Annotated in this window: 54 protein-coding genes and 1 other RNA gene (1 of these 55 cut by a window edge); 35 read left to right on the top strand and 20 right to left on the bottom strand. The window is 71.9% G+C overall.

The window, feature by feature from the left end:
- Positions 1–180 precede the first annotated feature (180 nt).
- On the top strand, positions 181–528 hold the full coding sequence (locus HP445_RS15365) for a hypothetical protein (RefSeq protein ID WP_128779782.1): 348 nt from the start codon (positions 181–183) through the stop codon (positions 526–528).
- 25 nt (positions 529–553) lie between these two features.
- Here the strand turns inward: HP445_RS15365 and HP445_RS15370 are convergent, their stop codons facing one another.
- Positions 554–1,051: a hypothetical protein gene (locus HP445_RS15370; RefSeq protein WP_128779783.1), complete on the bottom strand. Its 498-nt coding sequence runs from the start codon at positions 1,049–1,051 to the stop codon at positions 554–556.
- A 137-nt stretch (positions 1,052–1,188) separates the two neighbouring features.
- On the bottom strand, positions 1,189–2,022 hold the full coding sequence (locus HP445_RS15375) for an SDR family oxidoreductase (RefSeq protein ID WP_111100596.1): 834 nt from the start codon (positions 2,020–2,022) through the stop codon (positions 1,189–1,191).
- 189 nt (positions 2,023–2,211) lie between these two features.
- Between HP445_RS15375 and HP445_RS15380 the strand changes: the two genes are divergently transcribed.
- Positions 2,212–2,526, top strand: coding sequence for a hypothetical protein (locus HP445_RS15380; protein WP_128779784.1), 315 nt, complete (start codon positions 2,212–2,214; stop codon positions 2,524–2,526).
- A 24-nt stretch (positions 2,527–2,550) separates the two neighbouring features.
- Here HP445_RS15380 and HP445_RS15385 read toward each other — a convergent pair whose 3' ends face one another.
- A complete protein-coding gene (locus HP445_RS15385) occupies positions 2,551–2,880 on the bottom strand; it encodes a hypothetical protein (protein WP_128779785.1) in 330 nt (109 codons plus the stop codon).
- Positions 2,881–2,986: 106 nt separating this feature from the next.
- On the opposite strand from HP445_RS15385, the gene HP445_RS19230 reads away from it, so the two are divergent.
- The 3 genes from HP445_RS19230 to HP445_RS15400 all read left to right on the top strand — a co-directional run bounded on the left by HP445_RS19230 (position 2,987) and on the right by HP445_RS15400 (position 5,359).
- Positions 2,987–3,943, top strand: coding sequence for an AraC family transcriptional regulator (locus HP445_RS19230; RefSeq protein ID WP_164941095.1), 957 nt, complete (start codon positions 2,987–2,989; stop codon positions 3,941–3,943).
- Positions 3,944–4,085: 142 nt separating this feature from the next.
- Positions 4,086–4,700, top strand: a complete 615-nt coding sequence (locus HP445_RS15395; RefSeq protein WP_084741016.1) for a DapH/DapD/GlmU-related protein — start codon at positions 4,086–4,088, stop codon at positions 4,698–4,700.
- A gap of 242 nt (positions 4,701–4,942) precedes the next feature.
- The gene (locus HP445_RS15400; protein WP_128779787.1) at positions 4,943–5,359 is read left to right on the top strand and encodes a VOC family protein; all 417 of its coding nucleotides are present in this window, start codon (positions 4,943–4,945) and stop codon (positions 5,357–5,359) included.
- Here HP445_RS15400 and HP445_RS15405 read toward each other — a convergent pair.
- Together HP445_RS15405 and HP445_RS15410 are read right to left on the bottom strand one after the other, a co-directional pair.
- On the bottom strand, positions 5,340–6,287 hold the full coding sequence (locus tag HP445_RS15405) for a methyltransferase family protein (RefSeq protein ID WP_128779788.1): 948 nt from the start codon (positions 6,285–6,287) through the stop codon (positions 5,340–5,342). The genes HP445_RS15400 and HP445_RS15405 overlap by 20 nt on opposite strands.
- Before the next feature lie 60 nt (positions 6,288–6,347).
- Entirely contained in the window at positions 6,348–6,494 is a 147-nt protein-coding gene (locus HP445_RS15410) for a hypothetical protein (RefSeq protein WP_164941096.1), read from the bottom strand.
- 114 nt (positions 6,495–6,608) lie between these two features.
- Between HP445_RS15410 and HP445_RS15415 the strand changes: the two genes are divergently transcribed.
- Both HP445_RS15415 and HP445_RS15420 read left to right on the top strand, forming a co-directional pair.
- A complete protein-coding gene (locus HP445_RS15415) occupies positions 6,609–6,947 on the top strand; it encodes a DUF3140 domain-containing protein (RefSeq protein ID WP_128779789.1) in 339 nt (112 codons plus the stop codon).
- A gap of 38 nt (positions 6,948–6,985) precedes the next feature.
- Positions 6,986–7,186: a hypothetical protein gene (locus tag HP445_RS15420; protein ID WP_128779790.1), complete on the top strand. Its 201-nt coding sequence runs from the start codon at positions 6,986–6,988 to the stop codon at positions 7,184–7,186.
- Between the two features lie 25 nt (positions 7,187–7,211).
- Here HP445_RS15420 and HP445_RS15425 read toward each other — a convergent pair whose 3' ends face one another.
- Both HP445_RS15425 and HP445_RS15430 read right to left on the bottom strand, forming a co-directional pair.
- The gene (locus HP445_RS15425; RefSeq protein WP_128779791.1) at positions 7,212–8,066 is read right to left on the bottom strand and encodes a glycoside hydrolase family 16 protein; all 855 of its coding nucleotides are present in this window, start codon (positions 8,064–8,066) and stop codon (positions 7,212–7,214) included.
- A 103-nt stretch (positions 8,067–8,169) separates the two neighbouring features.
- On the bottom strand, positions 8,170–8,430 hold the full coding sequence (locus HP445_RS15430; protein WP_071405277.1) for a hypothetical protein: 261 nt from the start codon (positions 8,428–8,430) through the stop codon (positions 8,170–8,172).
- Positions 8,431–8,505: 75 nt separating this feature from the next.
- Between HP445_RS15430 and HP445_RS15435 the strand changes: the two genes are divergently transcribed.
- Entirely contained in the window at positions 8,506–9,468 is a 963-nt protein-coding gene (locus HP445_RS15435) for an SDR family NAD(P)-dependent oxidoreductase (protein WP_111235116.1), read from the top strand.
- Between the two features lie 215 nt (positions 9,469–9,683).
- On the opposite strand, the gene HP445_RS15440 is transcribed toward HP445_RS15435, so the two are convergent.
- Positions 9,684–10,910 (bottom strand): cobalamin-independent methionine synthase II family protein, encoded by a 1,227-nt coding sequence (locus tag HP445_RS15440; RefSeq protein ID WP_128779793.1) that lies wholly within the window; start codon positions 10,908–10,910, stop codon positions 9,684–9,686.
- A 354-nt stretch (positions 10,911–11,264) separates the two neighbouring features.
- Here HP445_RS15440 and HP445_RS15445 point away from each other — a divergent pair, with 354 nt between their 5' ends.
- A complete protein-coding gene (locus HP445_RS15445; RefSeq protein ID WP_128779794.1) occupies positions 11,265–12,113 on the top strand; it encodes a DUF1684 domain-containing protein in 849 nt (282 codons plus the stop codon).
- Positions 12,114–12,215: 102 nt separating this feature from the next.
- Entirely contained in the window at positions 12,216–13,238 is a 1,023-nt protein-coding gene (locus HP445_RS15450) for an SLAC1 family transporter (RefSeq protein ID WP_128779795.1), read from the top strand.
- A gap of 69 nt (positions 13,239–13,307) precedes the next feature.
- Here the strand turns inward: HP445_RS15450 and HP445_RS15455 are convergent, their stop codons facing one another.
- Positions 13,308–13,868 (bottom strand): histidine phosphatase family protein, encoded by a 561-nt coding sequence (locus HP445_RS15455; RefSeq protein ID WP_128779796.1) that lies wholly within the window; start codon positions 13,866–13,868, stop codon positions 13,308–13,310.
- Positions 13,869–13,971: 103 nt separating this feature from the next.
- Between HP445_RS15455 and HP445_RS15460 the strand changes: the two genes are divergently transcribed.
- The 3 genes from HP445_RS15460 to HP445_RS15470 are packed head-to-tail and all read left to right on the top strand — an operon-like array spanning position 13,972 to position 17,731.
- On the top strand, positions 13,972–15,210 hold the full coding sequence (locus HP445_RS15460) for an LLM class flavin-dependent oxidoreductase (protein WP_128779797.1): 1,239 nt from the start codon (positions 13,972–13,974) through the stop codon (positions 15,208–15,210).
- Complete coding sequence (locus HP445_RS15465; RefSeq protein WP_128779798.1) at positions 15,207–16,592, top strand: NtaA/DmoA family FMN-dependent monooxygenase; 1,386 nt, start codon at positions 15,207–15,209, stop codon at positions 16,590–16,592. The genes HP445_RS15460 and HP445_RS15465 overlap by 4 nt, the downstream gene beginning before the upstream one ends.
- Positions 16,589–17,731: an LLM class flavin-dependent oxidoreductase gene (locus HP445_RS15470; protein WP_128779799.1), complete on the top strand. Its 1,143-nt coding sequence runs from the start codon at positions 16,589–16,591 to the stop codon at positions 17,729–17,731. The genes HP445_RS15465 and HP445_RS15470 overlap by 4 nt, the downstream gene beginning before the upstream one ends.
- Positions 17,732–18,075: 344 nt before the next feature.
- Here HP445_RS15470 and HP445_RS15475 read toward each other — a convergent pair whose 3' ends face one another.
- From HP445_RS15475 to HP445_RS15485, 3 genes are read right to left on the bottom strand one after another with little or no spacing between them, the layout of a single operon-like run.
- Entirely contained in the window at positions 18,076–19,092 is a 1,017-nt protein-coding gene (locus tag HP445_RS15475) for a transporter substrate-binding domain-containing protein (protein WP_128779800.1), read from the bottom strand.
- 40 nt (positions 19,093–19,132) lie between these two features.
- A complete protein-coding gene (locus HP445_RS15480; RefSeq protein WP_128779801.1) occupies positions 19,133–19,906 on the bottom strand; it encodes an amino acid ABC transporter ATP-binding protein in 774 nt (257 codons plus the stop codon).
- Positions 19,906–21,021, bottom strand: coding sequence for an amino acid ABC transporter permease (locus HP445_RS15485; protein WP_128779802.1), 1,116 nt, complete (start codon positions 21,019–21,021; stop codon positions 19,906–19,908). Before HP445_RS15485 ends, HP445_RS15480 begins: the two co-directional genes overlap by 1 nt.
- 154 nt (positions 21,022–21,175) lie before the next feature.
- Between HP445_RS15485 and HP445_RS15490 the strand changes: the two genes are divergently transcribed.
- The 4 genes from HP445_RS15490 to HP445_RS15505 all read left to right on the top strand — a co-directional run bounded on the left by HP445_RS15490 (position 21,176) and on the right by HP445_RS15505 (position 25,545).
- Positions 21,176–21,427, top strand: a complete 252-nt coding sequence (locus tag HP445_RS15490; protein WP_071405261.1) for a DUF4287 domain-containing protein — start codon at positions 21,176–21,178, stop codon at positions 21,425–21,427.
- A gap of 116 nt (positions 21,428–21,543) precedes the next feature.
- Entirely contained in the window at positions 21,544–22,530 is a 987-nt protein-coding gene (locus HP445_RS15495) for a hypothetical protein (protein ID WP_128779803.1), read from the top strand.
- An 82-nt stretch (positions 22,531–22,612) separates the two neighbouring features.
- Positions 22,613–23,998: an alpha/beta fold hydrolase gene (locus HP445_RS15500; RefSeq protein ID WP_164941097.1), complete on the top strand. Its 1,386-nt coding sequence runs from the start codon at positions 22,613–22,615 to the stop codon at positions 23,996–23,998.
- A complete protein-coding gene (locus HP445_RS15505; protein ID WP_128779805.1) occupies positions 23,995–25,545 on the top strand; it encodes a GMC family oxidoreductase in 1,551 nt (516 codons plus the stop codon). Before HP445_RS15500 ends, HP445_RS15505 begins: the two co-directional genes overlap by 4 nt.
- Before the next feature lie 47 nt (positions 25,546–25,592).
- On the opposite strand, the gene HP445_RS15510 is transcribed toward HP445_RS15505, so the two are convergent.
- Both HP445_RS15510 and HP445_RS15515 read right to left on the bottom strand, forming a co-directional pair.
- On the bottom strand, positions 25,593–26,159 hold the full coding sequence (locus HP445_RS15510; protein WP_111046883.1) for a GIY-YIG nuclease family protein: 567 nt from the start codon (positions 26,157–26,159) through the stop codon (positions 25,593–25,595).
- Between the two features lie 520 nt (positions 26,160–26,679).
- Positions 26,680–27,525: a siderophore-interacting protein gene (locus HP445_RS15515; protein ID WP_111046882.1), complete on the bottom strand. Its 846-nt coding sequence runs from the start codon at positions 27,523–27,525 to the stop codon at positions 26,680–26,682.
- 84 nt (positions 27,526–27,609) lie between these two features.
- Between HP445_RS15515 and HP445_RS15520 the strand changes: the two genes are divergently transcribed.
- The 10 genes from HP445_RS15520 to HP445_RS15570 all read left to right on the top strand — a co-directional run bounded on the left by HP445_RS15520 (position 27,610) and on the right by HP445_RS15570 (position 38,017).
- A complete protein-coding gene (locus HP445_RS15520) occupies positions 27,610–28,293 on the top strand; it encodes a biliverdin-producing heme oxygenase (RefSeq protein ID WP_128779806.1) in 684 nt (227 codons plus the stop codon).
- Between the two features lie 173 nt (positions 28,294–28,466).
- A complete protein-coding gene (locus HP445_RS15530; RefSeq protein WP_111022923.1) occupies positions 28,467–31,124 on the top strand; it encodes a phosphoenolpyruvate carboxylase in 2,658 nt (885 codons plus the stop codon).
- A gap of 181 nt (positions 31,125–31,305) precedes the next feature.
- Positions 31,306–32,514, top strand: a complete 1,209-nt coding sequence (locus tag HP445_RS15535; RefSeq protein WP_241660353.1) for a multidrug effflux MFS transporter — start codon at positions 31,306–31,308, stop codon at positions 32,512–32,514.
- A 59-nt stretch (positions 32,515–32,573) separates the two neighbouring features.
- A complete protein-coding gene (locus tag HP445_RS15540; protein WP_017886068.1) occupies positions 32,574–32,909 on the top strand; it encodes an STAS domain-containing protein in 336 nt (111 codons plus the stop codon).
- Positions 32,909–33,322, top strand: coding sequence for an ATP-binding protein (locus HP445_RS15545; protein WP_035808261.1), 414 nt, complete (start codon positions 32,909–32,911; stop codon positions 33,320–33,322). Before HP445_RS15540 ends, HP445_RS15545 begins: the two co-directional genes overlap by 1 nt.
- 129 nt (positions 33,323–33,451) lie before the next feature.
- Positions 33,452–34,435, top strand: coding sequence for a helix-turn-helix transcriptional regulator (locus HP445_RS15550; protein WP_111031837.1), 984 nt, complete (start codon positions 33,452–33,454; stop codon positions 34,433–34,435).
- Positions 34,436–34,499: 64 nt separating this feature from the next.
- Positions 34,500–35,132: an RBBP9/YdeN family alpha/beta hydrolase gene (locus HP445_RS15555; RefSeq protein ID WP_128779808.1), complete on the top strand. Its 633-nt coding sequence runs from the start codon at positions 34,500–34,502 to the stop codon at positions 35,130–35,132.
- Positions 35,133–35,238: 106 nt separating this feature from the next.
- Positions 35,239–36,285: a hypothetical protein gene (locus HP445_RS15560; RefSeq protein ID WP_128779809.1), complete on the top strand. Its 1,047-nt coding sequence runs from the start codon at positions 35,239–35,241 to the stop codon at positions 36,283–36,285.
- 149 nt (positions 36,286–36,434) lie between these two features.
- The gene (locus tag HP445_RS15565; RefSeq protein WP_128779810.1) at positions 36,435–37,280 is read left to right on the top strand and encodes a Nif3-like dinuclear metal center hexameric protein; all 846 of its coding nucleotides are present in this window, start codon (positions 36,435–36,437) and stop codon (positions 37,278–37,280) included.
- Positions 37,281–37,282: 2 nt separating this feature from the next.
- On the top strand, positions 37,283–38,017 hold the full coding sequence (locus tag HP445_RS15570; protein WP_027465445.1) for a zinc ribbon domain-containing protein: 735 nt from the start codon (positions 37,283–37,285) through the stop codon (positions 38,015–38,017).
- A gap of 395 nt (positions 38,018–38,412) precedes the next feature.
- On the opposite strand, the gene rnpB is transcribed toward HP445_RS15570, so the two are convergent.
- The 3 genes from rnpB to map all read right to left on the bottom strand — a co-directional run bounded on the left by rnpB (position 38,413) and on the right by map (position 40,600).
- Positions 38,413–38,773, bottom strand: an RNA gene (gene rnpB / locus HP445_RS15575) — RNase P RNA component class A.
- A 172-nt stretch (positions 38,774–38,945) separates the two neighbouring features.
- Positions 38,946–39,695, bottom strand: a complete 750-nt coding sequence (gene ppgK, locus HP445_RS15580; RefSeq protein WP_027465446.1) for a polyphosphate--glucose phosphotransferase — start codon at positions 39,693–39,695, stop codon at positions 38,946–38,948.
- Between the two features lie 41 nt (positions 39,696–39,736).
- A complete protein-coding gene (gene map / locus HP445_RS15585) occupies positions 39,737–40,600 on the bottom strand; it encodes a type I methionyl aminopeptidase (RefSeq protein ID WP_128779811.1) in 864 nt (287 codons plus the stop codon).
- A 184-nt stretch (positions 40,601–40,784) separates the two neighbouring features.
- Between map and HP445_RS15590 the strand changes: the two genes are divergently transcribed.
- The 6 genes from HP445_RS15590 to HP445_RS15615 all read left to right on the top strand — a co-directional run bounded on the left by HP445_RS15590 (position 40,785) and on the right by HP445_RS15615 (position 50,601).
- The gene (locus HP445_RS15590) at positions 40,785–40,964 is read left to right on the top strand and encodes an SPOR domain-containing protein (protein WP_111023013.1); all 180 of its coding nucleotides are present in this window, start codon (positions 40,785–40,787) and stop codon (positions 40,962–40,964) included.
- A 125-nt stretch (positions 40,965–41,089) separates the two neighbouring features.
- The gene (gene glnA / locus HP445_RS15595) at positions 41,090–42,427 is read left to right on the top strand and encodes a type I glutamate--ammonia ligase (protein WP_027465449.1); all 1,338 of its coding nucleotides are present in this window, start codon (positions 41,090–41,092) and stop codon (positions 42,425–42,427) included.
- A 36-nt stretch (positions 42,428–42,463) separates the two neighbouring features.
- Complete coding sequence (locus HP445_RS15600; protein ID WP_128779812.1) at positions 42,464–45,415, top strand: bifunctional [glutamine synthetase] adenylyltransferase/[glutamine synthetase]-adenylyl-L-tyrosine phosphorylase; 2,952 nt, start codon at positions 42,464–42,466, stop codon at positions 45,413–45,415.
- Between the two features lie 548 nt (positions 45,416–45,963).
- Positions 45,964–47,598 carry a glycosyltransferase family 2 protein gene (locus tag HP445_RS15605; RefSeq protein ID WP_128779813.1) on the top strand — a complete coding sequence of 545 codons (1,635 nt, stop codon included), beginning with the start codon at positions 45,964–45,966 and terminating at the stop codon, positions 47,596–47,598.
- A complete protein-coding gene (locus HP445_RS15610) occupies positions 47,591–49,177 on the top strand; it encodes a glycosyl hydrolase (RefSeq protein WP_128779814.1) in 1,587 nt (528 codons plus the stop codon). The genes HP445_RS15605 and HP445_RS15610 overlap by 8 nt, the downstream gene beginning before the upstream one ends.
- Positions 49,174–50,601 (top strand): UDP-glucose dehydrogenase family protein, encoded by a 1,428-nt coding sequence (locus HP445_RS15615; protein ID WP_128779815.1) that lies wholly within the window; start codon positions 49,174–49,176, stop codon positions 50,599–50,601. Before HP445_RS15610 ends, HP445_RS15615 begins: the two co-directional genes overlap by 4 nt.
- A gap of 449 nt (positions 50,602–51,050) precedes the next feature.
- Here the strand turns inward: HP445_RS15615 and glnA (HP445_RS15620) are convergent, their stop codons facing one another.
- A complete protein-coding gene (gene glnA, locus HP445_RS15620; protein ID WP_027465453.1) occupies positions 51,051–52,475 on the bottom strand; it encodes a type I glutamate--ammonia ligase in 1,425 nt (474 codons plus the stop codon).
- A 141-nt stretch (positions 52,476–52,616) separates the two neighbouring features.
- Here glnA (HP445_RS15620) and HP445_RS15625 point away from each other — a divergent pair, with 141 nt between their 5' ends.
- Positions 52,617–53,072 carry an RDD family protein gene (locus tag HP445_RS15625; RefSeq protein WP_071244549.1) on the top strand — a complete coding sequence of 152 codons (456 nt, stop codon included), beginning with the start codon at positions 52,617–52,619 and terminating at the stop codon, positions 53,070–53,072.
- A 266-nt stretch (positions 53,073–53,338) separates the two neighbouring features.
- Here the strand turns inward: HP445_RS15625 and HP445_RS15630 are convergent, their stop codons facing one another.
- Entirely contained in the window at positions 53,339–54,055 is a 717-nt protein-coding gene (locus HP445_RS15630) for a DUF4191 domain-containing protein (protein WP_128779816.1), read from the bottom strand.
- A gap of 128 nt (positions 54,056–54,183) precedes the next feature.
- On the opposite strand from HP445_RS15630, the gene HP445_RS15635 reads away from it, so the two are divergent.
- Positions 54,184–54,993 carry a protein kinase family protein gene (locus HP445_RS15635; RefSeq protein ID WP_128779817.1) on the top strand — a complete coding sequence of 270 codons (810 nt, stop codon included), beginning with the start codon at positions 54,184–54,186 and terminating at the stop codon, positions 54,991–54,993.
- Positions 54,994–55,068: 75 nt separating this feature from the next.
- Here HP445_RS15635 and sucB read toward each other — a convergent pair whose 3' ends face one another.
- Positions 55,069–55,485, bottom strand: the end of a protein-coding gene (gene sucB / locus HP445_RS15640; RefSeq protein WP_128779818.1) for a 2-oxoglutarate dehydrogenase, E2 component, dihydrolipoamide succinyltransferase. It continues 1,086 nt past the right edge of the window; 417 of the gene's 1,503 nt are visible here — the last part of the coding sequence; the start codon falls outside the window, past its right edge; its stop codon occupies positions 55,069–55,071.

Genomic DNA, 55,485 nt, shown 5'->3' on the forward strand with positions numbered 1-55,485 from the left:
CCCGTTCCCGGGCTGGCCTCGTCATGACCACCGCGTCGAACCCGACGGCGTCGTAGCGCGAGGACGTCTGCTCCTGACCCGAACTCGTGGCAGACGTCCTCGCACCTTCCCGCTATCGTCGAGGAACTGCCGGTCCCCGATCTCGGGGCGAGCAGCGGCCAGGGGGCCACGGGGGACACCATGCACCACCAGCACCAGCGCGCCATCACCGCACTCACGACGCTCACCGCGACGATCGCCCTGGCGGTGACGCTCAGCGGGTGCACGGTGTCGACGTCGTCGTCACGGACCGTCACACCGGACGCCTTCGAACGCGTCGTCGTCGACGCGTTGGCGGACGTCTCGGACGCGACGCCCGAGGTCGACTGCGGTGCGGACGACATCGCGATCGAGGACGGCGCCGAGGTGCACTGCGACGTGAACACGGCGGGCTACGACGTGGTCTACGACTCGGTGTCCACGATCAGCACCGACGGCGGCGACGACTACCACGTGGACGTGGAAGTGGCCGACCAGCCCAAGGACTGATCGGCCACTGCGCGGTGTCCGACGACTAGCGGTCGGACGCCTCGACGACGCAGCTCTCGACCTGCTCGGCGGCCTTCGAGTCGTCGGCGAACGGCGTCGGCGCATCCGAGGTGGTGGTCGTCTCGTCGGCGACGGCCTGCTTGGCGACGTCGTTCACGGCGTACAGCGGACCGTCGAAGTCGTCGGCCGTGGGGTCGGCGGTGGTCGCCCAGATGGTGACCTCGTCGTCGTTCGAGTCGTTGCTGTCCGCGGGGACGATCGCGGCACCGAGGTACCAGCCGCCGTCACCCTTCTGGATGTTCGCGAACTCGGCGGTGTCGTGCGACCCGACGGCCTTGTCGATCATGTCGACGGCGGCGCTGGCGGCCACGTCGCACTGGGCCGATTGGGACTTCTCCTCGGAGCCGGGGACCTTGCCGACGGGGTTGATGTTCTGCGCTCCGCCGGGGTCGCAGGCGGTGAGCAGGAGGGCTACGGTGGCGGCGCCGAACAGCGCCGTGACGGTCTTCGCTCGCGTGGACATGGCCCTGAACGTAGGCCGGCCCTGGTGGGCGGCGGTTCAGCCAGGAGCGTCCCCCGACGACGGACGGGAGGCCCGGCGCACGTCGTGCCCCGGGCCTCCCGTCCGTCACCTGGTCCCGTTGCCGGACCGGCGTCCCGTCACAGGATCGGGGTGCCGCCGGTCACGGCGACCCGCGCGCCGGAGACGTAGCTGCCGTCGTCACTGGCGAGCAGCACGTAGACGGGTGCGAGCTCGGCCGGCTGGCCGGGACGGCCGAGCGGCGACTGCTTGCCGAACTGCTCGACCTGCTCCGGCGGCATCGTCGACGGGATCAGCGGCGTCCAGATCGGACCGGGTGCGACGCTGTTCACGCGGATGCCGCGTTCCCCGAGCAGCTGCGCCAGCGCGGCCGACAGGTTCGCGACGCCCGCCTTGGTGACGTCGTAGGGCGCCAGGTTCGGCTTCGGGTTGTCGGAGTTCACCGAGCTCGAGCCGATGATCGACGACCCCGGGCCGAGGTGCGGCAGCGCGGCCTTGACGAGGTGGAAGTAGGCGCTGAGGTTCGTCGCGAGGGTGTGGTCCCACTCCTCGTCGCTGATCTCCTCGATCGTCTCGTGGGTCATCTGGTAGGCGGCGTTGTTCACGAGGACGTCGAGCCCGCCGAGTTCCGAGACCGCCCGGTCGATGACGGATCGGCAGTACGCGGGGTCGCTCACGTCGCCCGGGAACAGCACGGCCTTCCGACCGGCCTCCTCGATCCAGCGCTTCGTGTCCTGCGCGTCGTCCTCCTCTTCCGGCAGGTAGCTGATCAGGACGTCAGCACCTTCACGCGCGAACGCGATCGCGACGGCCTTCCCGATGCCGCTGTCCCCGCCGGTGATGACGGCCCGCTTGCCGGTGAGCTTGCCGGAGCCGCGGTACGACTCCTCACCGTGGTCGGCCTTCGGGGTGAGTTCCTGGTCGCTCCCCGGGGGCTGCTGCTGCTCGGTCATGTCTCTCCCTGTGGTCGGTTTCCCTGGACGTCCCCGATGCTGGGCGGGCGCCACTGAACGCCTGTCCAGGGTCACGGCGTACCCCGTTCGGTGCTCGAAGATGTGTACCCGGCACGTCGGCCGCCTACCGTGGCACCGGATCAGGGAACCGTCACCGCGACGGAAGCTCCTCTTCACCAGGGAGCAACGTTGAAGTACGTGAACTACGCGGGCACCGTCCGTGTCCTGACGAGCGACTCGATCGCCGACGCGGTGATCCGGTACGCCGCCGCTCTGCACCAGAGTCGGCTGAGCGACGTCGTGTCGATCCCGACGGCCGACGACTTCGGGGTGGCGAGCACCGTCGAGGTGCTGCTGGCCCCGTCCGTCCCGGTGGCCGTGGAGCCCGCCCCGGATGACGACCTCGAGCCCGAGGGCGACGCGTTCCTGCTCGAGATCGCACGGCGCACGGAGGCCGTGCTCGCCGTCGACCCCAACGCGACGCCGCCGGACCTCGGGCGCTGAGCGGTCGCTCCGCGGGGGCGCTGCTTACGCCACCGGCCCCTCGGTCAGGTCCGTCCGGGTGTCCGCGTGGATCACCTCGTCGTGCTCGAACGTCAGTGCGGCGGCACGCAGCCGTGCCACGAACACCGCGTCCTCGCGCTCGAGCTCGTCCTCGTCGGCGTCCTCGACCACGAGCTGACTCGACGGACCGATGAGGACCTTGGTGGTCGTCATGGTGCCGTCCGTCGCCACCGAGGGGATCGCGACGGTGTCCGCCCGGTTGCCACCGGCCAGGGCTGCGGCGTACTCGATCACGGCGTCGGCCACGTCGTCGCTCGTCAAGATCGTCGATCGGTCGTACTGGATCTGCTTCATGTCCGGGCCTCCATCTGCACAGCAAACAGGGCTTCGGCTGGCCGCCGTACAGGAACACGGCGCGTCGCTCGTTGCGCCGACGCCGACTTGTCGTCAGGATCATCACGTGCCCGAGACCATGCACCGCCTGCTGCGGGAGATCCAGACCGCCGAGCCGTCGGTCGCGGCCGAGGCGATGGCCCGGACGCACATCACCCACGGGCTGTCGGTCGAACCGACGGACGCCGAGTTCGTGTTCGAGGAGCGCGTGCGCGGAACGGCGCTGCTGTCGCTCGAGTCGACCCGCTGCACCGGGGTCCTGAGCGGCACGATCGAGCCCGGCGACGCGATGATGATCTTCTGGATGAAGTCCGGAGTCGCCCAGCTCGACGAGAACACCGTGAAGATCGGCCGCCCGACGCTCTTCCGTCAGGGGCCCCAGCGCTTCCGCTGGATCGCCTGCAACAAGGACGTCCTGCGCATCGACCGCTCGATCGTCGAGCAGGTCGCCGCCGAGCGCGGGGACTGGGCCCCCGGTCCCATCGAGTTCCGTCCGCGGCACGTCCCCGAGGGAGCCCCGCTCGCTGCCTGGTGGCTCATGGTGCGGTCCGTCGCACAAGAGGTGCTGGCCGGATCGGACGGCGTCCCGATCGAACGCGAGCGGGAGCTCGCGCGCTTCGCCGCCGGCGGTCTGCTCACCGCGATCCCGCACTGGCCGGTCGGGCAGCACGAGCCGGTCATGGCCTCCACCGCCCGCTTCGCCCGCGCCGAGACCTTCCTGCTCGAGCACGCCACCGAGCAGATCACCGTCGACGACGTCGCCGAGGCCGCCGGCCTGAGCGTGCGCGGCGTGCAGGCGGCGTTCCAGCGGCACCACGGCATCACCCCGACCATGTACCTGCGTCGCATCCGGCTGCTGCTCGCGCGCGAACAGCTCGAGTCGGGCGACGGGCGGAGCATCGCCGAGATCGCCCGGGCCACCGGGTTCGCCCACCTCGGCCGGTTCGCGGGGAGCTACCGCGAGGAGTTCGGCGAGCTGCCCCGGCAGACGGCGTCCACCGCGCGCGACGGCGCCCGCGCGTAGCGAGCAGCCGCGCAGCCCCGCAGCCCCGCAGCCGCGCGGCCCCGCAAGAATCCCGCAACCGCCCGCCGTCCGGCCGATCGCCGACGATCGTCGCCCTACGTTTGCGCTGCACGGACACGCAGCCACGACGACTGGAGACCCCATGGCCGGCTCAGCAGCACCACCCGTCCCGACCGCGGCCGTCCCGCCGACGACCGATCCGTCGACGTTCGGCCGTCGGCTCGTCGAGGACGCCTCCTACGCCCGTGAGCACTTCGTCTTCACCGCACTGCTCGGATCCCCGCTGCTGCCCCGGATCGTCCGGCGGCTGCTGCTCCGTGCCGCCGGGGCACGCGCCGAGTCCGGAGTGGGCACCGGGTTCTCGCTGACGGGTGACCCGAAGCACCTCACCATCGGCCGGGGCGTGTTCTGCAACCGCAACGTGACCGTCGAGGCCGTGGCCCCCGTGACGATCGGTGCGAACACCGCAATCGGGATGCAGGTGCTCATCATGACGAGCCACCACGAGATCGACGCCGAGGGGCGGTGGAGCGACGTCGCGACCGGCCGCCCGGTGGTCGTCGAGGAACACGTCTGGATCGGCGGCCGCGCCACGATCCTGCCGGGCGCCCACATCGAGCACGATGTGGTGGTCGCCGCCGGCGCCGTGGTCGTCGGCCGCCTGGCGGCGCACGGCGTCTACGCCGGCGTCCCCGCGAAGCGCATCCGTGAGCTCGCCCCGTCCGCGCGACCGCCGGTGGTGGACCCCGCCGCGTGACGGCCTGGAGGCCCGTGGCGGCGCCGCCACGTGCCTCCCGTCCGGCGTCGGTGCCGCTTCGAATACGCCGGCGTCCCGCTGCGACGCCGCCCCGCCGTCGAGACGCCGCCGAAAGTGGAGGCGTCTCGACGACCTGGCGGCGCCGAACGAAGACGACGGCGTCTCCTTCCGCGGGGACGCGCACTCTGCCAACATGACCACGACGCGGGCGACGGCGCCCGCGCAGGACGAGGGAGACCGTCATGACCGTTCGCCTCAACCCCTACCTCGGGTTCCGGAGCGGCGCCCGCGAAGCGCTCGAGTTCTACCACTCGGTCTTCGGCGGCACGCTCACCATCGGCACGTTCGGTGAAGCCGGCATGAGCCAGGACCCCGCCGACGCCGACAAGGTGATGCACGGCCAGCTCGACGGCGACGAGGGCCTGCTCCTGATGGCCTCGGACGCACCGTCCGGCATGCCGACGCCGGCCGAGAGCAGCATCTCGCTGTCGCTCAGCGGTGACGACCACGAGCTGCTGACGCGCTGGTGGAACGGCCTCGCGCAGGGCGCGACGATCATCGAATCACTCACCACCGCGCCGTGGGGTGACACCTTCGGCATGCTGACCGACCGCCACGGGGTGTCGTGGCTCGTCAACATCAGCGGCGCGACGAGCTGAGCGGCACCGAATCCACGCGTGCCGGCACCGGCCACCGCGGCACCCAGCACCGGACCTGCTCGGCGTAGCGGCGGAAGTCGTCGCCGAACCGTTCCTCCAGGTCGGATTCCTCGAGCGGGCGGACGATGCAGTTCCAGACCACGGAACCGGCGACCGCGTAGACGACGACCAGCCACGACGACAGCAGCAGCCCGACGGCGACCCCCTGCGTGATGCCGGCCAGGGCCATCGGGTTCCGCACCGACCGGTACGGCCCGGCGACCACCAGGCGGTTCGCGGTGGCCGACGGCAGCGGCGTGCCCTCGCCCTTCGTCGACATCGCCGCCGCCGACGCGATGCCGAGCGCGCTGGCCAGCAGGAGTACGACCACACCGACGACGGTGAGGGCGGTGACGAAGGGTGCCGGCAGCTGCGGGTGGAGGCCCCAGCGGTGCTCGGCGAACGCGATGACCATGGGGAACACCCCGAGGAACAGGCCCCAGAAGACGACGATCTGCAGCACGGTCGCGGTGACGTGCCGGGAGCGCGGGGCGCTGGCGTCAGCGGTGCGGATCCGCAGCGGACCGCTCGTCACCCACTCCGTCGGGATCCGTCCGAGCAGCACCAGGGCGAGGGCGAGGGCCGAGCCGATCGTGGCGGCGAGCATGACGAGCACGCCCCAGCCGGCCTCGCCGGTCACGGTGGCCCAGACGCTCAGGGCGACGAGCACCAGGACGGTCCACACCGTCGTGACCACCGCGGCGGCCCGGACACCGGCGGCGGCGAGCGATGAGCCGACGACGAACAGCGGGACGTCGAACACGGCGACGAGCACCGGGTCGAGCGAGCCGAGCGTCGCCGTGCGGACCCACGGCAGCGTCGCGACGGCGATCCACCAGGCCGCTCCACCGACGGCTTGCAGCGCGTAGTACCGCCGGCCCCAGGACATGGGTGCACGGTAGCAGTGCGCTGCGAGGGCCCGGGCCGTGGGCGCGCTCCCGCTGGTGGGTCAGTCGGTGTGGTTGATCTGTCCGAGCCAGCGACCGAAGGACGGGGTGCGCTCGTCGTGCAGGGTGGGCAGGACGGGCTTCGGCAGGCAGGCGCGCTCGTCGGTGACGGTTCCGGCGCCGGTGCTCTTGTGGAGGTCGAGGCTCATGGTGGGCTCCTTCGTGGTCGGTGGAGTGTTCGACACCGGGCGGGGCCGTTCCATTCCCATCTGACCCGGCCCGCCCTGCGCAGTCGTCCAGCACCGCCGGGTTTGCTCGACCGCATGAGCGAGCACGACGACGAGCAGACCCGAGCCGACTTCGACGACGCGGTGAACATGACCGCCACCGAGCTGCGGAAGTGGCTCGACACCGACGAGTCGAAGTCCGTCGGGCAGAAGCCCTCGGGCGGCGGCGAGTCGACCGGGCACGAGAGCGGCCGGCACATCATCCGCATCCTCGAGAAGCACAAGGCCGACCGCACCGACGACGACCTGGCGCACATGCGGAAGGTCGTCGGCTACGTCGCCCGGCACTCACAGCAGCGGCCCGACGGCGACGTGCACGACACCCCCTGGCGGTACTCGCTCATGAACTGGGGCCACGACCCGGAGAAGCACTGACGGCATCGGGCAGAATGGGTGGTGTGAACGAGACGGGCATGCCGCGCTTCCGACGGATCTGGTCGACCGTGCAGGTCGGTGTCCTCGCGATCGCCGTCGTGTTCTGCGTCGTGATGCTCGTGATCGGGCAGGGCAAGCTCGACCGGGTCTACGCGGTCGCCGCGGTGTTCTTCGGACTCGCCCTGGTCGGGCACAGCACGTACCTGTGGCTCGTCGCCCGGGCGAACCGCCGTCCCTGACGCTCGTCCGCCTCGGCGATCGCGGCTAACCGTTCTGGTGGACCCGCAGCCAGTCGACGGTCATCTGCTGCGGGAACCGTGTCGAGGCGTCGGGCGAACCCGGCCAGTTCCCGCCGACCGCCACGTTGAGGATCACGAAGAACGGCTTGTCGAACACCCACGGGGCCGAGCCGACGTCGGCCCGGGTGACCGTCCGGTACGCAACACCGTCGACCGTCCAGGTGATCGACCCGGGGCGCCAGTCGACCCCGTACACGTGGAAGTCGTCGGCGAACGCTGCTCCGGACGGGATTGTGTACGCAGCCGAGATGCCCTGCGCGCCGGAGTACCCGGGCCCGTGCACGGTGCCGTGCACGATCCCCGGCTCGTACCCGACGTTCTCCATGACGTCGATCTCCCCGCACGCCGGCCAGCCGACCTGCCCGATGTCCGCGCCGAGCATCCAGAACGCCGGCCAGATGCCCTGGCCGCGGGGGATCCGGATCCGCGCCTCGATGCGGCCGTACTGCGCGGTGTAGGTGCTCTCGGACTTCAGCCGGGCCGACGAGTACGAGCCGTCGGCTTCGCGGTGTGCGGTGATCACGAGGTTGCCGGCGCCGTCGAGCGCCGCGTTCCGTCGCGAGTCCGTGTAGGTCTGCAGCTCGGCGTTGCCCCAGCCGCCGGCACCCAGGTCGTACCGCCAGATCCCGGGGTTCGGCGCGCTGCTGGCCGGGCCGTCGAACTCGTCGGCGGCGAGCAGCACGGGCGCAGCGGTCGGCGCCGCAGCTCCGGTCACGGCCTGTGCCGAGCCATCCGGGATCGCCGTCGCGCCGAGGGCGGTCGTCGCGGCGCCGGCGAGTCCGAGCGTCATGAAGCGCCGTCGATCGATGTGCTGGTCCATGTCGTGCTCCCTGCAGCGCGATGGTGGTGTGGTCGTCGGATCATGCACCATCCGGCCGCACCTGAACAGGCCCGGATCCCGCTTCGTCCGCGGGACGCACCCGTCAGCCGAAGCGCATCGCGAGCGGCACGAGCAGGCCCGCGACCCAGACGAGCACCATCACGAGGGCGCCGACCGCGATGAGCCGTCGGCGACGCCGCAGCTTCGGGCTCCGCTCCTCGCCCCACATCTGTGCACGGACCAGCACCCGGTTCGCCTGCTCGACGACCTTCCGCACCTCGGGGTCGTCGACGTCGAGGACACCGGCGCGGGCGTGCTCGGCGATGACCGCGGCTTCGTCGACGGTCAGGTCGTCCTTGCGCATGCTCCATCTTCGCACCGCGTGCAGGGGTACGACCCGGCTGTGCGGGAACGGACCACGGCCGGGTACCAAGGACACATGGGACATCGGTACCGCGGGAAGATCGTCGTCATCACCGGAGCATCGAGCGGCATCGGGAGGGCCGCCGCACACGAGTTCGCCCGGCAGGGCGCCACCCTCGTGCTCGCCGCACGCGGGCATGACTCGCTCGAGGCCGCAGCCGCCGAGTGCCGGAAGCTCGGCGCCGAGGCGATCGCGATCCCGACCGACGTCGCCGACGAGCACCAGGTCAAGGACCTCATCGGCACCGTGACGACCCGCTTCGGTCGCATCGACGTCTTCGTCGGCAACGCGGCCCTGTTCGTCTACGGCCTGTTCGAGCAGACCCCCACCGAGGCGTTCAAGCGCGTCGTCGACACGAACCTGTACGGGCACCTCAACGCGATCACGCACCTGCTGCCGCACTGGAAGCAGCGCGGGAAGGGCACCTACGTGCTCGTCGGCTCGATCCAGTCGCTGCTCTCGGCGCCGTACCAGTCGGCGTACGTGACGAGCAAGCACGCTGCGCTCGGCCTGGTCGACGTGCTCGGTGACGAGTTCGCGGGCACCGGCATCAAGTTCACCGCGCTGCTGCCGTCCACGATCGACACCCCGATCTACCAGAACGGTGCCAACTACACCGGCAAGACCTCGCACCCGCTGCCGCCCACCGTCTCGGTCGAGCGAGCCGGCCGTGCCGTCGTGCAGGCCGCCACGCACCCCAAGCGCTACCGCTTCGTCGGACGCATCCAGGCGTCGCTCGTGCCGCTGCAGTACGTGTTCCCGGGCCTGTTCCACAAGATCACGAAGCCGATGGTGGAGACGTTCGCGCTCCGTGGCGAGGGCGCCCCGACCGACGGGAACCTCTACGCCCCCGCCGACGCCGCGAACGCGACGGACGGCGGATGGGTCGCGAAGCGACGGCGCGTCACGCGCCCCCTCGTCTGGCTCGGCGTCGCCGCTGCCGGCGCGGCGGTCGTCCTCGGCCGCTCGCGTCGGTAGACGCATCCGCTGACGGTCTGGAGGCCCGGTGCCAGCTGGCACCGGGCCTCCCGTCCGTCCGTGCGTGCGTCCACACCCGGGCGTACCTGCCCGAACCGGGCGTACCTTCCCGAACCGGGCGTACCTGGCGAAATCGGGCGTACCTGGCGTGTTCTTCGTGGCAAGGACGCCCGATCCCGCCAGGTATCGCAGCTGTTCTGGGAAGGAACGGGCGGCTAGAAGAGCTTCGCGCTCGCGCGCCGGGCACCCTCGCCGAGGGACTCGAGCTTCGCCGCGGCGATCTGCGGGTGCACGCGGCCGCCGAGGCCGCAGTCCGTGCCGGCGATGACGCGCTCGCGCCCGACGACCGAGGCGAACCGCTCGATGCGCTGCGCGACGAGGTCAGGGTGCTCGACGACGTTCGTGGCGTGGCCGACGACACCCGGGACGATGACCTTGCCCTCGGGCAGGGTGACGTCCTGCCAGACGGTCCACTCGTGCTCGTGGCGGGCGTTCGCGGCCTCGAACGAGTACGCACCGGCGTCGATGTCGAGCATCAGGTCGACGATGTGGCGGAGTTCGATGTCGGTGGTGTGCGGCCCGTGCCAGGAGCCCCAGCACAGGTGGAAGCGCACGCGGCTGGTGTCGAGGCCCCGCAGTGCGTGGTTGAGCGCCTCGACACGGATGCGGGTGAAGGCGCGGTAGTCCTCGATGCTCGGCTCGGGGTTGATCTGGTCCCAGTTCTCGGCGATCGAGGGGTCGTCGATCTGCAGCACGAGGCCGGCGTCGAGGATCGTCGTGTACTCCTCGCGCAGGGCGTCCGCCCACGCCCAGATGTGTTCTTCCTCGGTCGCGTAGTACTCGTTCGCGATGCGGGCGGCGGAGCCGGGGGAGAGCGCCGTGATGAAGCCGTTGTCCGCGCCGGCGGCCTCGACCGCGTGCTTGAGGTTCGCGGCGTCGGTGGCCGCGGCCTCGTGGCCGGTGTAGGTGATCGGGCCGGTGGTGGTCGGGAACGCGGTGGCGTTCTTGCCGGTGCCGATGCCCGACTCGGGGTCGGTGTAGGCATCGTGGAAGATCGTCCAGTCGCGGCGGTCCGGGAAGCTCGTCAGCCGGATGTTCCCCGGGGTGGACCGGACCGGCTGCTGCGAGAAGATGTTCTCGTCGGTCAGGCTCAGGCCGCTGACGCGCTGGAACGAGTAGCCCCACCAGGCGCCGTAGTCGACGCTGTTCGACATCGCCTTGCCGAACTCGCCGTCACCGGGCTGCGTGATGCCCAGCGCGGTCTGCCGTGCGACGACGTCGTCGACGGCCGCGCTCGTCAGGGCTCGGACCTCGTTGGTGGTCTCGAGCGTGAAGCCGTCGGCGGCCACGGGCCGTGCGGCGTTCGCGGCGATGAGCTCGGGGGTGCGGGGGAGCGATCCGGCCGTGGTGGCCTGGATGCGGTCGGTGTTCTCGAAGGGCATGCGCTGCCTTCCTCTCGATGGGTGCGGACTGTCGGGAGTCGGGGGCCGCGCGCGAGGCTTCGCGGTGCGCTGCAGTGCCACTCTGCCACGAGGGGTCCGGCCCGTTACGTTGCGCGACTGTGGCTTCGTGCGGACGCCGAACGACAGGGTCGATGTCGGACGACACCGACTCGGTCGCCTGTTGCGCGCGCAGACGGTTGCACGCGCGTGCGAACGACAGGGTCGATGTCGGACGACGTCGACGGTGTCGTTCCGCATCGACCCGGCCACCGCCCGCCCCGCACCGCCGCCCGCCCGCCGACGCACGGCGACACGATCGTCGCGACGCCGGGCCACGAGTCGTACGGTCGACCCATGAGCACGACGACCCCGACGAGCGACACCACCACGACGAACCCGACGCCCCCGGCCGCACCGACCTTCGCCGGAGCGTGGACCGCCTGGCACGACGACCACGAGCAGGCCCGGGCGAGCGAACACGGGTTCCTCGCGATCACGAGCATCCGCTGGCTCACCGCCACGCCGGAACGGTTCGAGGACGCCCCGGGCAGCTGGTCGACGGACGACGACGGCCCGGTGGTCGCACTGGCCGACGACGAGACGATCGAGGTCGACGGACAGCCGGTCACCGGGACGCACCGGTTCGGCCCGCTGCCGGAGCGCTCGAGCACGAACGTGGTGTGGCACGACGGCGACGAGACCGTGGTGATCGAGGTCGCCCGGCGCGGCGGCAGTGACCTGCTCCGCCCGCGGCACCCGTCGAACCCGACTCGCGTCGAGTACCAGGGCACCCCGGCGTACGCGCCCGCTGAGCGCTTCGTCGTGGACGCGCACTTCGAGCCGTTCGACACTCCGCGTGAGGTCACCGTCGGCAGCGTCGTCGACGGCCTGCTGCACGTGTACGAGGCCCCCGGCGTCCTGACGTTCGACCTCGACGGGCCGCGGTCGCTCCTGGCGTTCAACGGGCACGCCGGCGGCCTGAACGTGCTGTTCACCGACCGCACGAGCGGGGTCACGACGTACGCGGCGAACCGGAGTCTCGACATCGCCGCACCGGATGCCGACGGTGCCACCCGCATCGACTTCAACCGGTCGACGAACCTGCCGTGCGCCTACACCCCGCACGCGACCTGCCCGCTGCCGCCCGCAGAGAACCGGCTCGACGTGGCGATCGAGGCGGGCGAGCAACTGCCCGCAGCCTGACCGCGGAGCACGCACGGCCCGCGGGCACGCACGCCCCGCCGCGCGCACGGCCCCCGAACCGCGCACCGGCACACCCGACCCGTCCAGGACAATGGGGGAGCCATGCCACGACCCACCTCCCGCATCCCGCTCAACACCCTCGCCGTCCCGTTCGGCCTCGCCGGCTTCGCCGAGACGTGGTCGTACGCCGCCCCCGTGCTGCACCTGCCCGCCGTGGTGCCGCAGGTGTTCTGGGCGATCGCGGCCGTCGCGTGGGTGTGGCTGCTCGGTGCGCACGCCGTCCGGGGCGCACGCGTCAGCGAACGGCTCGTCGACCAGCTCCGCCACCCGGCGCAGGGACCGATCGCCGCGCTCGTGCCCGCGACCGCGATGCTGCTCGGCGTCGACCTCGCGCGGTTCGCCCCCGTCGCCGGGCAGGTCGTGGTGCTCGCCGCCGTGGCCACCGCGGCCGGGTTCGCCGCCTGGCTGCTGAGCACCTGGTTCGAGGGCCGGCTCGCCCTGGAGTCCGTGCACGGCGGCTACCTGCTGCCGACCGTCGCCGCGGCCCTGGTCGCCTCGGTCGCCACGCACGAGGTCGGCGTCGGCTGGCTGTCCTGGCCGGCCCTCGGTGTCGGCGTGTTCTTCTGGGGCGTCATGACCGGCCTGCTGCTCATCCGGCTGGCGTTCCGGCCGGCGCTGCCGGGGCCGCTCGTGCCGACGATGGCGATCCTGGTCGCGCCGCCGGCGGTCGCCACCCTGTCGGTGTTCGCCCTCACCGACGGCGCTGTGACGCTGCCCGTGCAGGCCGTCGCGGGCCTCGGCGTCCTGATGGTCCTCGTGCAGCTGGCCCTGCTGCCGCGGTACGTCCGCCTGGCGTTCTCGCTCGGGTTCTGGTCGTTCGTGTTCCCGGCAGCCGCGGTCGCCACCGCCGCAGTGGAGTGGTTCCGGGCACTCGCGCTGCCGTCCGCCTGGATCCCCACCGCCGCGTTGCTGGCGCTGCTCAGCGTGCTCGTCGCGATCGTCGGTGCGCGCTCGATCGGCCTCGCCGTGCACCACCTGCTCGGGCAGGCCGAGCGCACCCTGCACGACGCCGACGACGAGGACGCCGCCCCCGGCCCCGTGACGGGCGCGACGCGCGTGGTCTGACGAGCGGGGCGGTCGGGACGGGCAGGCGGCGGACGGGAGGCCCGTGGCGGCCCCGCCCCGCGCCTCCCGTCAGGTCGCGGGGACGCGTCTCCAGCCGCTGGTCGCCCGCCAGGCGGGCGCGTCGAAGTGGAAGACGCTGCCCATGCCGGGCTGATCGAGGGCGCGCGTGATCGGGACGCCGCGCAGGTGGGCCAGGAACAGCGCGCCGACCGCACCGTGCGACACGATCGTGACGTCGCCGGTGGCGCAGTGCCGGCGGACGGCCGCGACGATGCGCTCCTGGGCGTCGATCGCCCGCTCCCAGCCGCGGACCGACTGCTCGGGTGCAGCGAAGAACGCGTCGACGACGGCCTCGAACTCGGACGGCGGCAGGTAGCCGGTCGCGCTCCGGTCGATCTCGCCCAGCAGCGGGTCGCGCTCGACCGGCAGTCCGACGGCGCTGGCGAGCAGGTCGGCGGTCTCGACGGCCTTGCGCTCGGTGCTCGAGACGATCCGCCGGGAGCCCGGCGTCCACGCGAGCCGGTGTGCGGCGGCGGCCCGGACGCGACCCTCGGGCGACAGCCCCCACGACTCGATCGGGACCGCGGGGTCGACCACCACTTCAGCGTGGGTCAGGAACGACGAGACCATCCGGCGATCCTCGCACGGTGCGAGGCGCGTCACACGGCGACACCGTCGGTCACGTTCCGCAACACCGCTTCGCCGCCCGGCCGAACCGTCCTAGCGTCGCCCCATGACCGTGCCCGACCGCATCACCCTCGTCACCGCGCTGCAGGGCGCCGGCTGGCACCCCGCCGCCTGGCGCGCCGCCGGCCCGGCAGCGCACCGGCTCACGAGCCTCCGGCACTGGCGCGACGTCGTCGTCGAGCAGGACCGGCTCGGCGTCGACGCCGTCACCCTCGAGGACTCGTTCACCGCCGGCCACACCGACCCCGACGGCGACCTCGACACGTCGACCGTCGTCGGCCGCCTCGACGCCCTCCTGGTCGCGAGCGCGGTCGCCCCTGCGACCCGCGCGATCGGTCTGGTGCCGACCGTCTCGGTCACGCACACCGAACCGTTCCACGTCGCCACGGGCCTCCAGACCCTCGACCACGTCTCGCTGGGGCGGGCCGGGTGGCGGATCCAGGTGAGCCCGACGACCCGCGAGGCCGCGCTGTTCGGCCGCCGACCCGGCGGCGACGACGCGGCCACGCTGTTCGACGAGGCCCGCGAGGTCGCCGAAGTCGTCTCCCGCCTCTGGGACAGCTGGGACGACGACGCGATCATCCGCGACGTCACGACCGGCCGCTTCATCGACCGCGACCGCATCCACAACGCGGCGTTCTCCGGTTCGTTCGTCTCCGTGCACGGCGCGTCGATCGTGCCGCGGTCCCCGCAGGGGCGGCCGCCGGTCTTCGCGCTCGCGCACCGCTCCGACGCGGCCGCGTTCGCGGTGGACGCCGCGGACGTCGTGCTGGTCACGCCCGGCTTCGACGGCCTGGAGGATCGGGGTGCGCTGGCACTCGTCCGTGACGCCGAGCAGGCGGCCGGGTCCGACCTCCGTCGTCCCGTCCTCGCGGACCTCGCGGTGCTCATCGGGTCGTCGCCGGCGGCCGCCGCCGATGAGCTGGCCGCGCTCGACGCGGCAGCGGGCGCCCCGTACGCCGTCGGCTCCGGGTCGGACACGTCCGTCCTCGCGACGACGGTGCCGGACCTGGTGACACGGATCGGGGACCTGCGGGCACTCGGGTACGCCGGCGTCCGGCTCCGTCCGCTGCGCATCCCGATCGACTCGACCGCCATCGCCAGGCAGCTCGTCCCGGCGCTCGTCACCGCGGGGCTCCGCGCCGACGTGGCGTCCCGTCCCACCGCCGACCTGCGCACGCGGCTCGGCATCGCGCCGGCGGTCAGCCGGTACGCGCGTCCTGCCGTCACCGGTGCCGGTGTCGGTCCCGGTGTCGGTTCCGTCTCCTCGGGGGTCTCAGCATGAGCGCCAAGCGTCAGGTCCACCTCGCCGCCCACTTCCCGGGCGTCAACAACACCACGGTCTGGAGCGACGACCGCGCCGAGAGCCAGATCGCGTTCTCGTCGTTCGAGCACTTCGCCCGGAACGCCGAGCGGGGGTACTTCGACTTCCTGTTCCTCGCCGAGGGGCTGCGGCTGCGCGAGCAGAAGGGACGCATCCACGACCTCGACGTCGTCGGGCGCCCGAACACGCTCGCGATCCTCGCCGCGCTTGCCGGGGTCACCGACCACATCGGCCTGGTCGGGACCCTGCAGACCACCTTCAACGAGCCCGTCGAACTCGCGAAGCAGCTCGCCACGCTCGACCACCTGACCGACGGCCGCGCCGGCTGGAACGTCGTGACGAGCTCGGACGCGTTCCACGGCGCGAACTTCCGCCGCGGCGGGTTCCTCGACCACGCCGACCGGTACACGCGGGCAGCGGAGTTCGTGGAGCTGTCACGCGAGCTCTGGGACTCGTGGGAGTCGGACGCGATCGTGGCGAACGGAGCGGGCGCCGCCGGGACCCTGGCCGCCGGGGCCTTCGCCGACCGCTCCCGCATCCACGACGTCGACCACCACGGCCCACAGTTCGACGTGACCGGCACATTCCCGGTCCCGCGCAGCCCCCAGCGCCACCCGGTGATCGTGCAGGCCGGCGACTCCGACGAGGGCCGCGACCTCGCCGCCGGGCACGCCGAGGTGGTCTTCTCGCTGCACACCGAGTTCGACGACGCGCAGGCCTTCTACCGGGACGTCACCGCGCGCCTCGAGCGGGTCGGACGGTCGAAGGACGAGCTGCAGATCCTGCCCGGCGCGACCTTCGTGCTCGGCGACACGGCGGACGAGGCCGAGGAACGTTCCCGGGCGATCCGCCGTGCCCAGGTCAGCCCGGCGACGGCGATCGCGTTCCTCGAACAGGTGTGGAACCGTGACCTGTCGTCGTACGACGTCGACGGGCCGTTGCCCTCGATCGAACCGGACCTCGAGGGCGCTGACATCACCCGTGGCCGCGTCCGCCACACCCGCGACGTGCCCGCACTGGTGCAGTCGTGGCGCGACCTCGCCGCGGCTGAACACCTGTCGATCCGTGACCTGGTCATCCGGGTCTCGACCCGCGGCGGGTTCGTCGGGACGCCCGCACACATCGCCGCCGAGATCGACCGGTACGTGCAGGAGCGGGCCACCGACGGCTTCGTGGTCGTGCCGCACACCAACCCCTACGGGCTCGACGAGTTCGTCGACCGGGTCGTCCCGCTGCTGCAGGAGCGCGGCGTGTACCGCCAGTCGTACGACGAGGGCGCCACGCTCCGGCAGACGCTCGACCTGCCCGGACGGGTCCTCGACCGGCAGCGGGTGCTCGCATGAGCCGGGTCCCGCTCTCCGTCCTCGACCTCGTCCCGGTGAGCAGCGGGTCGACCCCGGCCCAGGCCCTGGCGAACACGGTCGACCTGGCCGTCGCCGCGGAACGTGCCGGGTACGCCCGCTACTGGCTCGCCGAGCACCACCTCAACCCCGGCGTGGCCGGCAGCGCACCGACCGTCGTCATCGGGGCCGTCGCGGCAGCCACCTCGACCATCCGGGTCGGCAGCGCCGCGACACTGGTCGGCAACACTAGCGGGCTGCAGATCGCCGAGACCTTCGGCACGCTCGCCGCGCTGCACGGGCCGCGCATCGACCTCGGGCTCGGCCGCTCAGGAGCCCCAGCTCCGGGCACCCCGAAGCCGCCGTCGCTCGCCCCGCGGACCGACCAGGTCGTCGACGGCCTGCTCGTCCCCGCGCCGTTCGACTTCCGCATCGCGCCGGGCAGCAGGTTCGCCCTGCAGGGGGAGCTGCTCGGCCGGGTGCCGGGCGACGTCGAGCGGTTCGCGGGCGAACTCGATCTGATCCGCGGCCTGTTCGCGGGCACGTGGTCGCGGGACGGCGCGGTGATCGAGGCCCCGCCGGCCGGGGGTGCCGCCGTCGAGCTGTGGATCCACGGCTCCACCGGCGGCGAGAGCGCCCGGATCGCCGGCGCGCTCGGCCTGCCCTACGGCGCGAACTACCACACGTCCCCGGGCACGGTCCTGGCGTCGGTGCAGGCCTACCGCGACGCGTTCCGCCCGGGCGTGCTCGACGCGCCGCACGTCATCGTGTCGGCCGACGTGCTCGTGGCGCCGACCGCGGCCGAGGCGGACGAGCTCGGGAACGGGTACGCCCAGTGGGTGCACTCGATCCGCTCCGGCGTCGGGGCGATCGAGTACCCCACCCCGGACCAGGCTCGGGAGCTGCGGTTCCCCGCTGAGGCCGAGGCGTCGGTGGCGGACCGGCTCGCGACCCGGTTCGTCGGCGACCCGGCACACGTCGCGGAACGGCTCGAGACGCTCCGGCGGGTCACGGGAGCGGACGAGTTGCTCGTCACGACGATCGCGCACGACCACGACGCCCGCGTGCGCTCCTACGAGCTGCTCGCCGCGGAGTGGGCGCGGCGCGCCGACGTGCGGGAGCCGGCCGCCGCCGCGCGCTGACCGACGCGGAACGACTCCGTCGCTGTCGTCCGACAGCGACGGAGTCGTTCGTGCGCGCAGCGCACGGTGCGGAGCCGGGCACGGGGTGCGGAGCCGGGCACGGTACGGCCTGGAGGCACGGTGCCAGGCCGCCACGGGCCTCCCGTCCGCACCGTGGCGGCGTCGCGGACCCGCCACGCGTTCCGGGGGCGCGCACAGCTCGAACGGTGCGTCCCGAGCGACATCGTCGCAGTCGTGCGACGTCGACATCGTCGTTCCTGCTCGTCCGCGAAAGCCCGCGCCGACCCCGCCGCACGCACGACACCCCGCGACCACGATGGCCACGGGGGTGTCACGGCGCGGCCTCAGCTGTTGTCGAGCGGCAGACCCTCGGGGTTCACCTCGGACGTCTTCACGGCCTCGTTCGACAGGTTGTAGGCCGCGAGCCACTTCGCGTAGGTGCCGTCCTCGATGAGCTCGTCGATCGCCGCCGCGACGGGCTTCGCGATGCCGCTGCCCTGCTTCGTCGTCGCGGCGATGAGCCCCTGCAGTGACGAGCCGGCGCCGGAGTACGTCCCTGCGGTCTTCGTCTCCTTCGCGGTGCCCTTGCTCTGCGTGTTCTGGTAGGCGATCGTCGGGTTCGGGCCGAAGTATGCGTCGATCTTGCCCGAGTCGAGCGCGAGCTTGATCGCGTTGCCGTCCGGGTAGTACTTGATCGTGAAGTCCTCGCCCTTCGCCCGGAGCTCCTTCTGCCATTCGAGCAGGATGTTCTCCTGGTTGGTGCCGGAACTCACGGACAGGGTCTTCCCGGCGAGCACGGACGGGTCGCCGTCGAAGCGCAGCGAGCTCGACGCCAGCACCTGGAACGCCAGGTTGTCCTGCCGGTACGAGGCGAAGTCGTACTTCTCCTTGCGCTCCTCGGTCACCGTGACGTTCGAGAACCCGGCGTCGTACTTGCCGCTGTCGATGCCGACGAACAGGTTGTCCCACGTGGCGTTCTGCACGTCCGCGCGCAGCCCGAGCTTCGCTGCGACGAGCCGTCCGAGGTCGGGCTCCGAACCGGTGATCGTCTTCTGGTCGTCACCGGTGAAGGCGAGCGGCGGGAACCCGGCGGGCAGGGCCCCCACGCCGATCGTGAGCTTGCCGGACTTCCGGACCGCGGCGGGGAGCGCGTCGTGCAGCTTCGTGTCCTCGGTGACCTCGACGGTCGTCTCCTTCGCCGCACCGTTCGAGGCGGCGCCGATGGTGACGGAGCCGTCGGGTGCGCCGCTCGTGTCGGCGGAAGCGCCCGCGGAGCACCCGGCGAGGGCGACGACGACGCCGGCTGCGAGGACGAGGAAACCGGCGCGGTTGCGCCAGCGGGCGGGGGTGATCGTGGACATGGTTCTCCTTGGGGTGCGTGCGGGGATCAGGGGTCAGGGGTCAGCGGACGCGGGACAGGAAGTCGCGCGTGCGGGTGTGCTGCGGGTGGTCGAGCACCTGGGCCGGCGGCCCCTGCTCGACGACCCGCCCGTGGTCGAGGAACACGACGTGGTCGGCGACCTCGCGGGCGAAGGCGATCTCGTGGGTGACGATGACGAGCGTGGTGCCCGTGTCCGCCAACCCCCGGATGACCCCGAGCACCTCGCCGACGAGCTCCGGGTCGAGCGCCGAGGTCGGCTCGTCGAGCAGGACGACCGACGGCTCGAGCGCCAGGGCCCGGGCGATCGCGACCCGCTGCTGCTGCCCGCCGGACAACTGCCGGGGGCGGGCCGCGCCGCGGTCGCCGAGTCCGACCCGCTCGAGCAGGGTCTGAGCCCGCGCTCGGGCCGTGGCGACGGGGACCCCGGCGGCGATCGGCCCCTCGGCGACGTTCTCGAGCGCGGTGAGGTGCGGGAACAGGTTGAAGTGCTGGAACACGAACCCGATCCGGGCACGCTGCCGCAGGATGTGCCGCTCGGGCAGCTCCTTCCAGCGGGGGACCCCGTCGCGGCCGGTGCGCAGGCGGACCCCGATGGGCTCGTCACCGACGGTGACGACCCCGCGGTCGAGCGGTTCGAGGTGGTTGATCGCCCGGAGCAGCGTGGACTTGCCGGAACCGGAGGGGCCGAGGACGACGGTCACGCTGCCGGACGGCAGCGACAGGTCGATGCCGTCGATGACGACGCTGTCCCCGAACGCCTTGACGGCTCCGTGGATCGCGATGGCGGCGCTCATCAGATGCTCCTGTCGTCGACGGTGGAAGTGGACCCGGACGCGACCGCGCGATCGGCGGCGGTTGCCTGTGTGCGGCGACCCGCGCCTCCAGGCCGTCCCGGACCACGTCCGGTCCCGCCGCCGCGCAGCACGCTCCGCACCCGCTGCCACGGTGTCGGCGGCAGCGCACGGACCGACCCGCGGGCCGTCCACCGCTCGACGTAGTACTGCACGATCGAGACCGCGCTGGTGAGCGCGAGGTACCAGATGGTGGCGACGACGAGCAGCGGGATGATGTCGCCCGGGTACGTGCTCGACAGGTTCTGCACCACGCCGAACAGGTCGAGCAGCGACACGTAGAACAGCAGTGACGAGGCCTTCAGCAGGCCGACGACCTGGTTCACGAACGCCGGGACGATCGACCGCAGTGCCTGCGGCATGATCACCCGCACGAACTGCCGGCGACGGGGGAGCCCGAGCGCCTGCGCGGCCTCGTGCTGGCCGTGGTCGACGGCGAGCACCCCGGCGCGGACGATCTCGGACGCGTAGGCGATCTCACTGAGGCTCAGCCCGATGACCCCGATCGCCAGGTCCCCGAGCAGGTTCGCGGTCGGTACCTCGAACTGCGGCCCGAAGGGGATCCCGATGCCGATGGTCGGGTACAGCGACCCGAGGTTGTACAGGAAGACGAGCACCAGGATGAGCGGCACCGACCGGAACAGCCACACGTACCCCCACGCCAGCCCGGACAGCACCGGGTTGTGCGACAGCCGGGCGATGGCCACCAGGATCCCGCTGGCGAAGCTGATCACGGCGCTCAGCGCGGTGGCGGTGAGCGTCAGCTGCAGGCCGGTCAGGACCGCCGGGCTGAACAGCCACTTGCCGACGGCGGGCCACCCCCACTGCTCGTTCGTGAACAGCGTCTCGCCGAAGTTCAGCAGCACGACGAGCACGAGCGCGGCGGCGATCCACCGCAGCGGGTGCCGCAACGGCACGACGGAACGGTCGAGTGCGGCGTGTCCGGCTGCGTCGATGGTCGCGGTCTCCGGCCTGGAGGCGCGGCTCGCCCCGGTCGTCCGGCCCGCGTCGTCGACGCTGGTCCCCTCCCACTGCGGGGCCCTGGTGGTCTCGGTCATGTCGCGACCGTAGGAGGGCCGGCCGACGCCGACAACGCCTCGCGCAACACCCCGCCACGCGGCGCAACACCCGGCCATCCGGCGCAACGCGGCGTCACAGAACGGTGTCCTGCGTGACGTTCCGTGACGGCCGACGGAGCGCTACCGTTGCGCCATGACAGCGCATCGTGTGACCGCCCCGGTGCCCCCGGCGGACGGCACCAAGGTGAAGGGCCCGGCGTCGTACTTCCCGAGCATCGAGGCGACGTACGGGCGCCCGGTGCAGGAGTGGCTCGACCTGGTCGCCGACCGGCTCGACGACCACCAGCACATGGAGGTCGTCGGGTGGCTCAAGGCCGAGCACGGCCTCGGGCACGGGCACGCGAACGCCCTGGTCGCCTACGTGAAGCACGCGCTGGCCTCCTGAGCGGTCGCGGCGCTCGCCTGTGGTTCGGCGGGTGTCGGCCGCGGTGCGTGGTGCGGCGGGTGTCGGCCGCGGTGCGTGGTGCGGCGGGTGTCGGTGGTCGTTCCTAGCGTGGGGGCGTGGTCGAACCCGTCGATGCGTGGTGGCGCCGCCGACAGTGGTCGCGCGGCGAAGCGGTGCCGTACGCCGTCGGACAGTTCCGCGCCGACTGGGCGCCGTACCCGGTGCTCATCCGGCAGTACCACCCCGACTGGAACCACGGCGTCGTCCTGACCCAGGTCCCCCCGGCGGCCGAGGTCCTGCTCACCTGGGAGTGCGACGTCGGGCACGTCTTCGTGGCGACCCCGTCCGAACAGCGGTCCCGCCCGGGCCGTGAACGTCGGCGATCCGTCTGGTGCCCCGAGTGCGCGGTGCAGGCACAGCCGCAGCGGTGGCCGGTGCTGCCGTCGGACTGGCCGCAGGCCGTGCCGGTGCCGCAGCGGGTCGTCCGGAGTGCCGGACGACAGACGCTGCCGGCGGCTCCGGTGCGCGGGGTCCCGGCCGGAGCCGTCGCGTCGAGCCGTTCCCGGTCCCGGTCCCGTCGGCCCGTCGCCGGCTCGGCCGGAGGGGCGCCACGGCGGACCGCCCAGCCCGTTCCCCGCACGATCTGCCCGAAGACCCCGCGGCTGCCGTCGGGTGAGTCGTTCACGAGCGTCTGTGCGCCGGCGACGGCCTCGGCGGTCGAGGCCGAACTCCGGGGCATGCTGTCCGAGCGGTTCGCGTTCACCTACGACCACTCCGCCATCCGACTCGACCGCCCGTTCTTCGACCACGTCGAGGCCTGGCCGGACATCATCCTGCCCGAGCTCCGCGTCGCCATCGAGTACGACTCCACCGGTCGGCACGGCCTCGAGCACGTCGGCCCGCGGCAGGAGACCGACCGGAAGAAGGACCGCGCCGTCCGCGCCGTGGGGTGGGAGGTCGTCCGCATCCGCACCGGGCGGCTCCCCGCGCTCGGCCCGTACGACCTCCAGGTCTCGGGGATCTCCGGCCGGACCGTCGACCGGCTGGCGGACACCCTGCGCGAGCTCCGGGGCGCGCTGTTCGTCGACGCGTACGCCCGGTGACACCGTCGATCGGGGTACACGCGCGACCCGGCGGGGTACGGCCCGGCTGGGAGCGGTCGCGAGCGACGGGTAGGTATACATGGTGACCACCGTCTTCTGTCTCCACGCCCTCGGCGCGAGTTCCGAGGAGTTCGCGCTGCTGCGCGCCCAACTCCTCGGCGACCTCGACCTGATCGGCATCGACCTGCCCGGCTTCGGCCGCAGCCCGGCGTCGTCCGGCACCACCGTCGAGGAGATGGCCGTCCTGGTGGAGCGCGCGATCGGGGCGAGTGGCTCGACGGAGTGGATGCTCCTCGGACACTCGATGGGTGGCAAGGTCGCCACGGTGGTGGCCGACCGCACGATCTCCGGCGCGAACGGCCTGTTCGGACTGCGGGCCGTGCTGCTCCTCGCTGCGTCCCCGCTCGCTCCCGAGCCGATGGACGACGACCGCCGTTGGACGATGCTGTCGTGGGCTGCCGGCGGCCCGATCTCCGTCGAGGACGCCGAGGAGTTCGTCGCCGCCAACACCGCGTCGCCCCTGGCACCCGCGCGGCACAGCGCGGCGGTGCAGGACGTCGAGCGGACCGACCCCGCCGCCTGGACGGACTGGCTGTCCCGCGGGAGCCGCGAGGACTGGTCGGACGCCGCACCGAACCCGGTGCCCGCCCTGGTGCTCGCCGGCGCCGAGGACGGCGACCTCGATGCCGACGCGCAGCGCCGCCTGACCCTGCCGCACTGGCCGAACAGCGAGCTCCACGTCGTCGACGGCGCCGCCCACCTGCTGCCCTGGGAACAGCCCGAGGCCGTGGCCGAGCGCATCCGCGACTTCTGGCAGCGCCGGGTCACGGGGTCGCCGGTCGTCCCCGTGGAGCACGCCCGCGTGATCGCCTCGCCGCGGGTCAGCGCCCGGACCCGAGGCCTGCTGGCCCAGCGGGCCCTGCCCGACGACCCGGCTGCCGCACCCCACGCGCTCACGCCGACGCAGCTGGACACCCTGCGCGCCGTCGCCCGGATCGTCGTCCCGCAGCCCGGCACCGACCAGGTCGACCTGGCGCTGCGGGTCGACGCGCAGCTCGCCGCCGGGCTCGGTGACGGCTGGCGGCCGGACGGCCTGCCGGTGGACGCCGAGGCCTACCGCGCCGCGCTCGACGTCCTCGCTGCACCCGCCCGCGACGGCGTGCTCGACCAGGCCCTCGAGTCCGTGGCGGTCGGGCGGTACCGCGCCGACGGTGACCTCGACGCCGAGCAGCTGCGCGCGTGGTTCGAGGACGCCAGCGTCGACCTCGTGAAGCACTGGCTTGCACACCCCGCCACCATGGCCGCCATCGACTTCGACGGCTACGCGAACGGCGGCGACGGCGTCCGCAAGCAGGGCTTCCAGCTGCTCGCGGCGGGCGAGCGCGAGGCCTGGGAACCCGAGGCCCCCGCCGACACCGGCACCACCACCACGATCGACACCGCACCGACGACCGGAGCTGCACGATGAGACTCGACGGACAACGCACGTACGGCACGGACGACGTCGTCGACGTGGTCGTGGTCGGCACCGGGGCCGGGGGAGCACCGCTCCTCGCATCGCTGGCCCGCCGGGGCCTGACGGTCGTCGCGCTCGAGGCCGGTCGCAACACCGCGCCGGGCGACCACGTGCCGGACGAGGTCGCCGCCCCCGGTGACATCAACTGGATGGACGAGCGGCTGAGCGGCGGCGGAGCCCCGACGGCCTTCGGCCCGAACAACAGCGGCACGGGCGTCGGCGGGTCGACGCTGCACTGGGGCGCGTTCACCCCGCGGCCGAGCGAGCACGATCTGCGACTGCGGACCGAGAGCGGCGCGGGGCAGGACTGGCCGATCAGCCACGCCGAGCTCACCGGCTGGATCGAGCAGGTCGAGCACGACGTCGGCGTCGCCGGCCCCGAGCACTACCCGTGGGACCCCTCCCGCCGGTACCGGATGCGCCCACCGGCCAGGAACGCCTCGTCGGACATGATGATGCGCGGCACCGCGGCCGCCGGGATCACCGCGACCGACGCCCCGGTCGGCCTGACCACCGAGGACCGACACCAGGAGCACCACGGGCTGCGCCAGGCCTGCGTGTCCTGCGGCTCGTGCCACCAGGGCTGCCGCAACGGCTCGAAGGTGTCGATGGACACGACCTACCTGCCCGCCGCCGTGGCGTTCGGTGCCGAGATCCGCCCGGAGTCCTTCGTGCACGGCATCGAGCTCGACGCGGCGGGACGGGTCGAGGCGGTGCTGTACACGGCCGACGGCCGCGAGCACCGCCAGCGCTGCCGGTCACTCGTCCTCGCCGCGGGTGGTGTCGAGACGCCGCGACTGCTGCTGCACACCGGTGTCGCGAACGGCAGCGGGCAGGTCGGCCGGAACTTCACCGCGCACGGAGCCACCCAGGTGTGGGCGCGGTTCGACGAGTCGATGCGCTCGTACCGTGGGTACCCGTCGTCGATCATCACCGAGGACTTCGTCCGACCGGCGGACGCCGACTTCGCCGGCGGCTACCTCATCCAGAGCCTGGGCGTGCAGCCGCAGACCTTCGCGACCTCGCTGGTCCGGGGCGGCGGACTCCGCGGTGCCGAGCTCGTCCGGGCGCTGCAGGACTACCCGTTCTCGGCCGGCGTCGGCATCAACGCCGAGTGCCTGCCGTACGACGACAACCGCCTCGAACTGACCGACGAACTCGACGAGCACGGCGTCCCGCGTGCCCGGGTCTCGTTCACCCCGGGCTCGAACGAAGAGGCGATCCGCCGCCACGCGGTCCGCACGATGACGACCATCGTCGAGGCCGCTGGCGGTCGGGACGTCCGGGTGCTCGAACGCACGGCGCACACCATCGGCACCGCGCGGATGGGCACGGACCGCGAGACCTCCGTCGTCGACCAGGACGGCCGCTCGTGGGACGTCCCGAACCTGTGGATCGCCGACAACTCGGTGTTCCCGAGCGCGGTCATCGCGAACCCGGCGCTGACGATCATGGCGCTCTCGCTCCGTACCGCCGACCGCATGCTGCAGGCCGCCTGAGCAGGAGCCCCGACCGGCTGAGCCCGCGCCGACCGCCCGGGCACGGCTCAGCCTCGGAGCGCGAGCGCCTCGCTCGTCCACCGGGCGTGCAGGTCCCACGGGTCGTCGACGCCGGCGGCGACGGTGTCCACGTGGGCCAGGAGCTCCGGCGTCACCCGGAACCACTCGGTACCCGGGTACCGGCTGGCGGCGAACGTGGCGTGCCGTCGGCGTTCGAGGGTCCGGTCACCGCGCTCGAACGCCAGCAGGTCCTGGTGCGGGATCGCCGCGAGCCGCTGCCGGGGGTTCATCGTCGTGCCGATCTTGATGCGGTCGCCGAAGTCGTCGCGCATCCGCAGGTAGTAGACGACGTCGACCCGAGGGGGAGCGAGGTCGCCGTCCGGCACGTCACCCCACCGCCACTCGCACCGGGCGCACACCATCCCCGAGGGGTACCGCACCCCGATCCGTGACCCGCACGCCGGGCACGGGCCGGGCAGGGCGTCCTCGACGCCGGGGTGTTCGGCCGCGAGGTCGGCGACGAACGCGACGTGCGCGCCGCACAGGGGGACGCCCGCGAGACCGTCCGCGAGCACGCCTGCGCAACCCGGCACGCAGCACGACGAGGTGACCATGCGCCGAACGCTAGCCCGACCCACCGACGTGTCCCGGGCCTCCCGGCCGCTGCGCGCGCTGGGCCCACCGGGCGTCCCGGGCGTCCCTGGTCGAACCGGGCGTACTGGGTCGAACCGGGCGTACCTGGTGCGTTTTTCCGACCAGGTACGCCCGTTCCCACCAGCCATCGCGCGCGCTCTGGGAAAGAACGGGCGTCCCTGCGACAACCGGGCATCCCGAAAGTCCGCCGATCCGGGCGTACCGACCGAGAACGCGCGTACTGGGTCGAATCGGGCGTACCCGGTGCGTTCTTCCGACCAGGTATGCCCGTTCCCACCAGCCATCGCGCGCGCTCTGGGAAAGATCGGGCGTCCCTGCGACAACCGGGCACCCCGAAAGTCCGCCGATCCGGGCGTACCGACCGAGAACGCGCGTACTGGGTCGAATCGGGCGTACCTGGTCCGTTCTTCCGACCAGGTACGCCCGTTTCCACCAGCCATCGCGCCCGCCCTGGGAAAGAACGGACACGCAGGCCCGCCGTCAGTCGGTGAAGATCACCCCGACGGGCTCGCGCTTCTCCTCCTGGAACTCGTCCTCACCACGACCGAGCGCCCAGTACGCCGACAACGACATCTCGCGCTTCTCCAGACCCCAGTCGTCCTGCAGCAGCCGACGGATCGCCTTCATCGCGGTCCGCTCGCCGTGCGCGAAGACCTGGACCGGCCTGGAGGCACGCGGCAGCCCGCGGGCCGTCTCCAGCAGGAGCGTGCCCGGCTGGGCGCCGGTGGCGTCCCGGTGCAGCCACCGCAGGTCGACCCCGGCCGGGTGCCGGATGTCCTGCTCGTCCGCGGGCCCGGCCACCTCGACCAGGGCGACCCCGGTGGCGGAGTCGGGCATCGACTCGAGTGCCGCGCCGATCGCGGGCAGGGCGCTGTCATCACCGAGCAGCACGTGCGTGACGGCCGGGTCGGTACTCGGCGCGTAGCCACCACCGGGCCCGGACAGGGCGAGCCGGTCGCCCGGCTGCGCGGACGCTGCCCAGGGACCGGCGAGGCCCTCGTCGCCGTGGACGACGAAGTCGATCGCGATGGTCCGCGTGGTGTGGTCGACCGCGCGCACCGTGTAGGTGCGGCGGGCGGGGCGGTCGTGCTTCGGCAGGGTCTCGCGCAGGGCCTCGAGGTCGTACGGCGGCACCAGTCCGAGCGACGGCTTCGCGAGCAGGAGCTTGACGTACTTGTCGGTCGAGCCGAGTCGGTCGGGGTCGGCCTGGGCGACGAAGTCCTCGAAGGCCGAGCCGCCCAGGTGCACGCGCACCATGTGGGGCGAGAGCCGTTCGGTGCGGTCGACGACGAAGACGTGCTGGGGGCGTTTGGGTTTCGAGCTCATCGTGGGGGAGCTTCCTCTCGCGGGTTCGGCGTCACCTGGGTGATCCCTGCTTGACGCGCGCATCACTAAGGTTAGCCTTACCTCATGGACTCGACCGTCATCCCGTTCTCCGAGCTGCTGCGGCGTCGCACGCGGCGCTCGCACGGTGCCTCGGCCACGAGCGGCTTCATGCAGGACCTGCTCGGCGGCGACTGCGACGTCGCCGACTACGCGGACCTGCTCGGACAGTACGCCTTCGTGTACGACGCGCTCGAGCGGGCGGCGGAACGCATGGCCGACCACCCCGTGGCCGCGCCGTTCGTCACCGCGCAGCTCACCCGGATGCCGGCGATCCGGGCCGACCTCGAGTACCTGATCGGCCCGGACTGGTCCGAGCTGGTGTGCCCGCTGCCCGCGACGACCGCGTACGTGCGACGCCTCAACGAGGTCGCGGCGGCCTGGCCCGGCGGCTTCGTGGCGCACCACTACACGCGGTACCTCGGCGACGTGTCCGGCGGGCACGTGATCGGGCAGGTGCTGGCCGAGCGGTTCGGGTTCGACACGAACGGTGTCCTCTTCTACATCTTCGACCAGGTCGCCGACCCGAGCGACTTCGAGCACACCTACCGGGCCCAGCTCGACGCCGCGCCCTGGACGGCAGAGGAACAGGAGCGGGTGATCGCCGAGGTCGAGCTCGCCTACGAGCTGAACCGTGGGCTGCTCGCCGGCCTCGATGCCCGCCGTCGGCCGTTCCGTCAGGAGCCGGGCAGCGCCTCCGTGCCCGCCTGATCCAGCGGCGGAAGGACCGAAGCCCGGCCGCGCGCGGCCCCGCGCGGACCCTGCCCCGCGTCCGTCCGGACCCTGCCCCGCGTCCGTCCGGACGGTCGACGTCATGCGCCCCCGGGTGCCGATACGCTGCTGGGACCCGGGACCAGCCTCCCGGACGACCCGGAAAGGACTCCATGACGGCGATCGACGGATCTGCACGCCACGAGCGCGCGCGGGACGACGTCAGCGGTGCGGTCGACAGTGACCTGCGCGCCGACGTCCGGTACCTCGGCAACCTCCTCGGCCGGGTGCTGCGGGAGAACGGGGGCGACGAACTGCTCCACGACGTGGAGTCGTTGCGCGCCGCCGTGATCGACGCCTACGAGGGCGACCACGCCGAGGGCGCAGCGCGTGCCCAGGCGATCGTCTCGGGAATGTCGGCCGAACGTGCCGAGGCCGTGGCACAGGCGTTCACCACCTACTTCCACCTGACGAACCTGGCCGAGGAGCACCACCGCGTGCGGGTCCTCCGGCAGCGCGGTGACGACGGCGGCGTGGCCGGGGACTCGTTCCCCGCCACCTACGCCGAGCTCGTCGCCGAGGTCGGCGAGGCCGAGGCCGCCGAGCGCCTCCGCACCCTGCGCTTCCACCCGGTGCTGACGGCCCACCCGACCGAGGCCCGCCGCCGCGCGGTCACCACGGGTGTCCGCCGCATCACGGACCTCATCGACGAGCGCGACCGTGCCCGGAACGCAACGGCCCGCGCCGAGAACGAGCGCCGCCTGCTCGAGGAGATCACGACCCTCCTGCGCACCTCGCCGCTCCGCACCACCCGGCCGACCCCGCTCGACGAGGTCCGCACCGCGATGAGCGTGTTCGACCAGACCCTGTTCGAGATCGTCCCGCAGGTGTACCGCCTGCTCGACGACCGGCTGCAGGGCGACGACGCCGGCCGCGCTTCCGTGATCGCGCCCGCGTTCGTGCGGTTCGGCACCTGGATCGGCGGCGACCGCGACGGCAACCCGCACGTGACGGCCGACGTCACCCGCCAGGCCGCCGAGATCGCGGCGGAGCACATCCTGCTCGGCCTCGCCCGCGCGACCACCCGCATCGGCAGCGCCCTGACACTCGACGCGAGCGACACCCCCGCCGACGCCGGCCTCACCGCCCTCGTCGCCGCGCAGGAGTCCCTGGACCCGGGCATCGCCGAGCGGATCGGCGTCCGCGCACCGAACGAGACCCACCGTCGTGCGCTCCTGTTCGTCGCCGCGCGCATCGACGCCACCCGGACCGGCACCACACCGCTGGCCTACGACGGCCCGGAGGCGCTGCTGGCCGACCTCCGCACCATCCAGGCGTCGCTCATCGCCGCCGGCGCGATCCGCCCGGCGAACGGCGAGCTGCAGAACCTGATCTGGCAGGTCGAGACCTTCGGGTTCCACCTGGCCGAGCTCGAGGTCCGCCAGCACTCGCAGGTGCACCGCACGGCCCTGGCGGAGATCCGCGCCGGTGGCGAACTGAGCGAGACCACCGAAGAGGTCCTCGCCGTCTTCCGCACGATCGCCGGGCTGCAGTCCCGCTACGGCGTCCGCGCGGCGAACCGGTACATCGTGTCGTTCACGCAGTCCCCGGCCGACCTGGCGAACGTGCACGAGCTCGCGGTCGCCGCGCTCGGGTCCGCCGAGGCCGCGCCGGTGCTCGACGTCATCCCGCTGTTCGAGACCTTCGCCGACCTGCACGCCAGCGTCGACATCCTCGACGAGGCGGTCCGCACCGAGGCCTTCCAGCGACGTCTCGCCGCGACCGGCCGTCGGCTCGAGGTCATGCTCGGCTACTCGGACTCGTCGAAGGACGTCGGCCCGGTGTCGGCGAACCTCGCGCTGTACGACGCGCAGGCTCGCATCGCCGACTGGGCCCGCGACAACGACATCGAGCTGACCCTGTTCCACGGCCGGGGCGGTTCGCTCGGCCGGGGCGGCGGTCCCGCCAACGAGGCCGTCCTCGCGCAGCCGCCGGGATCGATCGACGGCCGGCTCAAGCTCACCGAGCAGGGCGAGGTCATCTTCGCCCAGTACGGCGACCAGGACATCGCCGCCCGCCACCTCGAGCAGATGGCCTCGGCGACGCTCTTCGCGTCGACGCCGTCGAACGAGGCGCGCACCGCCGCCGCGGCCGCCCGGTTCGCCGACCTCGCCCAGCAGCTCGACGACGTCTCACGCGTCGCCTTCTACGACCTGGTCAAGGCCGACGGCTTCGCGCCCTGGTTCGCCCGGGTCACCCCGATGGAGGAGATCGGCCTGCTGCCCCTCGGCTCCCGCCCGGCCCGTCGTGGCCTGTCGGTGGAGTCGCTGGAGGACCTCCGCGCCATCCCGTGGGTGTTCTCGTGGACGCAGGCGCGCATCAACCTCGCCGGCTGGTACGGGCTCGGCTCCGCGCTCGAGGCCGTCGGCGACGTCGACGTGCTCCGCGCCGCCTACGCCGAGTGGCCGCTCTTCGCCGCGATGATCAAGAACGTCGAGATGTCGCTCGCGAAGACCGACGAGCACATCGCCCGCCGGTACCTCGAGCTCGCCGACCGCGACGACCTCGCCGCGAAGGTGCTCGACGAGATGGTCCGCACCCGCGACTGGGTGCTCCGCGTCTCCGGCGGCAGCGACGTGCTCGAGGACCGACCCGTCCTCGCCCGCGCCGTTCGCCTCCGCAGCCCGTACGTCGACGCGCTGTCGCACCTGCAGCTCCGTGCGCTGCGCGCCATCCGCACGTCCGGCAGCACGGACCCGACGGACGCCGACCACCGGCTCCTGCTGCTCACCGTCAACGGGATCGCAGCCGGCCTGCAGAACACGGGCTGACGCCCCCACCCGACGGACAGGAGGCCCGGTGCCAGCTGGCACCGGGCCTCCCGTCCGTCCCCGCGCACGCCCCGGGCCCGCACTTCGTGAGCAGCAACGGTCGCGTCCGGCACCGCGAACCGACCATTCCTGCTCACGAAGTGCCCGTCGAATCGATTCGGGGACGCGTAGCGTGTCCGAGGTGACGACGGAGCGCAGCCTGGGACCGACGACGACCGTGCTGCCCCCGATCGTGCCGCTGGCGCTCATCGTCGGGGTCTCGCCGTTCGCGACGGACATGTACATCCCCGCACTCCCGGCCATCGCACGCGACCTCGGCACCACGCCCGGCGCCGTGCAGCTGTCGCTCACGGCGTTCCTCGTGGCCTTCGCGGTCGGCCAGTTGCTCGTCGGGCCGGTGAGCGACGGGATCGGTCGTCGGCCGATGCTCGTCGTCGGGACCGCCCTGTTCGCCCTCGCGTCGGTCGGCTGCGCGCTCGCCCCAGACGTCGTGACGCTGGTGGTGGCCCGCGTCGCCCAGGGACTCGCCGGTGCTGCGGGGGCCGTGGCCGGTCGGGCGATGGTGTCCGACGTGACGAGCGGCACCCGGATGGCGAAGGTGTTCGGCACGCTCGCGGCCATCAACGCGATCGGACCCGTGGTGGCCCCGCTGGCCGGGGGAGCGGTGCTGACGGTCGGGACGTGGCGGCTCATGTTCGTCGTGCTGGCCGTGCTCGGTGCCGTGTTCTTCGTGGCGGTGGTGCTGCGGTTCCGCGAGACCCTGCCGCCGGAGCGTCGTGGTGGCGTCGGGTTCGCGGCGAACGGGCAGCGCATCCGCGAGCTCCTGGCGATCCCGCGGTTCCGGGCCTACGTGCTGAGCGGGGTGCTGTCGACGGTGGGGTTCTTCGCCTACATCGCGACGAGCTCATTCGTGTTCCAGTCGGAGTTCGGGTTCTCCGAGGGGCTGTACACGCTCGTCTTCGCCACGAACGCATCGATGATGATCGTCACGACCCTGCTGTTCGGCCGGCTCGTCGGGCGGTTCAGCGAGGACGCCCTGCTGACCCTGGGTCTGGTCGTCGGGACGGTCGGGGCCACGGCTGTGCTGGTGTCGGCGCTCCTCGGGCTCGGGCCGGTGCCGGTGTGGTGCGCCCTCGCGGTCGTGACGGCCGCGTGGGGCTTCGTCCTGCCGGCGGCGATGACCCGCACGCAGCACGTCGGCGCGGCGCACCCGGGCACGGCGGCTGCCCTGCAGGGCGGCCTGACCTTCGGCATCGGCGGTCTCGGCACCCCGCTCGCCGGCGCCCTCGGCGGCACCGCACTGGCGATGGGCGGGGTGATGGCAGCGCTGATGGCCGCGGCCGCCGTGGTCCAGGTGACGGCGACGCGGCGAAACCGGTCCCACAACTGACGGTCCGAGCCGGTAGGTTGCTGGTTGCAAGGCGCACCGATCTGAGGAGACCCACCGAGATGGACATCGTCGTACACGAGGCGGAGACCGACACCGCCGTCCTGGAGTGCAGCGGCCGGCTCAACATGGTCTCCGCGCCCACCTTCCGCGAGACCGTCGCCCAGATCGTCGGCAACGGGCGTTCGCGGCTCGTGGTCGAGCTCTCCGGGGTCGAGTTCATGGACTCCTCCGGCCTCGGCGCCCTGGTCGGCAGCTTGAAGACCGCACGTCAGGCCGGCGGCGACCTCCGCATCGCGGCGCCGTCGGAACAGGTCCAGATGGTGCTCAAGCTCTCCAACATCGACAAGATCCTGCGGACGTACCCCGACGGGGACGCCGCGGTGACCGACTGGTGATGACCGCCCCCGTCGCCGAGCACATGCTCGCACTGGCGTGCCCCCCGGACGACGTGTCCGCCGTGCACGACTTCCTCGCAGGCGTCTGGCAGCACGAGCCGTCCGTCGCCGCCGAGGACCGGATGGCCCTCGAACTCGCCCTGGTCGAACTCACCTCGAACGTCATCGAGCACGGCGCCCGCCCGGACGGTGTCTCGTGCGAGCTCCGGCTCGAGATCGGTGACGAGCGCTTCCAGGCGCTGCTGTCCGACGACGGGGTCGCGGCGACGGTGGATCCCGACGCCGCCGTGCTGCCCGACGACTTCGCCGAGGGCGGTCGTGGGCTCGCGCTCGTCAGGATGGTCGTCGACGACCTGCGGTACGAACGCGTCGCCGACCGGAACCGCTGGACGGTGCTGCGCTCCCGGCACTGAGCGGGAGCACGGCCGTCCCGCATCGACGGAGCCCACCGGTCGTCCGCCCAGCGCACTCCGTGGGCCGCAAACCGCAATGACGGGTCGGCGATTGTCGCGTTTCCCGGACACCGTGTCACGATTCGCGCGATGACTGTCGACCCAGATCCCCGGATCCGGTTCGAGACGTCCGGCGCCGGACTCGACGCGGCCGTGCAACTGTACGAAGAGGCCTACGAGAGCACGGGGTTCTCGGCGTCCCGGACCGATCGTCCGTTCGCGTACCGGTTCCAGGTCGTGGGCGACGGATCGATGACGTTCCGCTCCACCCGGTTCGACGGGCGGATGCAGGGCGAGGTCGAGGTCCCCGACGAGTACGTCGTGATGTGGACGTCGGACGGCGGTGGCCGCGTCGATGTCGGTCGCCAGGAGGTCGACTTCGCACCGGGGACCCCGCGGGTGTTCCCGACGCGGCGTCCGTTCGTGTTCGACCTGCAGGACGTCCGACAGAGCCTCGTGCAGTTCGACCGCACGTACCTGGAGCGCGTCGCCGCCGAGGTGCACGGCACCCGGCCCGGCCCCCTCGTGTTCGACCACACCGCCGCGCCCCGGCCCGAGGACCTCCGCGCCTGGAACAGCCGGGTGCAGCGCGCCGCAGCGATCGTGCTCGGTCCGGCGCCGCTCACCGAGCTGGCCCTCGCCGAGACCGTGCGTGAGACCGCGCTGGCCTTCCTCCGCACATTCCCCCACGAGTCCATCGCCCCCGACGTCGCGCTGCCACAGGGAGCCACGGGTCGCGTCCGCGAGGCCGTGGAGTTCATGCACGCCTTCGCTCACACACCCGTGACCACGACCGACGTCGCCGAGCACGTCGGCCTGAGCGTCCGGGGCCTGCAGCAGGCGTTCCAGCGGCAGGTGGGCACGGCGCCGAACGCCATGCTCCGTGGCATCCGGCTGGACCGCGTGCACGAGGAACTCCGGCGTGCGTCTGCGGGCGACCTGACGGTGGCGAGCGTGGCGTTGCGCTGGGGCTTCGCGCACCTCGGCCGGTTCTCGGCGGCGTACGCGTCGCGCTTCGGGCAGTACCCGCGCGACACGTTGCAGCAGCCCCGGGGCGCGGTCCCGCAGCTCTGAACAGGGCAGCGCACCGCGCGTCACACTCCGGAACGGTGCCTCGCCGGTTCGCTACGCTGCCCGGGTGAGCAGACCGCGACCGTGGGTGATCGTCCCCGGCATCTGGAACTCGGACCCGGAGCACTGGCAGTCCGTCTGGGAGCGGGAGCAGCAGGACGAGCACGACGAGCACGACGGGCGCGACCAGCACGGCCAGCGCGACCAGCACCAGCAGCCCGCCGCCGTCCGCATCGCCCCCACCTCGTGGAGCGACCCGGACCCGGACGACTGGCGCGCCGCGATCTCGACGGCCGTGGCCTCGTGCCCGGAGCCCCCGGTCCTCATCGCCCACAGCCTCGGCGTCCTGGCCGTCGCCGACTGGCTCGCCACCACGGCGGATGCTCCCGCGCTCGTCGCCGGTGCCTTCCTCGTCGCCCCACCCGACCCGCTCGGCGACCCGTTCCCGGACGAGGCATCGGGCTTCGTGGCGCCGCGCCCGGTGCCCTCGGCCCAGCGGGTCCCGACGCGCCTCGTCGTGAGCGACGACGACCCGTACTGCAGCGCGGACCGGGCGCTCGTGTTCGCCGACGCGATGGGCGCGGACGTCGTCCGCGTCGGTGCCCTCGGGCACGTGAACGTCGCGAGCGGCGTGGGGGACTGGCCGGCGGGCCGGGAACTGCTGCGGGCGTTCGAGGACGGCCTGCGCCCACCTCGGTGACGACGGGCGCGACACGCCGCTCAACTCCGCCGCGATATGGCAGGCGGTGCAGCGACACACCGCGGATGTCCCGCGTTTCGGCCCGCGCGATATTTATCCTTCGGACATGGAGACCCAGTCCGGCGCACGCACCCCGCTCGTGGACCCGTTCGGCCGCGAGCTCGAGGAGTGGCTCCGCGACGCACCGGCGACCCGTGCCCCGTACGTGCCGGACCTCGTCGTCCCGCCCGTCACCGGCCCCGTGCAGCGCCCCGGACACGCCGCGAGCAGCAGCACCGCAGCCGCCGCCGAAGCGACCGCCGACGGGACGACCGCCGACCAGTCGACCGCCCCGGCACCCGTCGCCGCCCCCGCGTTCGGCCGCGACCGCGCCCGCCACGCCGCCGTCTGCGCCCCGTCGTTCCCGGAGCCGCCGGAGCGTCTGGCCCTGCGCATCGAGGACCTCGCGGTGGAGGTGTCGTCGTCCACGGGCCGCAGCAGCATCGAGCGCATCGTCCTGCTCGAGGACGAGGTCCGCCGCCGTGACGAGGACCTCGCTCGCCTCGCCGCGTGGGAGGCCACCGTCGCCGGCTCCGACGACCCCGAGGTGACGGCCGCCCGCGCCTTCGCCCACACCGTCTTCGCCGACCTGCTGACCGATGCCGCCGCCGAGGCGGACCGCCGCGACCGCGCCGCAGCCCGCCGCGCAGCGACCGCGCCGGTGGCGCTCGTCACCCGGCCGGCACCCGAGCCGACCCGCGCAGCAGCGAACGTCCCCGCAGCAGCGAAGGCCGCTCCCACCGCGGAAGCCGCACCGGTGGTGGAACTCGTCACCCCGGAACGTGACGAACCCGTCCGGCCGGTGCTGGGCCTCCCGGCTGTGTCCCCGGTGTCCGCGGCCACGCGACCCACCCCGCTCGTCCTGCCCGCCACCGGACCGACGGTCATCGACCGCGCGGCCTTCGCCGCCGCGCTCACCGCGCACCAGGGCGTCACCGCGAGCACGCCGGTCGTCCTGCCGGACGCCGTCGCCGCACCCGTTCTCCCGGCCCCCGTCGCGGACGCGACGGAAGCCGACACCGACACCGACACCGCCACCGCGGCAGCACCGGCCCCGGCCGGCTGGTGGTCGCGACTCGTCGACCGCCTGCTCGGCCTGCTCGGTCGTCGCTGACGCCCCGCGGCCGCGGCGCGGTCGGCTGCACCGCTTCCGGTCACCCCGCCTCCGGTCACCCCGCTTCCGGCCCTACTGCCTGGAGGCCCGGATCACCCCACACGGACCGGCTGCCCCGTGCGGGGCGGTCGCCTCGGTAGACTGACGGGATGCCGACGCTCCGCGAACTCCAGGCCGTGATCGAGGACCTGTGGCCCGCCGCCGGTGCCGAGTCGTGGGACGCCGTCGGGCTCGTCGCGGGCGACCCGGACGCCACCGTCGAGCACGTGCACCTCGCCGTCGACGCGGTCCCCGCCACCGCCCGTGAAGCCGTCGAACTCGGTGCCGGGCTCCTGCTCACGCACCACCCGCTGCTGCTCCGTGGGGTGACGACGATCGCGGAGTCGACCTACAAGGGCAGCGTCCTCGCGACCCTCGTGCGCGGCGACAGTGCCCTGCTCGCGGCGCACACCAACGCCGACGTCGTGACGACCGGCACCTCGGCGGTCCTCGCCGACCGCCTCGGGCTCACCGAGCAGCGACCGCTCGACGCCGGAGCCGACCCCGACACGGGCATCGGGCGCGTCGGCGTGCTGCCCGAGGGGACGACCCTCGGCGCCCTCGCCCGCAAGCTCGTCGACCTGCTGCCGCCGACGGCCACCGGCGTCCGCGTCTCCGGCGACTTCGACCAGCCCGTGCGCACCGTGGCGCTCTGCGCGGGTGCCGGCGACTCGTTGCTCGGCCACCCCGCCGTACTCGACGCCGACGTCTACATCACGAGCGACCTGCGGCACCACCCGGCCTCTGAGTTCCGCGAACAGGCGCTCCTCGGCGGCGGCCCGGCGCTCATCGACACCTCGCACTGGGCCACCGAGTGGCTCTGGCTCGACGTCGCCGCAGAGCAGTTGCGCACCCGGGCCGGGGTCCGCGTCACCGTGAGCGACCTCCGCACCGACCCGTGGGACTTCGCCGTCCTGCCGGCCGCCGAACCCACCACCCCCACAGAAGGAGACTGACCATGAAGGCAGCACCCGAGGACCAGGTCATCCTCCTCGACGTCCAGCGTCTCGACAACGACGTCACCCGCATCGCGCACCGCATCACGTCGTTGCAGAAGGGCGACCAGCTGACCGAGCTGAGCAAGCAGGCCGCGGCGCTCCGGAGTGAACTCGTCGCCGCCACCGGCGAGGTCGAGGACGCCGAGCGCGACCTCGCCCGCCTGGAGTCCGACACCGCGGTCGCGCAGGCCCGTGTCGAACGCGACACCACGATGCTGCAGAACGTCGCGAACGCGAAGGACGCCGCCGGACTGCAGAGCGAGCTCGACTCGCTGCAGCGGCGCATCGGCGGCCTCGAGACCGCCGAGCTCGAGATCATGGAGAACCTCGACGGCCTCCGCGCCCGGGTCGGTGACATCGAGGCGAAGCTCGCCGACGTCGAGGCCGCCCGCGGTGGTCTGGTCGCCGAGCGTGACGCGGAGATCGCCCGGCTCACGGCTGACCGCGAGTCCGCCGAGCAGGCCCGCGCCGACGTCGCCGCCAAGGTGCCGGCCGAGCTGCTCGCCCTGTACGACCGGCAGCGTGCGCGCTACGGCTTCGGCGCCTCGCTGCTGCAGGGCGGCGTGTCGACGGCCTCGGGCGTGGCGCTCAACAACTCCGACCTGCAGACGATCCGCCGGGCCGCGCCCGACGACGTGGTGCTGTGCCCCGACAGCGACGCGATCCTGGTGCGGACGGCCGAGTCCGGGCTGTAGACGCGAGCGACGTCCGAGGCGGAGGCGCGGTGCCAGCCGGCACCGCGCCTCCTGTCCGTTCGTGGGCTGGTCGCAACGCGTCGGGTGCGTGCCGCCGAGCGGTCACGAACCGTCGGCTGCGGCCGTGCCGGCCGACCGTTGGTGACCGCTCGGCGAACCAGAGCGGGGAGTCGTGACCGCGCGCGCCGCCTGACGGGAAGGCCGTGGCGGCGCCGCACCGCGCCTCCCGTCCGTCGTGGGCTGGTCGCAACGCGTCGGGTGCGTGCCGGCGAGCGGTCACGAACTGTCGGCTGCGGCCGTGCCGGCCGACGGTTGGTGACCGCTCGGCGAACCTGAGCGGGGAGTCGTGACCGCGCGCGCCGACCGCCGCCGACCAACGCGGCACGGAGGAGGGGCGAATGGGCCGGCCGTACGCCGGGTTCTGTCCCGCCGTTTGCACGGCGGTGACGGCCATCTCTCTCGGACCGACGTTGCCGTCGGCCTCCAGCGGTCTACCCGAGGACTCGGCGAGCAGCCTCAACGTCCTCTGTCTGACCTTGCTCCGGGCGAGGTTTACCGAGCGGATCCGGTCACCCGGACCCCTGGTGGTCTCTTACACCACCGTTTCACCCTTACCGACGTCTCCGCCGGCGGTCTGCTTTCTGTGGCACTGTCTCGCGGATTGCTCCGGGTGGGTGTTACCCACCGCCCTGCTCTGTGGAGCCCGGACGTTCCTCGGCGCTCCCGGGGGAGCGACGCGACCGTCTCACCGACCCATTCGCTGGAGCGAGTCTACCCGGCTCCGCGGTGCCCGATGCGAGGGGCGCCCCACGCACACGCGTACATGATGAGAACGGGCGTACCTGATCGGAACTCCCGACCAGGTACGCCCGATTCGACCAGGTACACACGCGACCAAGTACCCCCGACCAGGTACGCGCGACCAGCGCTAGACGCTGCGCGCCGCCAGGGTCGCAGCGCCGATGATGCCGGCGTTGTTGCGGAGCGTCGCGGGGATGATGTCGGCCTGCAGGTCGAGCAGCGGGAGGAACTCCTCGTACTGCTTCGAGACCCCGCCGCCGACGACGAACAGCTCGGGGGAGAGCAGCGCCTCGAGCGTCGAGTAGTACTTCTGCAGACGCTTCGCCCAGTGCTTCCACGACAGGTCGTCGCGCTCCTTTGCGGCGAACGAGGCGCGCGACTCGGCGTCGTGTCCCTCGATCTCCAGGTGCCCGAGCTCCGAGTTGACGATGAGCACGCCGTCGTTGATGAGCGCGGTGCCGATGCCGGTGCCGAGCGTCGTCACGATGACCAGGCCGTCCTTGCCCTTGGCCGCACCGAACTGCTGCTCGGCGAACCCGGCGGCGTCGGCGTCGTTGACGAAGTGGATGGAGCGGCCGAGTTCCTTCTCGAACAGCGCCTCGGCCTCGAAGCCGATCCACTTCTTCGACACGTTCGCGGCGGACATCGTCTTGCCGTCCCGCACGATCGCCGGGAAGCAGACGCCCACGGGGACGTCGTCACCGGGGGCGAGCTCGCCGATGATCTCCTTGACCACCGCCGTGATGTCCTGGGGCTTCCCGCCCTCGGGCGTGGCCTTCTTGATGCGGTCCGTGGTGAGGGCGCCGGACGCGACGTCGACGATCGCGCCCTTGATGCCCGTACCACCGATGTCGACGCCGACTGCGAGGGAGGTCATGAGGTTGTCGTGCCTTTCGGTTGCCTGCCGGAGGTGTCCGGTCAGGAGACGGTGAGGAGCTCCGCGCCGCGTTCGGTGACGACGAGGGTGTGCTCGAACTGCGCGGTCCACGACTTGTCACGGGTCGAGACCGTCCAGTCGTCGGACCAGATGTCGGCCTCGATGCCGCCGAGCGTGAGCATGGGTTCGATGGTGAACACCATGCCGGGTTCGATCACCGTGTCGTACTGCGGTGCGTCGTAGTGGGGGATGATCAGGCCGGAGTGGAACGCCCGACCGACGCCGTGTCCGGTGTAGTCGCGGACGACGCCGTAGCCGAAGCGCTTCGCGTACGCCTCGATGGCGCGACCGATGACGTTGACCTGCCGGCCCGGGGCGACGGCCTTGATGCCGCGACGCAGTGCTTCTTCGGTCCGGGCGACCAGGTCCGACACCTCGGGCGCTGCCTGCCCGACGACGAACGTGCGGTTCGTGTCGCCGTGCATGCCGTCCTTGTAGGCGGTGATGTCGATGTTGACGAGGTCGCCCTCCTGCAGGACGGTGTCGTCGGGGATGCCGTGGCAGATGACCTCGTTGAGGCTCGAGCAGAGCGACTTCGGGTAGCCGCGGTACCCGAGCGTGGAGGGGTAGGCACCGTGCGCGACGACGAACTCGTGCCCGATCCGGTCCAGCTCGTCGGTGGTCACACCGGGGCGGATGGCCTCGCCGACGGCGTCGATGGCCTGCGACGCGATGCGTCCGGCGACGCGGATGCGCTCGACCTCGTCCGGCGTGTAGGTGTCACCGAGACCGTGCTCGTGGGGCTCGACCTTCCCGACGTACTCCGGACGCTCGATGTCCTTCGGGACGGCGCGGTGCGGGGAGATGCGGCCGGCGGTCAGGTGTCCGTGTTCGTCCCGGGGCATGCGGACCACTCTAGCCGCGGCGCGACGCGCCGAACGCAACCGTCCCAGGGCGCAGCCCGAGGCGCCGAGCGCAACCGCCCCGGGGTGCGGCCTGGCGGGGTGGGCGTGACTGCCTGGAGGCCCGGTGCCGGTCCGGCGGACCGGCACCGGGCCTCCAGACGGTTGCGTGGGTACGGTGGGCGACATGAGCGAAGAACGCATCGAGTCCCAGTGGTGGTTCAACGACAAGACCGGCCAGGTCGAGCAGGGCCCGCAGTCCCCGCAGCGTGACCGGATCGGCCCGTTCGCGACGCGCGAGGAGGCGCAGCACGCGCTCGACCGCATCGCCGCGAACAACGAGAAGTGGGATGCCGAGGACCGCTGACCTCTGCGGCCGGCGCCCCGCCGGCACCCCGGTGACGGCGCGTCGCACGGCCCCGCGCACACCGCCGGACCACTAGCCTGGGACGAGGCCCGCCAGCGGCCACCCGATACACGGAAAGGTCGTGCATGGACAAGCAGACGGACTTCGTGCTCCGCACCATCGAGGAGCGCGGCATCAAGTTCATCCGACTCTGGTTCACGGACGTCATCGGGACGCTGAAGTCGGTGGCGATCGCCCCGGCCGAGGTTGAGGGCGCGTTCGCCGAGGGCATCGGGTTCGACGGCTCCGCGATCGAGGGCCTCACCCGTTCCTACGAGGCCGACGTCCTGGCGCACCCGGACCCCTCGACCTTCCAGATCCTGCCGTGGCGCGGCGAGATCGACCCCACCGCGCGGATGTTCTGCGACATCACCACGCCGGACGGGCAGCCCGCCGTGGCGGACCCCCGCAACGTGCTGAAGCGCACGCTGGCGCGGGCGAGCGATCGCGGGTTCACGTTCTACACGCACCCCGAGATCGAGTTCTACCTGCTGAAGAGCCGCGAGTGGAAGGACGGCGGCCCGCAGCCCGTCGACCAGGCCGGCTACTTCGACAACGTCCCCGGCGGCAGCGCGCACGACTTCCGCCGCCGGTCGGTCCGGATGCTCGAGGACCTCGGCATCTCGGTCGAGTTCTCGCACCACGAGGCCGGCCCCGGGCAGAACGAGATCGACCTCCGCTACGCCGACGCACTGACGATGGCGGACAACATCATGACCTTCCGCACCGTGGTGAAGGAAGTGGCGATCGAGCAGGGCGTCTACGCGACGTTCATGCCGAAGCCGATCTCCGGCCAGCCCGGTTCCGGCATGCACACCCACGTCTCGCTGTTCGAGGGCGACCAGAACGCCTTCTACGAGGCCGGTGGCCAGTACCAGCTGTCGCAGACGGCCAAGCACTTCATCGCCGGGGTGCTCAAGCACGCGCCGGAGATCACCGCGGTGACGAACCAGTTCGTCAACTCCTACAAGCGGCTCTGGGGCGGTGACGAGGCCCCGTCCTTCGTGACCTGGGGCCACAACAACCGCTCGGCCCTGGTGCGCGTGCCGCTCTACAAGCCGAACAAGGGCCAGTCCTCGCGGATCGAGTACCGCGGCATCGACTCGGCGGCGAACCCGTACCTGGCGTACTCGCTGCTGCTCGCCGCCGGCCTCAAGGGCATCGAGGAAGAGTACGAGCTCCCCGCCGAGGCCGAGGACAACGTCTGGAGCCTCAGCGACTCGGAGCGACGGGCACTGGGCTACAGTCAGCTGCCCGCGAGCCTCGACCACGCCCTGAGCCTCATGGAGGACTCCGAGCTGGTGGCCGAGACCCTCGGCGAGCAGGTGTTCAACTTCGTGCTGCTCAACAAGCGGCAGGAGTGGAAGCGCTACCGCGACCAGGTCACCCCGTTCGAGCTCGACACCAACCTCGGCGCGCTCTAGAACCGAGCGCCCTGACCCCTCGGGAGCACGTTCCACATGACCGGTCGGACGACGACGTCACGTTCGGAGCTGGCCCGTCTGGGGTTCGCCGAGCTGTCGGAGAGCCTCGAGCGGGCTGCCGACCTGGAGGCCCGGTTCGGCCCCGACGTGCCGCTGCCGGTCGCCGGGTCTGCCGCGCTCTGGGGCGGCACCGCTGATCCGGACGGCGCCCTGCGGATGCTCGAGCGGCTGCTCGAGCGCGCACCGGACGAGCTCCGCTCCGTCCTGACGGACGACGCGGCGACCGAGCGTCTGATCCGCCTGCTCGGCGCCTCGATCGGTCTCGGGGAGTTCCTGCACCGGCGTCCGGCCGAGCTCGCACTGCTGCTCGAACCGGTCGGTGAACCGTGGTCGCAGGAGCGGTACACGGCGTCGCTGACCGAGGCGGTCGACGGCGCCACAGGTGAGGACGCCCGGATGCGCCTGCGCGTGCGCTACCGCCGGCACCTGGCCCAGATCGCGCTGTTCGACGTACTGCACGCCGTGCCGACCGATGCGTTCCCGGCCGTCGCGGCGGGCCTCGCCGACCTGGCGGGCGCCACCCTCGACGCCGCGGTCGACATCGCCCGGCGCGAGGTCCCGTTCCCCGCGGCCGACGTCGCGGCGACCCCGCTCGCGGTGATCGCCATGGGCAAGGCCGGCGCCCGCGAGCTCAACTACGTCAGCGACGTCGACGTCATCTTCGTCACCGAGCCCACCGACGACGTCCCCACCGACCGGGCCGTGCTCGTCTCCACCCGCATCGCGATCGCCGCCATGCACGCGATCACCGACCTCGCCGCTGAACCCGCCCTGTGGGAGGTCGACGCGAACCTCCGGCCCGAGGGCAAGGACGGCGCACTCGTCCGCACCCTCGACTCGCACGTGGCGTACTACGAGCGCTGGGCGAAGGGGTGGGAGTTCCAGGCGCTGCTCAAGGCCCGTCCGATCGCGGGATCCGCAGACCTGGGTGCCCGGTACGCCGAGGCCGTCGCGTCGTTCGTGTGGAACTCCTCCACCCGGCCGGGGTTCGTCGAGTCGGTGCAGCGCATGCGTGAGCGGGTGACCGAGCACATCCCCGACGCCGACGTCGACCGGCAGCTCAAGCTCGGCCCCGGTGGCCTGCGGGACGTCGAGTTCACCGTGCAGCTCCTGCAGCTCGTGCACGGCCGTGACGACCCGTCCGTGCGGGTCCGGTCGACGCTCGAGGCGATGGACGCCCTGACCGACGCCGGGTACGTCGGCCGCGCCGAGGCCGCTCGGTTCGGCCCGGACTACGCGCTGCTCCGGGTGCTCGAGCACCGCATCCAGCTGCGCCGCCTGCAGCGGACGCACCTCATGCCCTCCGACGAAGAGGAGCTGCGGGTGCTCGCCCGGTCGAGCGGCGTCGCAGCGTCTGCCCCGGCGCTCGAGGCCCGCTGGCGCGCCGTGAAGCTCGAGGTCCGCGGGCTGCACGAGCGCCTGTTCTACCGGCCGCTGCTGTCCGCGGTGGCCTCGACCGAGGACGAGATCGTCCTGACCAACGACCAGGTCGTCGACCGGCTCGCCGGTGTCGGCTTCGTCGACCCCGCCGGAGCCGTCGGCCACATCCGCGCCCTCACGCAGGGGACGAGCCGGCGTGCGGCGATCCAGCGGAACCTGCTCCCGGTGCTCCTGCGCTGGATGGCCGAGGGACCGGCGCCGGACCGTGCGCTGCTGGCCTTCCGGCGGTTGAGCGACGGCCTGGGGGAGTCGAGCTGGTTCCTCCGCATGCTGCGCGACTCGTCCGGCGCCGCACACTCGCTCACCACGGTGCTGTCCGAGTCGGCGTTCCTGTCCGGACTGCTCGAGCGGTTCCCCGAGGCGGTCGCCTGGCTCGACGAACCCGAAGCGCTCCTGCGTCCGCGGCCGATCGACTCCCTGCTCGCCGAGATGACCGCGACCACCGCCCGGCACGGCAACGACGTCGACGGCTCCGCGGCGCTGCTCCGGTCGGCCCGACGGCGCGAGACCCTGCGGCTCGGCATGGCCGCCGTGCTCGGCTCCCTCGACGTCGACGGCCTGGGCCCGGCCCTGAGCGACGTCACCGAGGCCACTCTCGCCGGCGCCCTCGCGCTCGCCCGCCGGGACGCCCCCGAGGGCTTCGAGTTCGGGATCATCGCGATGGGCCGGTACGGCGGTCGGGAGCTCGGCTTCGGGTCGGACGCCGACGTGCTGTACGTGTACCGGGCCCCCGGCCTGGCGCCCGAGGTCGCGTCCCGGACCGCCCAGACCATCGTGCGCGAGCTCAACCGCCTGACCGAGGACACCATCCACCCGCTCGACCTCGACATCGACCTGCGCCCCGAGGGCAAGAACGGGCCCGTCGTGCGCACGCTCGAGTCCTACGGCGCCTACTACGCCCGCTGGTCGCTCACGTGGGAGGCGCAGGCGCTCCTCCGTGCCCGCGGAGCCGTCGGTGACGCACAGCTCCTGCGTGACTTCGAGCACCTCGCCGACCGCACGCGGTACCCCGAGCAGATCGACGACCACCAGGTGCGCGAGGTCCGCCGGATCAAGGCCCGCGTCGAGTCGGAGCGGCTGCCCCGCGGCGCCGACCCGGCCCGGCACCTCAAGCTCGGCCGGGGATCGCTCAGCGACGTCGAGTGGTTCGTACAGCTCCTGCAGCTGCAGCACGCGCTCGAGATCCCGTCGCTCCGGACCACGTCGACGCTCGAGGCGCTCGACGCCGCGGTCGACGCCGGACTCGTCGGCGCCGAGGACGGCGAGCGGCTCGGGGCCGCCTGGCGCTTCGCGTCGCGCACCCGCAGTGCCCTCGTGCTGTGGTCGGGGAAGACCACCGACGTGCTGCCCGTCGACCGCGTGCAGCTCGAGGGCGTCGCGCGGCTGATGGAGTACCCGCCGGGCTCCGCGAGCCGCCTCGAGGACGACTACCTCGGCGTCACGCGGCGCGCACGCCAGGTGTTCGAGCGCGAGTTCTACGGCGCCTGACCTGCCGCCGGCGCAGCGCCCGACCTGCCGCCGACCCAGCACCGAGCACCTCGCGACACGCCCGAGCGTCTGCGGACGGACCCGACCTGAGCAGCCGTCGAAGGTTAATTCTCCGTGTCGCACGACGTCCCCCGACGGCACCCTCTTCGTACCCCTGTTCGAAACAGAGCCCGGCTCGTTACCGGCCCGTGACCGAACTCCCACCGGACCGCCAGGGGACCTTTTCCGACGTCCCCCGACACGCCGCGTGACCACCTGCTGACCTGGGCTTTCCGTCGAACCCGACCCGTGCCTCCAGGCCGCACCTGTCGCCCATCGGGGCGACCCGGCGTCGAGGCGTGGTCCGCAGGAGTGCTGTCAGCACCACGGGGGACCACTCCGACCGGCCGAGAGGGGGACCGGTGTGTACCCCGTAACGCGCCCGTAACACCCCCGGACGGGGGCCGCGTTGCGCGCGCGTTCAGGTTCTGCATCAATTGCATCACCCGAACCGGCCCTGATTCCCCGATGAAGCGGAATCTCCACCTCGAACGTTGAAGCAGGGATCAGTGTTCACCTTCATTCTGCAGATCAGGCAGATGGTCGAAGGGCACCCCGAGTTCTACCTGTTCGCCGTGTACTCCGCGGTGATCTGGTTGCTCTGGTTGCTCAAGGTCGTCATCTCCGCCCGCTACCGCCCCTTCACCGGCACCTTCGTCGGTACCACCAGCGTCGTCGTCCCCGTCGTGGACGAACCGCTCGACCTCTTCCGTGACGTCATCGGCCGCATGGTCGAGCAGCAGCCCGGCGAGATCATCGTCGTCATCAACGGTGCCCGCAACGAGGCGCTCGAGGAGGTCTGCGACGAGTTCGCCCCGCTCGTCCGCTGGACCCACACGCCCATCCCGGGCAAGCGCAACGCCGTCAAGGTCGGCACCGAGATGTCCAACGGCGACATCACCGTGCTGGTCGACTCCGACACCGTCTGGACCCCCGGCGCGCTCGAGGAGCTCCTCAAGCCGTTCGCCGACGAGTCCGTCGGTGGCGTTACCACCCGGCAGCGCATCCTCGAACCGGAGCGCAGCTGGATCACCCGCTGGGCCGACTGGCTCGAGAACTCGCGGGCGCTCTACTCGATGCCGGCACAGAGTGTCCTCGGGCAGATCGGCTGCCTGCCCGGGCGCACCATCGCATTCCGCCGGAGCATCCTCATGCGGGTGATGGACCGGTTCATGCACGAGAAGTTCATGGGCGTGTTCCTCGAGGTCTCCGACGACCGGACGCTGACGAACCTCACGCTCAAGGAGGGGTACCGGACCGTCTACCAGTACACGTCGCTGGTCTACACGGACGCCCCGCTGCAGGTGAAGAAGCTGTTCAAGCAGCAGCTCCGCTGGGCCCGCGGCTCGCAGTACAACACGCTGCGGATGCTGCCGTGGATGCTCGGCCACGCCCCGGTCCTCGCGGCGTTCTTCATCACCGACATCATCCTGCCGTTCATGCTCTTCGGCGTGATCGCGGGCTGGATCTACCGTGCCTTCACCGGCCAGGGCGAGAACCTGTACCAGGGCATCCTGTCGCAGTACGGCTTCTCGACCGGGTTCGTCTACGTCGCGGCGCTCATGGTGATCTCGAGCGTGCTGAGCATGGCGATCCGCCAGATGCGGCACCTGTCCGAGAAGCCGAGCGACTTCTTCCGCCTGCCGATGTTCATCATCGTGTCGACGTTCTTCCTGATGCCGATCCGGCTCATCGGCTTCTTCCGCCTGGCGCACGCGTCCGGCTGGGGGACCCGGGCCGGTGCCTACGCCGGTGGTCCGATGCAGGAGGACCCGGCGGACGCCGTCCAGCCGCTGTCCTCCACGGCGCAGATCCCGGTCAGTCCGATCGACGCCGAGCGTGCCCGGTCGGCCGGGTCCGGGCAGGCGGGGCCGGGCGCTGGTTCGCCCGCTCCGCTCGAGACCGTCGACCAGGTGGCCGTGGACCGTGCGTTCGACGAGCTCTTCGGCGCCGACGCGGCGACCAACTCCACCACCACCGTCCTCGCCACCCGCCGCGAGGCCGCAGCAGCGGTCGCGCAGCAGGAGGCCCAGCGAGCAGCCGCGCCGGCCCCCGCCCGAGCCCGCCGGTACAACCCGTACGCAGCGATCCCGTACGTGATCGGCATCGCGATCTTCGCCCTGGAGGCGTTCCTCATTGTCTGACTTCATCCGTTCCTCGAGTGCTTGGTGGGCGCAGTCCAGCAAGCACGCCCGCCGGACGGCCATCGGCACGACGGCCATCGTGCTGGCGCTCGGCCTCATCACCTGGTCGGTGTGGATCTCACCCTCCGGCCCCGTCTCGACCGCCGTGCACCAGGCGCTCGGCGTCGAGGCGCCGAAGGCCAAGAAGGTGTCCGCCGCCGAGCTGCAGACGCAGCTCGACGCCGCCCAGGAGCGCATCTGGTCGCTCGAGGGCAAGCTCGACTCCCGCACGGCCCAGGCCGGGTCGCGTGGCGACCAGATCTCGGAACTCAAGGCGCAGATCGCGTCGCTGCAGTCCCAGCTCGGTGCCGCCAAGGACTCGGGAGGCTCGTCCAACGTCAACGCCGCGGGTTCCGGCAGCGGTGGCTCGGGTTCCGGCGGGTCCGGTGCCGGTTCGGCCGGTGCGTCCGGGTCCGGCTCGGGCTCGGGCTCGTCTGACAACGGCAGCGGCTCCGGTTCCGGCAACGGATCCGGGTCCGGCTCTGGTTCCGGCAACGGTGGCGGCTCGAAGCCGAACCCCGGTCCTTCGACCGACCCGGGTGCCACCCCGGTCGTCACGCCGACCAAGGCCGAGATCCTCGGTCAGCAGTCGCGCTGGTACGGCCTGTACACCGCGCAGTCCCCGTTCAACTGGGCCGAGTACGACGAGGTCTCCCGTCAGGTCGGCACCGCGTCGAACATGACCGGCTTCTTCCAGGGCTTCGACCAGGAGTTCAACGCCCCCGCGGTGCAGCGCTCCTGGGCCAACGGTCGTGTCCCGCTCATGACGTGGGAGACGGTGCCGGCGCAGACCGGCAACGACCAGAAGTACGTCCCCGGGTACACCAACGAGGACATCTCCGGTGGGTCGTTCGACGCCTACCTGACGAAGTACGCCAAGGCTCTGGCGGCCAACGGGCAGCCGATGGTCATCCGTCTCGACCACGAGATGAACGGCTCCTGGTACAACTGGTCCGAGGGTGACGACCAGAAGAACCCGGCCGGCTCCTACGTGAAGATGTGGCAGCACGTGCACGACGTCTTCCAGGCGAACGGCGCGAACAAGTACGTCATCTGGGACTGGTCCCCGAGCCGCATCGACAAGCTCGGCAACCCGAAGTACCAGACGCTCGACTACATGCAGCAGTACTACCCGGGTGCGGACTACGTGGACTGGGTCGGCATGAGCGGCTACTACCGCGACGCCACCGAGCAGCCCACGTTCGGCACGACCTTCGGAGCGACGCTCACGCAGCTCCGCCAGATCGCGCCGGGCAAGGGCATCATGCTCAACGAGATCGGGGCGACCGAGACCGGCACGAGTGTCGCGAACCCGCAGAAGACGCAGTGGATCAACTCGCTCTTCGATGCGCTGGCGGACCCCGCCAACAAGGACATCGTCGGCTTCGCGTACTTCAGCGAGACCGCGACCACCATCATCGACGGCAAGCGCACCACGAACGACTGGCGTCTCAACTCCCGCGCCGATTCCCTCAAGGCCTTCGCCGAGGGCATCAAGCGCAACGACATCGACTACGACCTGCAGGAGGTCACGCAATGAGCGAGTCCAAGAAGTCGACCGCATCGGCCGACACCCGCCCCGCACCCGTCATCAGCGTCATCGGCACCGGCTACCTCGGCGCCACCCACGCGGCCGCCATGGCCGAGATGGGCTTCGAGACCATCGGTGTCGACATCGACCCGTCGAAGCTCGCCGCACTGTCCGCCGGTGAGGTCCCGTTCTTCGAGCCCGGGCTGCCCGAGCTCATCACGAAGCACGTCGCCAGCGGCAAGCTCCGGTTCACCTCCGACATCGCCTCGGCCGTCGCCGCCGCGGACGTCCACTTCGTCTGCGTCGGCACCCCGCAGAAGGCCGGGTCGCACGCCGCGAACCTGGCCTACGTCGAGAGCGCCACCCGTGGCGTCGCCGAGAACCTCACCCACCCGGGCCTCATCGTCGGCAAGTCGACGGTCCCGGTCGGCACCGCATCGCGACTCCGCGGCATCGTCCGCGAGTTCACGCCCGCCGGGATCGACGCCGAGCTCATCTGGAACCCCGAGTTCCTGCGTGAGGGCAAGGCCGTCGAGGACACCCTGCACCCGGACCGTCTGGTCTGGGGTGGAGCCTCCGAGGCCGCCGACGCCGTGATCCGCGAGGTCTACGCCGCACCCATCAGCGAGGGCACCCCGGTCATCACCACCGACCTCGCCACCGCGGAGCTCGTCAAGGTGAGCGCCAACGCGTTCCTCGCCACGAAGATCTCGTTCATCAACGCGATCTCCGAGATGTGCGCCATCACCGGCGCCGACGTCTCCACGCTCGCCGACGCCCTCGGCCACGACGCCCGCATCGGCCGGAAGTTCCTGAACGCCGGCCTCGGCTTCGGCGGCGGCTGCCTGCCGAAGGACATCCGGGCGCTCATGTACCGCGCGAACGAGATCGGCGCGGGCCAGGTCGTCGGCCTCATGCAGCAGGTCGACGAGATCAACATGGGGCAGCGCCAGCGGGTCATCGACATGGCGATCGACTCGGCCGGGGGATCGGTGCTCAACCGTCGCGTGGCCGTCATCGGTGCCGCGTTCAAGCCCCTGACCGACGACGTCCGGGACTCCCCGGCGCTGAACGTCGCCGCCGCGCTGCACCTCCGCGGCGCCCAGGTGACGCTCTGGGACCCCGAGGCGATGGAGCCCGCGAAGCGCTCGTTCCCGACGCTGAGCTACGCCGCCTCGATGACGGACGCGATCGAGGGCGCCGACGTCGTCCTCGTGCTCACCGAGTGGGACGACATCATCACCGCCGACCCGGTCGCCCTCGGCGACCTCGTCGGGCGCCGCGTCGTCATCGACGCGCGCAACTGCCTCCCGGTCCTCGACTGGGTGAAAGCGGGGTGGACCGTCAGTTCCCTGGGACGTCCCACGCCGGTCACGGGTGCACCCGTGAGCGTCGCAGCGGGGACGAACGACGCGTTGGCCACGAGCCGCTAGTCACCGTTCGCGAGACGGGGTCCGTGCCGGGCGGCGCGGGCCCCGTTCCCGTGCGCCCGGGGGCTGGTCTGTTCGGGCGGTTCCGGGCGTCCCTGGTCGAATCGGGCGTACCGGGTCGAATCGGGCGTCCCTGGTCGGGAGTTCTGACCAGGTACGCCCGATTCCGCTTTCCAGTCCGGCTGCTATGGGAAGGAACATGCGCCGCGACCGCCTGGAGGCCCGGCGCCCGCCCGCCGGACCGGCACCGGGCCTCCAGGCGGTCGCGTCCGCACCCCGCGCGCACGGTGGCCGCGTCCTCTCGCGAAAGCGACAGAATCCCGCGGGACCTTCGCGGCGTTCTGTCGCTCTCGCGGGGGCCAGCGCCCTGGCCGTCAGCGCACTTTCGCTTTGGCAGACACACGAAGGGCCCCGCACCTGACGGTGCGGGGCCCTTCGTGTGTCAGCGGGACTCAGACCCCGAAGTACAGCTCGTACTCGAACGGGTGCGGGCGCTGGGCCAGCGGGAGGATCTCGTTCTCACGCTTGTAGTCGATCCAGGTCTGGATGAGGTCCTCGGTGAAGACGTTGCCCTTCGTGAGGAACTCGTGGTCCGCCTCGAGCGCGTCGAGCGCCTCGTCGAGGGAGCCGGGGACCTGGGGGATGCCCTTGGCCTCCTCGGGCGGGAGCTCGTAGAGGTCCTTGTCGACCGGCTCGTGCGGCTCGATGCGGTTCTGGATGCCGTCGAGGCCCGCCATCAGCTGCGCGGCGAAGGCGAGGTACGGGTTGCCGGAGGCGTCGGGCGCGCGGAACTCGATGCGCTTGGCCTTCGGGTTGGTGCCCGTGATCGGGATGCGGATCGCCGCCGAGCGGTTGCCGGCCGAGTAGACCAGGTTGACCGGGGCCTCGAAGCCCTTGACCAGACGGTGGTACGAGTTGATCGACGGGTTGGTGAACGCGAGCAGCGCCGAGGCGTGCTTCAGGATGCCGCCGATGTACCAGCGGGCGAGGTCCGACAGCCCGCCGTAGCCGTTCTCGTCGTAGAAGAGCGGCTTGCCGTCCGACCAGAGCGACTGGTGGGTGTGCATGCCCGAGCCGTTGTCGCCGAAGAGCGGCTTCGGCATGAACGTGGCGACCTTGCCCCACTGGTCGGCGGTGTTCTTGACGATGTACTTGAACTTCAGGATGTCGTCCGCGGCGTGGACCATCGTGTCGAACTTGTAGTTGATCTCCTGCTGGCCGCCGGTGCCCACCTCGTGGTGCGAGCGCTCGAGCTCGAAGCCGGCGTCGATCAGCTTGAGGGTGATGTCGTCGCGCAGGTCGGCGGTCTTGTCGACCGGCGACACGGGGAAGTAGCCGCCCTTGTACGGGGTCTTGTTGGCAAGGTTGCCGCCCTCTTCGTCACGACCGGTGTTCCAGGCGCCCTCTTCGGAGTCGACCGCGTAGAAGGACTCGTTCTGCGTGACCGAGTAGCGGACGTCGTCGAAGATGTAGAACTCGGCCTCGGGGGCGAAGAACGCGGTGTCCGCGATTCCCGTCGACGCGAGGTACTTCTCGGCCTTCTTCGCCACCTGGCGCGGGTCGCGGCCGTAGATCTCGCCGTTCCGCGGGTTGTAGATGTCGAAGATCATGATGAGCGTGCGCTCGGCGCGGAACTGGTCGACGTACGCCGTGGTGACATCGGGGATCAGCTGCATGTCGGACTCGTGGATCGACGCGAAGCCGCGGATGGAGGAGCCGTCGAACAGCTGGCCGACCGAGAAGAAGTCCTCGTCGACGGTGGATGCCGGGATGTTGAAGTGCTGCTGCACACCGGGCAGGTCCGTGAAGCGGATGTCGAGGAACTTGACGTCGGTGTCCTTGATGAAGGCCAGGACCTCGGAGGAATCGCTGAACATGGGGCCGATCTCCAATGGGTTGGGTGATGTCGGAGGCACCGGTCAAGGCACCTCCGACGAGGCTATTGACACGGGGTTTCCCGGACATGACTGGTTTGTTTCGGGCGTGTTACGCCCGGCCGGTCGCCTACGCTTGGGACCATGGCCCGCAGCACCCCCAGTCCGTCCGCGCCCTCCGAGCACCCGGACGGATGGCCGGGCAAGGACCTCGGTCTGCCCGAGTCCGGGCCCCGGAGTGTCGGGCGGATCGGTCGGCGGGTCGTCGCGCTCCTGATCGACGGCGCACTCGCTGACCTGGTGGCCTACGTCACCGGTGTGTGGTCGCCGGTGAACGGTTCGGGCGACATCGCGCACTCCTGGGTGCAGATCGCCATCTTCGCCGTGCTGCAGATCGTGTTCATCTGCCTGCTGTCCGGGTCGTTCGGGCACATCTGCGTCGGACTGCGGGTCGTCCCGATGCGCGGGGGCTACGTGGGGGTGTGGCGGCCGATCCTCCGGACAGTGCTGCTCTGCCTGGTGGTCCCGGCGCTCATCATCGACCGCGACAGCCGTGGTGCGCACGACCGCATCGCGGGGACGGTGCTCGTCCGCCGCTGATCGCGTCGGCCGGATGGCTGGTGCGGCGCGCGGGTCGTGGCTGTCGTCCGCGCCCTCGCACCGTGCGAGGTTGCTCACCGGGTGTGAGCGTGCCCGTCCCGTGCGCCGTCGGAGTCCCGCACCGAGCTGGCAACCTCGCACGGTTCAGCGAAAGTCGCACGGTGCGGGCCTCGCGAACACCCCCGCCCCCGCCGTCACTCCACGCACACACGAGAACGCCCCCGACCTGATCTGGTCGGGGGCGTTCTCGTTCCGAGGGGCTTCGGTCAGCGCGGCCGTCCGGCGCGAGCCCGCATCGGGTCCATGCCCTTCGGGATCGAGGCCGCGGGGCTCTGCGTCAGCGAGTCGAGACGGTTCGCGACCGCCAGGACCTCGTTGCGGTTGAGCGACTTCTTGAGCTTGTTCATGGCACGGGGCAGCTTGTACAGCGTCAGGCTCTCACCGGTGCCGTCACCCACGTGCAGCACGTGCACGGCGACGTTCGGGACGATGCGCTGCACCTTGCGGCGCTCCTCGTCGACCTGGCGGTTGAGGTTGCCACGCTGGCCCTCGGTGATCAGGACGACGCCCGGGCGACCCACGGCGCGGTAGACCGCTGCCTGCGAGCGACCGTGCACCGCGACCGGCATCTCGCTCGAGCGCCACTGGCGACGGAGCGAGTTCGACAGCACGGCACCGACGGCGCCGGGCTGGCCTTCGATCTGCGAGTACGCAGCGCGTTCGGCCAGACGACCGAGCACGATGAGGAAGAGCAGCACACCGAGCAGCACACCGGCGACGATCCACAGGACGATCGCGAGCCAGTTCTGCCCCGGCAGGAGCAGCGCCAGCAGGACACCGAGGACGACCGGGCCGACGAAGGCGAGGGCGAACCACCAGACCGACGACGGGTCGGCCTTTCGGGTCATCTGGAAGACCTGGAACATCTGCTTGAGACGCCCCGGCTCCTTCGCCTTCTTGTCTGTGGAAGAGCTGCGTGCCATGCGAACAGGATACGGCCTCCGTGCGCCGGGGGAGACCGTCGCGTGTCCGGCTGTGCGCGAACACGTCTTGTCCACAGGTGGTGCGGGAAAGCCTGGAGGCCCACCGCGCTACCGCCACGCTGGTCACCATGGAGACGAGCACCGACCACCACCCGGATCGCTGGATCGCGAGCGGCGACGAGCACGACGTGCTCACCTGGGTCGCCGACCGCTCCGCGGCCGCAGGGCGCCACCTCGTCCCGGTGGCCGCGGTCGGCCGGACCCCGACGGGGTATCTCGTGGTCGACCTCGACCGGCCGACCGGCACATCGCTCGTGGCGGCGCTCGACCGGCTCGGCACCCCGACCACCGGCGTCGCGGTGACCCTGACGGTCCCGCTCCTGGAGGTCCTGGTGGCGGCGCACGACGGCGCGGTCCTGCTCGGTGCCGCCGGCATCGACGACGTACTGGTGGACGACTCCGGTGCCGTCGTGCTCTGCGACCGCCCGACGAACGCGACGACCCCGACGACCCCGACGCGCACCGCACACCCCACACCCACCGCGCACTCGACCGACGCGACCCGCACCCTCGTGCTCGCAGCCCGGACGGTGTGGGACCGCGTCGACCCGGCCGATCCCGCTCAGCAACCGGTGCTCGACGCGCTGCAGGACGCCCTCGACGGTGACGGACCGAGCGCACGAACGGCACTCGACGTCGTCCACGGCACCGCCGCGCCCCGGCCGTTCCGCTGGACCCCTGTGCCGAGCGACCTCGTGTTCGCCGAACCGCCGACACCGGACGGGCAGGACGGACTGCTCGAGCGCCTGCGGGACGTGGTCGAGCACGGCGTCCCGCTCGGAGCGCACCGACGGCTCCCGCTCCGCCGCGTGCTCGTGGGGCTCGTCGTCGCCGTCGGGTCGGTGGTCGCCGCCCTGACCCTGCTCGGCGGCGGGTGACGCGAACCCGCCCGTGAACGGGAACGACCCCGGCTCCCACGAGGGGAACCGGGGCCGTCGGCCGTGCTGCTGGGATCAGTACCCGAGGTTCGGAGCGAAGTTGCCCTCTTCGAGACGGTTCTTCACCGCGACGAGGTACCGCGAGGCGTCCGCTCCGTCGATGATCCGGTGGTCGTACGACAGCGCCAGGTAGACGAACGAGCGGATGGCGATGGCCTCCTGGCCGTCGACCTTCACGACCGCCGGACGCTTCGTGACGATGCCGGTGCCGAGGATCGCCGACTGCGGCAGGAACACCACGGGGGTGTCGAACAGCGCGCCACGCGAACCGGTGTTGGTCAGCGTGAACGTGCCACCGGCCAGCTCGTCGGGCTTGAGCTGGTTGTTCCGGGTGCGCTCGGCGAGGTCCGCGATGGACTTCGAGAACTGCGCCAGGTCCAGCGAGGCCGCGTCCTTGATGACCGGGGTCAGCAGGCCGCGCTCGGTGTCCAC

The sequence above is a fragment of the Curtobacterium flaccumfaciens genome, assembly GCF_013359815.1.
Lineage (GTDB): Bacteria > Actinomycetota > Actinomycetes > Actinomycetales > Microbacteriaceae > Curtobacterium > Curtobacterium flaccumfaciens.

Bases quoted from the DNA above. Each gene is read 5' to 3' on its own strand.
- HP445_RS15425 (WP_128779791.1), bottom strand. From the start codon at position 8,066: ATGGACCAGCACATCGATCGACGGCGCTTCATGACGCTCGGACTCGCC.
- HP445_RS15510 (WP_111046883.1), bottom strand. From the start codon at position 26,159: ATGGTCACCTCGTCGTGCTGCGTGCCGGGTTGCGCAGGCGTGCTCGCG.
- HP445_RS15485 (WP_128779802.1), bottom strand. From the start codon at position 21,021: ATGACCGAGACCACCAGGGCCCCGCAGTGGGAGGGGACCAGCGTCGAC.
- HP445_RS15480 (WP_128779801.1), bottom strand. From the start codon at position 19,906: ATGAGCGCCGCCATCGCGATCCACGGAGCCGTCAAGGCGTTCGGGGAC.
- HP445_RS15365 (WP_128779782.1), top strand. From the start codon at position 181: ATGCACCACCAGCACCAGCGCGCCATCACCGCACTCACGACGCTCACC.
- HP445_RS15560 (WP_128779809.1), top strand. From the start codon at position 35,239: ATGGAGACCCAGTCCGGCGCACGCACCCCGCTCGTGGACCCGTTCGGC.
- HP445_RS15450 (WP_128779795.1), top strand. From the start codon at position 12,216: ATGCCACGACCCACCTCCCGCATCCCGCTCAACACCCTCGCCGTCCCG.
- HP445_RS15465 (WP_128779798.1), top strand. From the start codon at position 15,207: ATGAGCGCCAAGCGTCAGGTCCACCTCGCCGCCCACTTCCCGGGCGTC.
- HP445_RS15370 (WP_128779783.1), bottom strand. From the start codon at position 1,051: ATGTCCACGCGAGCGAAGACCGTCACGGCGCTGTTCGGCGCCGCCACC.
- HP445_RS15410 (WP_164941096.1), bottom strand. From the start codon at position 6,494: ATGAGCCTCGACCTCCACAAGAGCACCGGCGCCGGAACCGTCACCGAC.
- HP445_RS15635 (WP_128779817.1), top strand. From the start codon at position 54,184: ATGGAGACGAGCACCGACCACCACCCGGATCGCTGGATCGCGAGCGGC.
- HP445_RS15475 (WP_128779800.1), bottom strand. From the start codon at position 19,092: ATGTCCACGATCACCCCCGCCCGCTGGCGCAACCGCGCCGGTTTCCTC.
- HP445_RS15395 (WP_084741016.1), top strand. From the start codon at position 4,086: ATGGCCGGCTCAGCAGCACCACCCGTCCCGACCGCGGCCGTCCCGCCG.
- HP445_RS15455 (WP_128779796.1), bottom strand. From the start codon at position 13,868: ATGGTCTCGTCGTTCCTGACCCACGCTGAAGTGGTGGTCGACCCCGCG.
- HP445_RS15630 (WP_128779816.1), bottom strand. From the start codon at position 54,055: ATGGCACGCAGCTCTTCCACAGACAAGAAGGCGAAGGAGCCGGGGCGT.
- glnA (WP_027465449.1), top strand. From the start codon at position 41,090: ATGGACAAGCAGACGGACTTCGTGCTCCGCACCATCGAGGAGCGCGGC.
- HP445_RS15600 (WP_128779812.1), top strand. From the start codon at position 42,464: ATGACCGGTCGGACGACGACGTCACGTTCGGAGCTGGCCCGTCTGGGG.
- HP445_RS15590 (WP_111023013.1), top strand. From the start codon at position 40,785: ATGAGCGAAGAACGCATCGAGTCCCAGTGGTGGTTCAACGACAAGACC.
- map (WP_128779811.1), bottom strand. From the start codon at position 40,600: ATGCCCCGGGACGAACACGGACACCTGACCGCCGGCCGCATCTCCCCG.
- glnA (WP_027465453.1), bottom strand. From the start codon at position 52,475: ATGTTCAGCGATTCCTCCGAGGTCCTGGCCTTCATCAAGGACACCGAC.
- HP445_RS15470 (WP_128779799.1), top strand. From the start codon at position 16,589: ATGAGCCGGGTCCCGCTCTCCGTCCTCGACCTCGTCCCGGTGAGCAGC.
- HP445_RS15405 (WP_128779788.1), bottom strand. From the start codon at position 6,287: ATGTCCTGGGGCCGGCGGTACTACGCGCTGCAAGCCGTCGGTGGAGCG.
- HP445_RS15615 (WP_128779815.1), top strand. From the start codon at position 49,174: ATGAGCGAGTCCAAGAAGTCGACCGCATCGGCCGACACCCGCCCCGCA.
- HP445_RS15515 (WP_111046882.1), bottom strand. From the start codon at position 27,525: ATGAGCTCGAAACCCAAACGCCCCCAGCACGTCTTCGTCGTCGACCGC.
- HP445_RS15435 (WP_111235116.1), top strand. From the start codon at position 8,506: ATGGGACATCGGTACCGCGGGAAGATCGTCGTCATCACCGGAGCATCG.
- HP445_RS15445 (WP_128779794.1), top strand. From the start codon at position 11,265: ATGAGCACGACGACCCCGACGAGCGACACCACCACGACGAACCCGACG.
- HP445_RS15420 (WP_128779790.1), top strand. From the start codon at position 6,986: ATGCCGCGCTTCCGACGGATCTGGTCGACCGTGCAGGTCGGTGTCCTC.
- HP445_RS15505 (WP_128779805.1), top strand. From the start codon at position 23,995: ATGAGACTCGACGGACAACGCACGTACGGCACGGACGACGTCGTCGAC.
- HP445_RS15460 (WP_128779797.1), top strand. From the start codon at position 13,972: ATGACCGTGCCCGACCGCATCACCCTCGTCACCGCGCTGCAGGGCGCC.
- HP445_RS15550 (WP_111031837.1), top strand. From the start codon at position 33,452: ATGACTGTCGACCCAGATCCCCGGATCCGGTTCGAGACGTCCGGCGCC.
- HP445_RS15440 (WP_128779793.1), bottom strand. From the start codon at position 10,910: ATGCCCTTCGAGAACACCGACCGCATCCAGGCCACCACGGCCGGATCG.
- HP445_RS15415 (WP_128779789.1), top strand. From the start codon at position 6,609: ATGAGCGAGCACGACGACGAGCAGACCCGAGCCGACTTCGACGACGCG.
- HP445_RS15625 (WP_071244549.1), top strand. From the start codon at position 52,617: ATGGCCCGCAGCACCCCCAGTCCGTCCGCGCCCTCCGAGCACCCGGAC.
- HP445_RS15565 (WP_128779810.1), top strand. From the start codon at position 36,435: ATGCCGACGCTCCGCGAACTCCAGGCCGTGATCGAGGACCTGTGGCCC.
- HP445_RS15540 (WP_017886068.1), top strand. From the start codon at position 32,574: ATGGACATCGTCGTACACGAGGCGGAGACCGACACCGCCGTCCTGGAG.
- HP445_RS15490 (WP_071405261.1), top strand. From the start codon at position 21,176: ATGACAGCGCATCGTGTGACCGCCCCGGTGCCCCCGGCGGACGGCACC.
- HP445_RS15430 (WP_071405277.1), bottom strand. From the start codon at position 8,430: ATGCGCAAGGACGACCTGACCGTCGACGAAGCCGCGGTCATCGCCGAG.
- HP445_RS15530 (WP_111022923.1), top strand. From the start codon at position 28,467: ATGACGGCGATCGACGGATCTGCACGCCACGAGCGCGCGCGGGACGAC.
- ppgK (WP_027465446.1), bottom strand. From the start codon at position 39,695: ATGACCTCCCTCGCAGTCGGCGTCGACATCGGTGGTACGGGCATCAAG.
- HP445_RS15385 (WP_128779785.1), bottom strand. From the start codon at position 2,880: ATGAAGCAGATCCAGTACGACCGATCGACGATCTTGACGAGCGACGAC.
- HP445_RS15545 (WP_035808261.1), top strand. From the start codon at position 32,909: ATGACCGCCCCCGTCGCCGAGCACATGCTCGCACTGGCGTGCCCCCCG.
- HP445_RS15400 (WP_128779787.1), top strand. From the start codon at position 4,943: ATGACCGTTCGCCTCAACCCCTACCTCGGGTTCCGGAGCGGCGCCCGC.
- HP445_RS15570 (WP_027465445.1), top strand. From the start codon at position 37,283: ATGAAGGCAGCACCCGAGGACCAGGTCATCCTCCTCGACGTCCAGCGT.
- HP445_RS15520 (WP_128779806.1), top strand. From the start codon at position 27,610: ATGGACTCGACCGTCATCCCGTTCTCCGAGCTGCTGCGGCGTCGCACG.
- HP445_RS15375 (WP_111100596.1), bottom strand. From the start codon at position 2,022: ATGACCGAGCAGCAGCAGCCCCCGGGGAGCGACCAGGAACTCACCCCG.